This is a genomic window from Streptacidiphilus pinicola, from assembly GCF_003258295.1.
Lineage (GTDB): Bacteria > Actinomycetota > Actinomycetes > Streptomycetales > Streptomycetaceae > Streptacidiphilus > Streptacidiphilus pinicola.
The window spans coordinates 1-54,052 of record NZ_QKYN01000038.1 but is presented as its reverse complement, the minus strand read 5'-3'; the positions used below and the strand labels follow the sequence as shown (position 1 = coordinate 54,052).

59 protein-coding genes are annotated in these 54,052 nt (G+C 72.6%); 25 read left to right on the top strand and 34 right to left on the bottom strand.

Going from position 1 to position 54,052, the window contains the following annotated elements; genetic code table 11:
- The first annotated feature begins 81 nt into the window (after positions 1–81).
- The gene (locus DN069_RS10590; protein WP_111500644.1) at positions 82–939 is read left to right on the top strand and encodes a 3-hydroxybutyryl-CoA dehydrogenase; all 858 of its coding nucleotides are present in this window, start codon (positions 82–84) and stop codon (positions 937–939) included.
- A gap of 349 nt (positions 940–1,288) precedes the next feature.
- On the opposite strand, the gene DN069_RS10585 is transcribed toward DN069_RS10590, so the two are convergent.
- A complete protein-coding gene (locus DN069_RS10585) occupies positions 1,289–1,480 on the bottom strand; it encodes a DUF1059 domain-containing protein (RefSeq protein WP_111500643.1) in 192 nt (63 codons plus the stop codon).
- A gap of 318 nt (positions 1,481–1,798) precedes the next feature.
- Between DN069_RS10585 and DN069_RS10580 the strand changes: the two genes are divergently transcribed.
- Positions 1,799–2,533: a DUF7873 family protein gene (locus tag DN069_RS10580; RefSeq protein WP_111500642.1), complete on the top strand. Its 735-nt coding sequence runs from the start codon at positions 1,799–1,801 to the stop codon at positions 2,531–2,533.
- 359 nt (positions 2,534–2,892) lie between these two features.
- Here DN069_RS10580 and DN069_RS10575 read toward each other — a convergent pair whose 3' ends face one another.
- The 4 genes from DN069_RS10575 to DN069_RS10560 form a co-directional block, all read right to left on the bottom strand.
- Positions 2,893–3,657: a class I SAM-dependent methyltransferase gene (locus DN069_RS10575; protein WP_165845462.1), complete on the bottom strand. Its 765-nt coding sequence runs from the start codon at positions 3,655–3,657 to the stop codon at positions 2,893–2,895.
- Positions 3,658–3,830: 173 nt separating this feature from the next.
- A complete protein-coding gene (locus DN069_RS10570; RefSeq protein WP_111500640.1) occupies positions 3,831–4,817 on the bottom strand; it encodes a ketopantoate reductase family protein in 987 nt (328 codons plus the stop codon).
- Between the two features lie 83 nt (positions 4,818–4,900).
- The gene (locus tag DN069_RS10565; protein ID WP_111500673.1) at positions 4,901–5,767 is read right to left on the bottom strand and encodes a HipA family kinase; all 867 of its coding nucleotides are present in this window, start codon (positions 5,765–5,767) and stop codon (positions 4,901–4,903) included.
- A gap of 55 nt (positions 5,768–5,822) precedes the next feature.
- On the bottom strand, positions 5,823–6,296 hold the full coding sequence (locus DN069_RS10560) for a MarR family winged helix-turn-helix transcriptional regulator (RefSeq protein WP_111500639.1): 474 nt from the start codon (positions 6,294–6,296) through the stop codon (positions 5,823–5,825).
- 117 nt (positions 6,297–6,413) lie between these two features.
- Here DN069_RS10560 and DN069_RS10555 point away from each other — a divergent pair, with 117 nt between their 5' ends.
- Positions 6,414–7,643, top strand: coding sequence for a hypothetical protein (locus tag DN069_RS10555; protein ID WP_133259883.1), 1,230 nt, complete (start codon positions 6,414–6,416; stop codon positions 7,641–7,643).
- Positions 7,644–7,758: 115 nt separating this feature from the next.
- Here the strand turns inward: DN069_RS10555 and pheT are convergent, their stop codons facing one another.
- From pheT to infC, 7 genes are all read right to left on the bottom strand, one after another.
- Complete coding sequence (gene pheT / locus DN069_RS10550; RefSeq protein ID WP_111500637.1) at positions 7,759–10,278, bottom strand: phenylalanine--tRNA ligase subunit beta; 2,520 nt, start codon at positions 10,276–10,278, stop codon at positions 7,759–7,761.
- Positions 10,278–11,387 carry a phenylalanine--tRNA ligase subunit alpha gene (pheS, locus tag DN069_RS10545; protein ID WP_111500636.1) on the bottom strand — a complete coding sequence of 370 codons (1,110 nt, stop codon included), beginning with the start codon at positions 11,385–11,387 and terminating at the stop codon, positions 10,278–10,280. Before pheS ends, pheT begins: the two co-directional genes overlap by 1 nt.
- A 223-nt stretch (positions 11,388–11,610) precedes the next feature.
- A complete protein-coding gene (locus DN069_RS10540) occupies positions 11,611–12,735 on the bottom strand; it encodes a sensor histidine kinase (RefSeq protein WP_111500635.1) in 1,125 nt (374 codons plus the stop codon).
- 65 nt (positions 12,736–12,800) lie between these two features.
- Positions 12,801–13,667 carry a TrmH family RNA methyltransferase gene (locus DN069_RS10535; protein WP_111500672.1) on the bottom strand — a complete coding sequence of 289 codons (867 nt, stop codon included), beginning with the start codon at positions 13,665–13,667 and terminating at the stop codon, positions 12,801–12,803.
- Between the two features lie 132 nt (positions 13,668–13,799).
- The gene (rplT, locus tag DN069_RS10530) at positions 13,800–14,192 is read right to left on the bottom strand and encodes a 50S ribosomal protein L20 (protein ID WP_042418653.1); all 393 of its coding nucleotides are present in this window, start codon (positions 14,190–14,192) and stop codon (positions 13,800–13,802) included.
- 92 nt (positions 14,193–14,284) lie between these two features.
- The gene (gene rpmI / locus DN069_RS10525) at positions 14,285–14,479 is read right to left on the bottom strand and encodes a 50S ribosomal protein L35 (protein WP_042364316.1); all 195 of its coding nucleotides are present in this window, start codon (positions 14,477–14,479) and stop codon (positions 14,285–14,287) included.
- A gap of 132 nt (positions 14,480–14,611) precedes the next feature.
- A complete protein-coding gene (gene infC, locus DN069_RS10520; RefSeq protein ID WP_111500634.1) occupies positions 14,612–15,427 on the bottom strand; it encodes a translation initiation factor IF-3 in 816 nt (271 codons plus the stop codon).
- 366 nt (positions 15,428–15,793) lie between these two features.
- Here infC and DN069_RS10515 point away from each other — a divergent pair, with 366 nt between their 5' ends.
- Positions 15,794–16,156, top strand: coding sequence for a DUF1844 domain-containing protein (locus DN069_RS10515; RefSeq protein ID WP_111500633.1), 363 nt, complete (start codon positions 15,794–15,796; stop codon positions 16,154–16,156).
- Here DN069_RS10515 and DN069_RS10510 read toward each other — a convergent pair.
- On the bottom strand, positions 16,153–17,037 hold the full coding sequence (locus DN069_RS10510) for a LysR family transcriptional regulator (protein ID WP_111500632.1): 885 nt from the start codon (positions 17,035–17,037) through the stop codon (positions 16,153–16,155). The two genes, DN069_RS10515 and DN069_RS10510, sit on opposite strands and share 4 nt — an antisense overlap.
- Before the next feature lie 113 nt (positions 17,038–17,150).
- Between DN069_RS10510 and DN069_RS10505 the strand changes: the two genes are divergently transcribed.
- Positions 17,151–18,041 (top strand): MBL fold metallo-hydrolase, encoded by an 891-nt coding sequence (locus DN069_RS10505; RefSeq protein WP_111500631.1) that lies wholly within the window; start codon positions 17,151–17,153, stop codon positions 18,039–18,041.
- A 13-nt stretch (positions 18,042–18,054) separates the two neighbouring features.
- On the opposite strand, the gene DN069_RS10500 is transcribed toward DN069_RS10505, so the two are convergent.
- The 6 genes from DN069_RS10500 to DN069_RS10475 all read right to left on the bottom strand — a co-directional run bounded on the left by DN069_RS10500 (position 18,055) and on the right by DN069_RS10475 (position 24,091).
- Positions 18,055–18,795, bottom strand: coding sequence for an SseB family protein (locus DN069_RS10500; protein WP_111500630.1), 741 nt, complete (start codon positions 18,793–18,795; stop codon positions 18,055–18,057).
- Positions 18,796–18,837: 42 nt separating this feature from the next.
- Entirely contained in the window at positions 18,838–19,263 is a 426-nt protein-coding gene (locus tag DN069_RS10495; RefSeq protein ID WP_133259882.1) for a DUF7144 family membrane protein, read from the bottom strand.
- 149 nt (positions 19,264–19,412) lie between these two features.
- Positions 19,413–20,405 carry a DUF2510 domain-containing protein gene (locus DN069_RS10490; protein ID WP_165845461.1) on the bottom strand — a complete coding sequence of 331 codons (993 nt, stop codon included), beginning with the start codon at positions 20,403–20,405 and terminating at the stop codon, positions 19,413–19,415.
- Positions 20,406–20,533: 128 nt separating this feature from the next.
- Positions 20,534–21,328 carry a 3-oxoacyl-ACP reductase gene (locus DN069_RS10485; protein ID WP_111500627.1) on the bottom strand — a complete coding sequence of 265 codons (795 nt, stop codon included), beginning with the start codon at positions 21,326–21,328 and terminating at the stop codon, positions 20,534–20,536.
- Positions 21,329–21,335: 7 nt separating this feature from the next.
- A complete protein-coding gene (locus tag DN069_RS10480) occupies positions 21,336–22,706 on the bottom strand; it encodes an aldehyde dehydrogenase family protein (protein ID WP_111500671.1) in 1,371 nt (456 codons plus the stop codon).
- A gap of 8 nt (positions 22,707–22,714) precedes the next feature.
- Positions 22,715–24,091 carry a glutamine synthetase family protein gene (locus DN069_RS10475; protein WP_111500626.1) on the bottom strand — a complete coding sequence of 459 codons (1,377 nt, stop codon included), beginning with the start codon at positions 24,089–24,091 and terminating at the stop codon, positions 22,715–22,717.
- Positions 24,092–24,173: 82 nt separating this feature from the next.
- On the opposite strand from DN069_RS10475, the gene DN069_RS10470 reads away from it, so the two are divergent.
- The 3 genes from DN069_RS10470 (at position 24,174) to DN069_RS10460 (ending at position 27,908) form a co-directional block, all read left to right on the top strand.
- Entirely contained in the window at positions 24,174–24,950 is a 777-nt protein-coding gene (locus DN069_RS10470; protein WP_111500625.1) for a FadR/GntR family transcriptional regulator, read from the top strand.
- Between the two features lie 64 nt (positions 24,951–25,014).
- Positions 25,015–25,752, top strand: coding sequence for a gamma-glutamyl-gamma-aminobutyrate hydrolase family protein (locus DN069_RS10465; protein ID WP_111500624.1), 738 nt, complete (start codon positions 25,015–25,017; stop codon positions 25,750–25,752).
- A gap of 56 nt (positions 25,753–25,808) precedes the next feature.
- Positions 25,809–27,908 (top strand): S9 family peptidase, encoded by a 2,100-nt coding sequence (locus tag DN069_RS10460; RefSeq protein WP_111500623.1) that lies wholly within the window; start codon positions 25,809–25,811, stop codon positions 27,906–27,908.
- Positions 27,909–27,947: 39 nt separating this feature from the next.
- Here the strand turns inward: DN069_RS10460 and DN069_RS10455 are convergent, their stop codons facing one another.
- Positions 27,948–28,862, bottom strand: a complete 915-nt coding sequence (locus tag DN069_RS10455) for an oxidoreductase (protein ID WP_111500622.1) — start codon at positions 28,860–28,862, stop codon at positions 27,948–27,950.
- Positions 28,863–29,030: 168 nt separating this feature from the next.
- Between DN069_RS10455 and DN069_RS10450 the strand changes: the two genes are divergently transcribed.
- Positions 29,031–29,948 carry a 5'-3' exonuclease gene (locus tag DN069_RS10450; protein WP_111500670.1) on the top strand — a complete coding sequence of 306 codons (918 nt, stop codon included), beginning with the start codon at positions 29,031–29,033 and terminating at the stop codon, positions 29,946–29,948.
- Here DN069_RS10450 and DN069_RS10445 read toward each other — a convergent pair whose 3' ends face one another.
- From DN069_RS10445 to DN069_RS10430, 4 genes are all read right to left on the bottom strand, one after another.
- Positions 29,949–30,341, bottom strand: a complete 393-nt coding sequence (locus DN069_RS10445; protein ID WP_165845463.1) for a TIR domain-containing protein — start codon at positions 30,339–30,341, stop codon at positions 29,949–29,951.
- Positions 30,342–30,434: 93 nt separating this feature from the next.
- Positions 30,435–31,223 (bottom strand): class I SAM-dependent methyltransferase, encoded by a 789-nt coding sequence (locus tag DN069_RS10440; protein WP_111500621.1) that lies wholly within the window; start codon positions 31,221–31,223, stop codon positions 30,435–30,437.
- Positions 31,220–32,236: an aminotransferase class I/II-fold pyridoxal phosphate-dependent enzyme gene (locus DN069_RS10435; RefSeq protein WP_111500620.1), complete on the bottom strand. Its 1,017-nt coding sequence runs from the start codon at positions 32,234–32,236 to the stop codon at positions 31,220–31,222. The genes DN069_RS10440 and DN069_RS10435 overlap by 4 nt, the downstream gene beginning before the upstream one ends.
- The gene (locus DN069_RS10430; protein WP_243639076.1) at positions 32,233–33,573 is read right to left on the bottom strand and encodes a radical SAM family protein; all 1,341 of its coding nucleotides are present in this window, start codon (positions 33,571–33,573) and stop codon (positions 32,233–32,235) included. Before DN069_RS10430 ends, DN069_RS10435 begins: the two co-directional genes overlap by 4 nt.
- 180 nt (positions 33,574–33,753) lie before the next feature.
- Here DN069_RS10430 and DN069_RS10425 point away from each other — a divergent pair, with 180 nt between their 5' ends.
- From DN069_RS10425 to DN069_RS42355, 5 genes are all read left to right on the top strand, one after another.
- Entirely contained in the window at positions 33,754–34,422 is a 669-nt protein-coding gene (locus DN069_RS10425) for a TIGR03086 family metal-binding protein (protein WP_111500618.1), read from the top strand.
- A 60-nt stretch (positions 34,423–34,482) separates the two neighbouring features.
- Positions 34,483–34,848, top strand: coding sequence for a PRC-barrel domain containing protein (locus tag DN069_RS10420; RefSeq protein WP_111500617.1), 366 nt, complete (start codon positions 34,483–34,485; stop codon positions 34,846–34,848).
- Positions 34,849–34,937: 89 nt separating this feature from the next.
- Positions 34,938–35,585, top strand: a complete 648-nt coding sequence (locus tag DN069_RS10415; RefSeq protein ID WP_133259881.1) for a hypothetical protein — start codon at positions 34,938–34,940, stop codon at positions 35,583–35,585.
- 384 nt (positions 35,586–35,969) lie between these two features.
- Positions 35,970–36,518 (top strand): COG4315 family predicted lipoprotein, encoded by a 549-nt coding sequence (locus tag DN069_RS10410; protein WP_111500615.1) that lies wholly within the window; start codon positions 35,970–35,972, stop codon positions 36,516–36,518.
- Between the two features lie 106 nt (positions 36,519–36,624).
- Positions 36,625–36,750: a hypothetical protein gene (locus DN069_RS42355; protein ID WP_279387889.1), complete on the top strand. Its 126-nt coding sequence runs from the start codon at positions 36,625–36,627 to the stop codon at positions 36,748–36,750.
- Between the two features lie 35 nt (positions 36,751–36,785).
- Here DN069_RS42355 and DN069_RS10405 read toward each other — a convergent pair whose 3' ends face one another.
- Complete coding sequence (locus tag DN069_RS10405) at positions 36,786–37,172, bottom strand: ArsR/SmtB family transcription factor (protein WP_111500614.1); 387 nt, start codon at positions 37,170–37,172, stop codon at positions 36,786–36,788.
- A gap of 113 nt (positions 37,173–37,285) precedes the next feature.
- Between DN069_RS10405 and DN069_RS10400 the strand changes: the two genes are divergently transcribed.
- Both DN069_RS10400 and DN069_RS10395 read left to right on the top strand, forming a co-directional pair.
- Positions 37,286–39,298: a heavy metal translocating P-type ATPase gene (locus DN069_RS10400; RefSeq protein ID WP_111500613.1), complete on the top strand. Its 2,013-nt coding sequence runs from the start codon at positions 37,286–37,288 to the stop codon at positions 39,296–39,298.
- Positions 39,295–39,711: a (2Fe-2S) ferredoxin domain-containing protein gene (locus DN069_RS10395; protein WP_111500612.1), complete on the top strand. Its 417-nt coding sequence runs from the start codon at positions 39,295–39,297 to the stop codon at positions 39,709–39,711. The genes DN069_RS10400 and DN069_RS10395 overlap by 4 nt, the downstream gene beginning before the upstream one ends.
- 276 nt (positions 39,712–39,987) lie before the next feature.
- Here DN069_RS10395 and DN069_RS10390 read toward each other — a convergent pair whose 3' ends face one another.
- Genes DN069_RS10390 through DN069_RS10380 form a run of 3 tightly spaced genes read right to left on the bottom strand, consistent with a single transcriptional unit; the run spans position 39,988 to position 42,293 of the window.
- Positions 39,988–40,665 (bottom strand): VC0807 family protein, encoded by a 678-nt coding sequence (locus tag DN069_RS10390; RefSeq protein WP_111500611.1) that lies wholly within the window; start codon positions 40,663–40,665, stop codon positions 39,988–39,990.
- On the bottom strand, positions 40,662–41,309 hold the full coding sequence (locus DN069_RS10385) for a TetR/AcrR family transcriptional regulator (RefSeq protein WP_207892119.1): 648 nt from the start codon (positions 41,307–41,309) through the stop codon (positions 40,662–40,664). The genes DN069_RS10390 and DN069_RS10385 overlap by 4 nt, the downstream gene beginning before the upstream one ends.
- Before the next feature lie 27 nt (positions 41,310–41,336).
- The gene (locus DN069_RS10380) at positions 41,337–42,293 is read right to left on the bottom strand and encodes a helix-turn-helix transcriptional regulator (protein WP_243639074.1); all 957 of its coding nucleotides are present in this window, start codon (positions 42,291–42,293) and stop codon (positions 41,337–41,339) included.
- Between the two features lie 120 nt (positions 42,294–42,413).
- On the opposite strand from DN069_RS10380, the gene DN069_RS10375 reads away from it, so the two are divergent.
- Together DN069_RS10375 and DN069_RS10370 are read left to right on the top strand one after the other, a co-directional pair.
- Positions 42,414–43,100, top strand: coding sequence for an alpha/beta fold hydrolase (locus DN069_RS10375; protein WP_111500667.1), 687 nt, complete (start codon positions 42,414–42,416; stop codon positions 43,098–43,100).
- 91 nt (positions 43,101–43,191) lie between these two features.
- Entirely contained in the window at positions 43,192–44,340 is a 1,149-nt protein-coding gene (locus tag DN069_RS10370; protein ID WP_111500609.1) for an acyl-CoA dehydrogenase family protein, read from the top strand.
- 39 nt (positions 44,341–44,379) lie between these two features.
- Here DN069_RS10370 and DN069_RS10365 read toward each other — a convergent pair whose 3' ends face one another.
- Positions 44,380–44,919, bottom strand: coding sequence for a hypothetical protein (locus tag DN069_RS10365; RefSeq protein ID WP_111500608.1), 540 nt, complete (start codon positions 44,917–44,919; stop codon positions 44,380–44,382).
- Between the two features lie 246 nt (positions 44,920–45,165).
- Between DN069_RS10365 and DN069_RS10360 the strand changes: the two genes are divergently transcribed.
- The 3 genes from DN069_RS10360 (at position 45,166) to DN069_RS10350 (ending at position 48,556) form a co-directional block, all read left to right on the top strand.
- A complete protein-coding gene (locus tag DN069_RS10360; RefSeq protein WP_111500666.1) occupies positions 45,166–46,008 on the top strand; it encodes a glycosyltransferase family 2 protein in 843 nt (280 codons plus the stop codon).
- A 122-nt stretch (positions 46,009–46,130) separates the two neighbouring features.
- The gene (locus DN069_RS10355; RefSeq protein ID WP_111500607.1) at positions 46,131–46,853 is read left to right on the top strand and encodes a TetR/AcrR family transcriptional regulator; all 723 of its coding nucleotides are present in this window, start codon (positions 46,131–46,133) and stop codon (positions 46,851–46,853) included.
- 65 nt (positions 46,854–46,918) lie between these two features.
- Positions 46,919–48,556, top strand: a complete 1,638-nt coding sequence (locus DN069_RS10350) for an amidohydrolase (RefSeq protein WP_111500606.1) — start codon at positions 46,919–46,921, stop codon at positions 48,554–48,556.
- A gap of 34 nt (positions 48,557–48,590) precedes the next feature.
- Here the strand turns inward: DN069_RS10350 and DN069_RS10345 are convergent, their stop codons facing one another.
- Positions 48,591–49,331: a maleylpyruvate isomerase family mycothiol-dependent enzyme gene (locus tag DN069_RS10345; RefSeq protein WP_243639072.1), complete on the bottom strand. Its 741-nt coding sequence runs from the start codon at positions 49,329–49,331 to the stop codon at positions 48,591–48,593.
- 200 nt (positions 49,332–49,531) lie between these two features.
- Between DN069_RS10345 and DN069_RS10340 the strand changes: the two genes are divergently transcribed.
- Entirely contained in the window at positions 49,532–49,879 is a 348-nt protein-coding gene (locus DN069_RS10340; protein ID WP_111500604.1) for an antibiotic biosynthesis monooxygenase family protein, read from the top strand.
- Between the two features lie 35 nt (positions 49,880–49,914).
- Complete coding sequence (locus tag DN069_RS10335; protein ID WP_111500603.1) at positions 49,915–50,715, top strand: alpha/beta fold hydrolase; 801 nt, start codon at positions 49,915–49,917, stop codon at positions 50,713–50,715.
- On the opposite strand, the gene DN069_RS10330 is transcribed toward DN069_RS10335, so the two are convergent.
- Positions 50,703–51,074, bottom strand: a complete 372-nt coding sequence (locus tag DN069_RS10330) for a DUF6221 family protein (protein ID WP_111500602.1) — start codon at positions 51,072–51,074, stop codon at positions 50,703–50,705. The two genes, DN069_RS10335 and DN069_RS10330, sit on opposite strands and share 13 nt — an antisense overlap.
- 179 nt (positions 51,075–51,253) lie before the next feature.
- On the opposite strand from DN069_RS10330, the gene DN069_RS10325 reads away from it, so the two are divergent.
- Positions 51,254–51,481, top strand: coding sequence for a helix-turn-helix domain-containing protein (locus DN069_RS10325; RefSeq protein WP_243639071.1), 228 nt, complete (start codon positions 51,254–51,256; stop codon positions 51,479–51,481).
- Positions 51,482–51,490: 9 nt separating this feature from the next.
- Positions 51,491–51,760: a hypothetical protein gene (locus tag DN069_RS10320; RefSeq protein WP_111500600.1), complete on the top strand. Its 270-nt coding sequence runs from the start codon at positions 51,491–51,493 to the stop codon at positions 51,758–51,760.
- Positions 51,761–51,769: 9 nt separating this feature from the next.
- On the opposite strand, the gene DN069_RS10315 is transcribed toward DN069_RS10320, so the two are convergent.
- From DN069_RS10315 to DN069_RS10305, 3 genes are read right to left on the bottom strand one after another with little or no spacing between them, the layout of a single operon-like run.
- Positions 51,770–52,282, bottom strand: coding sequence for a DUF402 domain-containing protein (locus tag DN069_RS10315; RefSeq protein ID WP_111500599.1), 513 nt, complete (start codon positions 52,280–52,282; stop codon positions 51,770–51,772).
- Between the two features lie 53 nt (positions 52,283–52,335).
- A complete protein-coding gene (locus DN069_RS10310; protein ID WP_111500598.1) occupies positions 52,336–52,935 on the bottom strand; it encodes a vitamin K epoxide reductase family protein in 600 nt (199 codons plus the stop codon).
- A complete protein-coding gene (locus DN069_RS10305) occupies positions 52,932–53,774 on the bottom strand; it encodes a DsbA family protein (RefSeq protein WP_111500597.1) in 843 nt (280 codons plus the stop codon). Before DN069_RS10305 ends, DN069_RS10310 begins: the two co-directional genes overlap by 4 nt.
- Between the last annotated feature and the right edge of the window lie 278 nt (positions 53,775–54,052).

Here is a 54,052-nt window from a genome sequence, read left to right as displayed (position 1 = left end):
GGACACGCGGGGAGCGAGCAGGTAACGTCGGGCGTTGCACTGAATGGAAGTCTTCGACGAACGGAACTGGGGAAGCCACACGTGAGCGACATCGCGCGGGTAGGAGTGGTCGGCTGCGGCCTCATGGGGTCGGGCATCGCGGAGGTCTTCGCGCGCTCGGGTCTGGACGTCAAGGTCTCCGAGGCGAGCGGTGAGGCCCTGGAGCTGGGCCGCACCCGGATCACCACCTCCCTGGACACCGCCGTCCGCCGCGGCAAGCTCTCCGAGGAGGACCGCGACGCCGCGCTGGCACGGATCTCCTTCACCACCGAGCTGGCCGACTTCGCCGACCGCGACCTGGTGGTCGAGGCCGTCGCGGAGCGGGAGGACATCAAGATCGCGATCTTCGAGACGCTCGACCGGGTCGTCGAGCGCCGCGACGCGATCCTCGCCTCGAACACCTCCTCCATCCCGATCGTCAAGCTCGCCTCCGCGACCGGCCGGCCGGAGCAGGTCCTCGGCATCCACTTCTTCAACCCGGCCCCGGTGCAGAAGCTGGTCGAGATCATCCCGACGCTGACCACCTCCGCCGAGACCGTCGCCCGCGCCGAGGCCTTCACCCGCGAGGCGCTCGCCAAGGACCCGATCCGCGCCCGCGACCGGGCCGGCTTCGTGGTCAACGCGCTGCTGGTGCCCTACCTGCTGTCCGCGGTCCGGATGTTCGAGTCCGGCATCGCCACGGCCGAGGACATCGACAAGGGCATGGAGGCCGGCTGCGCCCACCCCATGGGCCCGCTGCGCCTGTGCGACCTGATCGGCCTGGACACCATCGTCTCCATCGCCGAGTCGATGTACGACGAGTTCAAGGAGCCCCTGTACGCGGCCCCGCCGCTGCTGCAGCGCATGGTCGACGCCGGCCTGCTGGGCCGCAAGTCCGGTCGCGGCTTCTACCAGTACTGATGCCCTCGCGCGGCTCCTCCTGACACAACAACGGCGCCCGGCTCTTCCCGTGGAAGAGTCGAGCGCCGATGGCTTTCAGGGGCCCGGGGAGTTCCAGCCTCACGACCAGGAGCGCGAGGGTGCTTCTGGGTCGCACGCTCGACGGCATGAGATGCCATAATCGCCGACCGACGCCCGCCAGCACGCCCGGGCTGCTCCTGCTGGGGGTGAGCGCCCTGATCAGACAGGTCCGGTCTCTGGGCCGTGAGGAGCGGTGGCCGCTCCGGAGCGCCCGCGCCGACAGCGAGTACGACTTCGCCGGCGGCGCCCCGCGGTTGCGGGGCGCCGTCGCCGTGGGAGGGGGCGGGGATCAGGCGCCGGTGAGCGCCTCGTCCTTGAGGGCTTGGCGGATCTGGGCACGGAGCTCAGGGCTGTCCGTCTCGCTGTGCACCGAGACGGCGTGCTCGGCGGCCGCGCGGACGACTTCCTCCTCGTCCCCGGCGATGGTGAGCGTGCAGTTCACCTCGCTCGGGTAATCCCGGCAGTCGGCTACCTTGCGCATGACTGCCTCCCTTCGGCTGTTCCCACCAGTATCGGCCGCCGCTCCGTGCGGCTCCAGCCGGCCGGCCCGCTGTTCCGGCCCCGGCCGCCGAGCTGGCGTGGCCGCGGCGGGTGCCGATTGCCGATTGCAGGGCACGGAAATTCGATGGCCGCGTCGGCGGGACCCCACCTAACCTCGTGCCAGCGGGACGGAGACCGCCCGCACCGAGCGTCGAGTGCTGGGACACAACGGGGCCTGTAAAGCCCTGGCCGGATGGCTTGCGGGGTTCGATTCCCTGGCGACGCACCCAGCGAGAATTCCATTCACGGGGGAACAGTCATGGCCACCAAGCTGAACCAGATCATCGCCGTCGAGAAGGGCGTCAAGGCCAAGGCCTCGGCGGACCTGACCCAGGCGCAGCACGACGTGCAGAAGACCGCGCTGCTGACCGGCATCGCCCGGACCTACCAGCCGCGCGACGAGGACGGCGAGATGTTCCCGCCGGAGTCGACGCGGGTGCAGGTCCACGCCGAGGACGTGCTGCGCACGACGGCGTCCTCGCTGACCCGCCTCTTCGACGTCACCGCGACGAAGGACTGGGCGAACTGCGACGCGCGCGCCGACGTGAAGGTCGACGGCCGGGTGCTGCTGGCGGAGGTGCCCGTGAGCTACCTGCTGTTCCTGGAGAAGCAGTTGGTGGACGTGCACGGCTTCGTCAAGAAGCTGCCGGTACTGGACGCCGCCGAGTCGTGGAACCGGGACGAGTCGACGGACAGCTGGCGTACCGAGCCGGTCAAGACCAACCGCACCAAGAAGGTCTACCGCAACCACGTGAAGGCCGAGGCCACCGAGAAGCACCCGGCCCAGGTCGAGGTCTACACCGAGGACGTGACGATCGGTCACTGGACCACGGTGAAGTTCTCCGGCGCACTGCCGGCGCGGCGCGTCAACCAGTTGCTGGAGCGCGTGGAGAAGCTGCAGCAGGCGGTCAAGTTCGCCCGTGAGGAGGCCAACGGCACGGAGGTCTCGGACCAGCGGATCGGCGACGCCGTCTTCGCCTTCCTTTTCGAATAGCAGCCTGTTCGAGTGACACACAGACTCCCCGCTCCCAGTGAGCGGGGTGCGCCAAGGAGCGCAAGCTGAAACTGAGGCTTGTCGTGACGAAACGCGGCCCGCGAAGGGCCGCGGTCAATCTCAGACTCTTGCTCCAGACTCAGCATTCGCCACGCGGCGTCGGCTCGACCGAGTGCGGGCAGCACTCGCCGGATGCAGGTTCAACTCCTGCTCTCCGCTCCAGCGTGCGGAGGTAGTTCAAAGGCAGAACACGGCGGATTGAGAATGACCCGCACTCTCCACGGAGTCGGCGCCACCCCGCGGTGGCAGCACGAGGCCCGGGAGCCGGATATGCTCCCGGGCCTCACCCGTGTGCTCGCTCAGACCCGGGCCCAGCACTGGACCAGGGTGAAGGTCGTGCCGCGGCGCTGGGGGGTGGTGAGTTCCGATTCCGCCTCGGCTAGGAGGGCGTCGAGTTCGCCGGGGTCGGTGAGGGCGACGAGGCGGTCGCGCAGGCCCGCCGCCAGGGCGAGGGGCATGCGGAGGTAGGGGTGGTTCGGGGGGAGTTCGAGGACCTCGGTGCGGACGCGGGGGGTGAGGCCGCGGGCGTGCAGGAGTTCGGGGAGGCCGCGGCCCGCGTCCATGTCGCCGCCGGAGGCGCGAAACGCCTCGGCGAGGAGTTCGAGGACGCGCTGGGCGGCGGGGGCCGGGGCCTCGAAGCGCCAGCTGTGGCAGTCGGGCTCCTCCAGCACCAGTACGCCGCCAGGTGCCAGCAGCGAGAGGTGGCTGGTCAGCTGCTCCTCCGCGCGGCCCAGGGGCGCGAGCATCAGCCGCGCGTGGACCAGGTCGAAGCCGCGACGTTCCAGCTTGGTGGTGAACAGGTCGTCCACCAGCAGCCGCACGTTGAGCAGCCGGTCACGCTCGGCGACGCCCGCGGCCCGCTCCAGCAGCACCTTGTCGACGTCCGAGCCGAGCACCGAGCCGGTGTCGCCCGCCCACGCGCTCAGCAGCCGCAGCCAGCCGAGCGCGCCGCAGCCGACGTCGAGCGCACGGCGACCGTGGCCGTCGGGACCGATCTGCTCCAGCAGCCGACGGCCCGCGGGTTCCCAGACCTCGGACTGGAGCAGCAGGCGATCCAGTTCCATTTCCGTGCTCTGCCCAGCCTGACCAGCCAACAGGTAATCGCTCATCGCGTCCCCAACCCGAAACCCACGGCACCGGAGGTCCAACCGTAGAACGTTAGCAATCCGGCAGCCGAACCGTGGGTCATCTTGACGCAACCCCGACCCGTCAGGGCGAAAAGTCCGCCCGGTCGGCGTCAGCGGCAGGCCGCCGCCAGGCGGGTGAGGCCGAGGATGGCGTCCACCGTCGGGGTGGGCACCTGGACCAGCCGGCCGATCTCGCGCACCGCGCCGACCAGCGCGTTCAGCTCCAACTCCCGGCCCGCCTCCATGTCCTGGAGCATCGAGGTACGGAAGGCGCCCAGCTTGCGGGTGACGACGGTGCGGTCGGCCGGGGTCTCGTCGATCGGGCAGCCGATCCGGGCGCCGATCTCGGCGGCCTCGCGCATCGCCGCGTGGCAGAAGGCGAGCACGAGCTCGTCGTCGAGGATCCGGTCGGCGGTGGCGCGGGTGAGGGCGGAGACCGGGTTGGTGGTCATGTTGCCCCAGAGCTTGTACCAGATGTCCTCGTGGATCGAGATCGACGCCGTCGCGTCGAGCCCGGCTCCGCGCATCAGCGCGACGAGCTCGGCCAAGCGCGGCGTCTCGGCCCGCGCGGGCTCGCCCAGGATCAGTCCGGTCCCGGCGACATGACGGATCAGGCCGGGCTCGGGCGTGGCGCAGCTCATGTGCACGACGCTGCCGACGACGTGCCGCACCGGGATCGCGGCGGCGGCGCGGCCGCCCGGGTCGACGGAGTCGAGCGTGCGGCCCTCGCAGGGACCGCCGAAGCCCTCGAAGAACCACCACGGCACGCCGTTCAGTGCCGGGAGCACGACCGTGTCCGGCCCGAGCAGCGGGGTGACCGCCGGGAGCACGGCGGGCAGCGACTGCGCCTTGACGGCCAGGACCACCAGGTCCTGCGTGCCGAGCGCGGCCACGGACGCCGCGTCCGCGGAGTCGGCGAGCGCCGCGACCGGCGCGGTCAGCAGGGTGCCGTCCGCCTCCCGCACCCGCCATCCGTGCGCCGCGAGCGCGGCGTGCGTCGCGCCCCGCGCCACGGCCCCGACCGGCACCCCCGCCGCGGCCAACCGCGTCCCGACGAAACCGCCGATCGCCCCCGCGCCCATGACTGTGATCCGCATGGCCTGAACCTACCTCGCGCGGCGTGCGTACCGGCAGAGAGTGCCCCGATCCGAAGAGCGCAGACCGGAACAACGCCGGAGCCTCACCCCCGGACGTGCTGCAGCCAGGCCGGGCGGCCGGCCAGGGTGCGGGCGCGCTTGGCCGCGTCCGCGGCGGCGAGTTCCTCGGGCGTCGCGAAGCAGCGCGGGATCCACTCGTCGGAGCGGGCGACGCGGGCTGCGAGGTGTCGGACGTAGGCGTCGCGCAGCGCGTCCGGGGTCGGGTGGCCTGGCTCGGGGGCGAGCCACTCGTCCGGGACCTCGGCCGCGACCTCGCGCAGCAGCGCCGCGGTGACCAGCGGGGCGAGGACCGCGTCGGCCCCGGCCACGTCGGGCGCGTAGCCGCCGAGCGCGTGCGCGGAGAGGTCGTAGGCCTTGGCCACGGCCTCGTCGGCGGCCTCCCAGCGGTGATGGAAGATCAGCGCGGCGCCGTGGTCGATCAGCCAGAGCCGCCGGTGCCAGACCATCAGATTCGGGTTGCGCACGGTCCGGTCGACGTTGCCGACGAGCGCGTCGAACCAGACGATCCGGCCCGCCTCCTCCGCGGAGAGGTCGACCCCGTCCTGACCGGGGACGAAGTCGGTGGCCCCGGGCAGGTAGTCCATGCCCAGGTTCAGTCCGGCGCTGGCCCGGTGCAGGTCCTGCACCTCCTGGTCCGGCTCGTGGGCGGAGACGGCCGGGTCGAACCTGATCAGCACCAGTTCCGGCACGCGCAGCCCGAGGCGACGCGCCAGCTCCCCCACGATCACCTCGGCGACCAGCGCCTTGCGGCCCTGCGCAGCGGCGTGGAACTTCACCACGTAGGTGCCGCAGTCGTCCGTCTCCACGACGGCGGGCAGCGAGCCGCCCGTGCGCAGCGGCTCGACGTAGTCGAGCGCGGTCACCTCGGCGAGCTCGCCGTGCGTGGTCATCGTCTCCGTCACGCTCCGTCCGCAGATCCAGCTCCCCACCAGCAGGTCCACCCAGTCAAGCATCCGGGCCCCTGGTGGCGCGCGGCCTGCCCCGGCCGCCGACGGCGGTCAGCAGCCGGCTCAGGGTCGCCACCTCGGACTCGGTGCAGCCGGCGGTGAACCAGTCGGTCGCGACCTCCTCGGCGCTGAGCGTCATCTCCGCGAGCCGCTCGCGGCCCGTGGCGGTCAGCGCGGCGTAGGCGATGCGCGCGTCACGGGGATCCTTCTCCCGCTCGACCAGCCCGATCCGCTCCAGCGGCCCGAGCCCGCGGGTGACCCCGGACGCGGTCAGGCCCACGGCCTCGGCCAGGTCCACCCGCCGCATCCGGGTGCCGGGCGCGGCGCCGAGGTGCAGCAGCACCTGGAAGTCGGCATAGCTGACGCCGTGCCGGTGGGCCAGCACGGAGTCGAGCCGCTTGGTCAGCGCGGCATGGGCGCGGGCCAGTCGCAGCGCGGTGTCGAGGGCGTCCTGGGTGCGGTCGGTGCTCATGTCGTCAGGGTAGCAGAAACTTGAGGACTCAAGGAGTTGTTGTGCACCGCTCTATTGCTGTTTACGACTCCGCCGCTCGTCGGCATGGTGGAGGGAGGGGGACTCTCGGGGGGTGGCATGAGAGTGAACGACGACCGGCACGGCACGAACCGGCGCGGGCGGCACCGCCGACGCACCGTCACCACGACGCTGGCGCTGGTCGCGGTGGCGCTCGCCGGCCTGCTCGCGCTGCTCGACGTGGTCAGCCTGTCCGCCGCACCCACGCCCGCCCCGGCTCCGACCCCGGAGCTGTTCCCGACGCTGTGCACGACGGCCCTGCCGTCGGCGTGGAAGCGGGCGCTCACCGACCCGGCCGACGCGTGGCCGCGGGGCCACGGCACGCTGCTCGCCGTCACCCCCGACGGGTCGGTGCGCTACGCCCGCACCGGCGACGAGCTGGTCGAGCTGAGCGGCCCCTCTTCGTCGCGGCGCCTCGTGCTCACGCTGCCCGCGACGTCCGCCACGCCGCGCGGCATCGGCGGGTGGACCGTCACCGGCGCCGTCGCGGGCGACTGGTTCGTCTTCGGCCTCGCCCCCACCGGGTACGCACCCGACCCGGGCTACCTCGGCCTGTACGCCTGGGACCACCGGACCGGGGCGCTCCGGGTGCTGCAGGCCGTCCGGCCGACGCCGTCCACGCGGGTCCTCTCCTGGACCTCCGGCGACGGCCTGGTCGCCTGGGAGGCGAGCCCCGCCCCGCTCGGTCCGCTCCCGCCGCCGGAGAGCCACCTGATCGAGGACCTCGCGACCGGGCGACGCGGCACCACCGCGTACACCGTCCTCTTCCTCTCCGGCGGACTCGCCGTCAGCGACGACCCGTCGACCGGCCCGGTCGCGGAGGGGACAAGGGGGGCCACGAGCGAGCCCGTAGCCCAGGCGCTACGACGGACGCTCCTCCCGGCCTGGTCCGAGATGACCTCCGACACCGCCCCCGGCGTGCTGCTCTGGAGCACCGACCCGTGGCACGCCCCGCCCGTCGGGACCACGGTCCCGCTCGGCGGCTGGCGCGACTGGAACGTCTGGCTGCCCGCGGCCGGCTCCGTGCTGCGGATCCAACCCCAGGCCGGGAGGGGCGAGGTGGCCGCGAACCTGCTCGGGGACGACTTCCTGGCGGTCCGCTCCGTCCGTGCGGACCCGCAGGCGCCGCACGGCGCGAGTGACGAGCAGTCACTCCTGATCGACCTGCGCACCCACGACGAGGCACCACTGCCGCTGCCCGCGCTCCTGGACGGGCCGGTCTTCGGCGCGGACGGCCGGCAACCGCACGTACTGGAACTCGCCGCCCTGCCCCGCCTGCCGCACTGCTGACGACACGACAGCCCGACGGCGCGACAACCCGACGGCGGCAGCCCCACGTCGCGGCAGCGAAAAGGGAGACACCCCGGGCGAGCGCCCGGGGTGCCTCCCTCGCGTACGGCGGGTGTCAGCCGCGCAGGGTCGCGCCCACGCGAGTGGCGGCCTCGGCGACGGCCGACTCGCGGGCGGCGGAGGCCTCGTCCGCCGTCAGCGTGCGGTCGGCGGCCCGGAAGCGCAGCGCGTAGGCCAGGGACTTCTTGCCCTCGCCGACGCTCTCGCCCCGGTAGACGTCGAACAGCCGCAGCGACTCCAGCAGCTCGCCCGCACCGGTACGCAGTGCGGACTCGACGTCGGCGGCCTTGACCGCATCGTCGACGATCAGCGCCACGTCCTGGGTCGCCACCGGGAAGGTGGAGATCTTCGGGCCCTCGGCCTTGGCCGCGCCGCCCGCCGTCAGCAGGTCCAGATCCAGCTCCATCGCGCAGGTGCGCTCCGGCAGGTTCAGGGCCTTGATGGCGCGCGGGTGCAGCTCACCGGCGTGGCCGACCAGCTGCTCGCCCACGTAGAGGCCGGCGCAGCGGCCCGGGTGCCACGGGGTGTGCTGGTCCTGGCGGACCGTCAGTTCGACGCCCGCGGCGTCGGCGACGGTGCGCGCGGCCTCGACGGCGTCGGCCCAGGTCCACGCCTGCGCCTTGCCCCACCAGCCCTGCGGGTCGCGGCTGCCCGCGAACACGGCGCCGACCCGGTACGGCTGCCGCGGCAGCGCCGCGTCGAGCTGCGCGATCTCGTCCTCGGTGGGACGGCGGTCCACCGGCAAGCGCGGCGCGCGGTACAGCGTCTCCGCCGTGCCGTCGACGCGGAAGACCCGGCCGAGCTCGAACAGCGCCACGTCCGTGGAGCCGCGGCCGACGTTGCGGTGCAGCGCGCCCAGCAGGCCCGGCAGCAGCGTGGTGCGGAGCGAGGGCTCCTCGTGCGAGATCGGGTTGGCGAGCTGCACCGTGACGCGGCGCGGGTCGCCCGCCTCGATGCCGAGGCCGTCCAGCACCGCCTCGCCGATGAACGGGTAGTTCTGCACCTCGACCTGGCCGGCCGAGGCCAGCGCGACGCCGATCCGGCGGCGCAGCCGCTGAGCGTCCGTCAGGCCGCGGCCCGCCGGGACGTTCGGCAGCGTGGAGGGCAGGTTCTCGTAGCCCTCCAGCCGGATGACCTCCTCACAGAGGTCGTTCGGGTCGGTCAGGTCGGGCCGCCAGGTCGGCGGGGTGACCACGAGCACGTCCGTGCCGACCACCGTGCAGCCGACCTCCTGGAGGCGGCGGACGACGGTCTCGCGGCCGTACTCCTGGCCCGCGACGCGGTCCGGGAGGTCGGCGGCGATGGAGATGGAGTGCACCGGGCGCGGCGCGACCACGTCCGTCACCCCGGCCTCGGCGGTGCCACCGGCGACCAGGACCAGCAGGTCCACGGCGCGCTGGGCGGCTGCCTTGGTGGCCTCCGGGTCGACGCCGCGCTCGAAGCGCTTGGCCGCCTCGGAGGGCAGCTTGTGGCGCCGCGCGCTGCGCGCGATGGAGACCGGCGCGAAGTGCGCGGCCTCGATGACGATCTCGGTGGTGCCGTTGACCTCGCCGGTCTCCGGGTCGACGACGGCGTCCGCGATCTCGGTGCCCGCGCCGCCCATGACCCCGGCGATGCCGATCGGACCGGAGTTGTCGCAGATCAGCAGGTCTTCGTTGTCGAGGGTGCGCTCCACGCCGTCCAGCGTGCGCAGCTTCTCGCCCGCGGTGGCACGGCGGACCGTGATCGCGCCGTCGATGCGGTGCCGGTCGTAGGCGTGCAGCGGCTGGCCCATCTCCAGCATCACGTAGTTGGTGATGTCGACGGCCAGCGAGATCGGACGCATGCCGGCCTTCTGGATCCGGCGCTGCATCCAGATCGGCGACTTGGCGGCCGGGTCCACACCCACGACGCTGCGCGCGACGAAGCGGTCGCACGCCGCCGGGTCCTCGACCTTGACCAGCGGGCCGTAGGAGTTGGCCGGCGGCACGTCGATCAGGGCCGGGTCGCGCAGCGGCAGGCCGTAGGCGATGGCCATCTCGCGGGCGACACCGCGCAGCGACAGGCAGTAGCCGCGGTCGGCGGTGACGGCGATGTCCAGCACCTCGTCGACCAGCTCCAGCAGCTCGATCGCGTCGGTGCCGGGCTCGTACTCCGGCGGCAGCACGATGATGCCGTCGTGCTCGTCGCCCATGCCCAGCTCGCGGGCGGAGCAGATCATGCCCTCGGAGGTCTTGCCGTAGGTGGCGCGCGCCGCGATCGGGAACGGGCCGGGGAGGACCGCGCCGGGGAGCACCACGACGACCTTGTCGCCGACGGCGAAGTTCCGCGCGCCGCAGACGATGTTCTGCGGCTCACCGGTTCCGTTGGCGTCGCCGACGTCCACCTGGCAGTAGCGGATCGGCTTCTTGAACTCGGTCAGCTCCTCGATCGCGAGGACCTGACCGACGACGAGCGGGCCCTTGAGGTCGGCGCCGAGCTGCTCGACGCCCTCCACCTCGAGGCCGGCGCGGATCAGCTTGGCCTGGATGTCTCGGCCGGTCTCGCCGGTGGGGAGGTCGACGTACTCCCGCAGCCAGGAAAGCGGGACGCGCATCAGATCTCCATCCCGAACGGAAGGGTGAAACGCACGTCACCCTCGACGATGTCTCGCATGTCCTCGACGTTGTGCCGGAACATGAGCATGCGCTCGATGCCGAAGCCGAACGCGAAGCCGCTGTACTTGTTGGGGTCGATGCCGCAGGCGACCAGCACGCGCGGGTTGACCATGCCGCAGCCGCCGAGCTCGATCCAGCCCTCGGAGGAGCAGGTCCGGCAGGGACGGTCCGGGTTGCCGACGGACTCGCCGCGGCAGACGAAGCAGACCATGTCCATCTCGGCGGACGGCTCGGTGAAGGGGAAGTAGTTCGGGCGCAGGCGGGTGGAGATGCCCTCACCGAAGAGCGACGCGACCATGTGGTCGAGCGTGCCCTTGAGGTCCGCCATGGTCAGGCCCTCGTCGACGGCGAGCAGCTCGACCTGGTTGAAGACCGGGGTGTGCGTCGCGTCCAGCTCGTCGCTGCGGAAGACGCGGCCCGGGCAGATCACGTAGACCGGCGGCTCGGCGGCGGCGAGGAGGGAGCGGATCTGCACACCGGAGGTGTGCGTCCGCAGGACGACGGAGTCGGCGTCCTTGAGGAAGAAGGTGTCCTGGGTGGATCGCGCCGGGTGGTCCGGGCCCATGTTGAGGGCGTCGAAGTTGAGCCACTCGGCCTCGACCTCGGGGCCCTCGGCGACGGAGTACCCCATGGCCGTGAAGACGTCCATCAGCCGCTCGGCGAAGGTCGTCAGCGGGTGCCGGCCGCCGCGCGGGGCGCGGTCGTAGGGCAGCGTGACGTCCACGGCCTCCTCGACCAGCACGCGCGCGTCGCGCTCGGCCTCGAGCGCGACGCGGCGCTCGGCGAGGGCCTTGTTGACGGCGCCACGAGCCGCACCCACCCGCTTGCCCGCGTCCGCCTTCGCGGCGGGCGGCAACGCACCGATCTCACGGTTCGCGAGCGCCAGCGGCGAGCGGTCACCGGTGTGCGCGACCTTCGCCTCGTGCAGGGCGTCGAGATCGGTCGCGGCGGCGAAGGCGGCGATCGCCTCGTCGCGAAGGCGCTCGATCTCCTCCGGCTTCAGAGCCTCGACCTCCACCGGGTCGTACGACTTGTTGGGTGCGGACATCTCTCTCTTCCCGTTTGCGGCAACGCGCGGCCAATGGCCGAGTCTAATGGGTTCGGGGACGGTTCCTTTTCGCAGTCCGGGCACCATGCACATGCTGGGGCGCGGGGAACTGCGCGACAGGCCACCCGGGGGGCGGAGCACCGAACGAGCAGGGCCATCCGCTCATCAGTGGTTCTCGCGCAGTTCCCCGCGCCCCTGGCGTGCTGCCACTGAAGCGAGGGAATTAGGCAAGAACCTCGGGAATCCCGGGCGGCAGGGTAAATCGGAAACTCGCGCCGCCCTCGGGGCCGCGGTCGACGCGGATCGTGCCGCTGTGCGCTTCGACGATGCCCTTGACGATGTAGAGGCCCAGACCCGTGCCGCCGCGCTTGCTGCCGCGCCAGAAGCGGGTGAAGACGCGCGGGATCGACTCCTCGGGGATACCGGGCCCCTGGTCGCTCACCGTCACCGCCGTCCCTTCGCGCACCCGGCCGGAAGCCTCCTCCGACTTCGCCGGTTCCACGTCGATGGTGACAGTGCCCTCACCGTGCCGCACCGCATTTTCGAGGAGATTGCCCAGCACCTGGTCGATCTTGTCGGCGTCCGCCCACAACTGCGGCAGCGGCTCGCAGACGCGCACCTCGAAACGTTCCTCCGGAACGCCCGCGGCGACCAGACCCTCGACGTGGCGCCGCACCGCGGCGTCCAGCCGGATCGGCTGGCGGCGCACCTCAAGGCGGCCGGAGTCGATCCGGGAGATGTCGAGCAGCTCGGCGATCAGCCGGGTGACCCGGTTCGCGTCGGCGTCGACCGTCTCCAGCATCAGCTTCTTCTGGTCCTCGGTGAACCGCTCCCACTTCTGCAGCAGGGTCGCGGTGAAGCCCTTGACGCTGGTCAGCGGTGAGCGCAGCTCGTGCGCGACGGTGGCGATCAGCTCGGCGTGGCTGCGTTCGGTGCGCCGCCGCGCCTCCGTGCCGCGGAGCGCGACGACGACGCGTTGTACGGGGCCGCGCCCCTCGCGCACGTAGCGGGCGGAGACGAGGACCTCGCGGCCGCCGGGGCCGGGCAGCAGCAGGTTGCGCTCGGGCTGGCGGGTGCGGATGTCGAGGCCGCCGTAGGGGTCGGTGAGCTGCCACCAGCGGCGGCCCTCCAAGTCCTCCAGCGGCAGCGCCTCGTCCAGCGGGCGGCCGAGCACGGCGGTGGGGGCGAGGCCGGTGACGCGGGCCGCGGCGCGGTTGAAGACGATCACCTGGCCGGTCTCGTCGGCGATCAGCAGACCGTCGGGGAGCTCCTCCGGATCCAGCGAGCCGTGAGCGGGCGTGGCGGACGCGACGGACGCGACGCGCTGTCGCGGAAACTGACCGGCCATCGTCTCGCCTCCTCCCCCGACCCCCGGAGTGGCCACCCTAGCGAAGACGGCCCTACCCGCGGCAGTCAGCCGCGACACCCTCCGGGCGCACGCTGGGCGCGCGCGGAGGCGTACAGGCAGACGGCGGCGGCCGTGGCGAGGTTGAGGCTCTCGGCGTGACCGTGGATCGGGACGCGCACCACCTCGTCCGCCAGTGCCCGAGTGGCCTCGGGCAGGCCCCAGGCCTCGTTGCCGAAGAGCCACGCGGTCGGGGCGCCCAGGGTGCCCTCGTCCAGTTCGGCGTCGAGGTCGCGCTCCCCCGCGCCGTCGGCGGCGAGGACCCGGATGCCGGCCTCGCGCAGCCCGGCGACGGCCTGCTCGACGGGGACGCCGACGGCCACCGGCAGGTGGTAGAGGCTGCCGACGGAGGCGCGCACGGCCTTGGGGTTGTAGAGGTCGACGGAGGCGTCGGTCAGCACGACCGCGTCCGCGCCCGCCGCGTCCGCGGTGCGCAGCACGGTGCCGGCGTTGCCGGGGTCGCGGACGTTGGCGAGCAGCGCGACCAGCTTGGGCCTGGCCGCGAGCACGGCCTCGAAGGAGGTGTCGACGAAGCGGCAGACGGCGACGATGCCCTGCGGTGTCACGGTGTCGCAGACGGCGGCGATGACCTCGTCCGTGGCGGTCAGCACGGTGACCTGCTCGGCGCGGGCGCGGGCGATCAGGTCGGCGTGCCGTTCGGCCGCCTCGAAGGTCGCGTAGATCTCCACCACCGAGTGGCTGCCGTCCGGGAGCGTGCCGAAGTTCACGGCCTCGCGCACGGCCTGCGGGCCCTCGGCGATGAAGCGCCGCTCCTTGCCGCGCTGGGCCCGTCGGGACAGCCGCCGGGCGGCGTTGACCCGGGGCGAGCGCAGCGAGGTGAGCTCGGGCTGGGACGACGGGTGCGGCAGGGACATCGCGGTGATCATCACTCCAGGGCGTGGGAGGTCGGCCATAGAACGAGCCGGGCCCGCAGGGGGTCACCCCCTGCGGGCCCGGTTGCTTCCACCCTGCGGGTGGGAGGTGCTACTGCGCTACGCGGTGGCAGCTCAGGCGGCGGCGTCGGCCTTCGGCGCGTTGACGTCGGCCGGCAGCGCCTTGCGGGCGGCCTCGACCAGCGCCTCGAACGCGGCGGAGTCGTTGACGGCGAGCTCGGCCAGCATCTTGCGGTCGATCTCGATGTTGGCAGCCTTCAGGCCCTGGATCAGGCGGTTGTAGGTCATGCCGTTCGCGCGGGCGGCCGCGTTGATGCGCTGGATCCAGAGCTGACGGAAGTCGCCCTTGCGCTTCTTGCGGTCGTTGTAGTTGTAGACGAACGAGTGGGTGACCTGCTCCTTCGCCTTGCGGTACAGGCGCGAGCGCTGGCCACGGTAGCCGCTCGCCATCTCCAGGATGACCCGGCGCTTCTTGTGGGCGTTCACTGCCCGCTTGACGCGTGCCACGTTATTACTCCTTCAAAGGGACCGCGGGCGTTGTCACACGGTCCGGTTTACTGATGTGGTCGAAAGGATCGGCGAGCCCCGAAGGGCAGCGATCACTTGCCGAGAAGCTTCTTGATCTTCTTCGCGTCGGCGGGGGCAGCCTCGACGGTGCCGGCCAGACGGCGGGTCAGCGTCGACGACTTGTGCTCGAGCAGGTGACGGCGACCGGCGCGCTGGCGCAGCACCTTGCCGGAGCCGGTGAGCTTGAAGCGCTTGCTGGCACCGGAGTGCGTCTTGTTCTTCGGCATGTCGCCGTACTCTCCTCGTCGGTCCGCTCCCGCCCGTCCGCCTTACGGCGGGCCGAGCGGGAGCGCTTCGTTTCTGACAGGACTCCCGGGTGGTCACCCGGGAGCCGGGGTGGTGCTAGGCGCGTCCGGCGATCAGCCGGCCGCGGCCTCCGTGCCGGCCTCGACCGGCGCCTCGACCTCGACCTCGGCAACAGCCTCGGGCTGCTGCTCGGCGGCCTCGACGGCCTCCGTGGTCTCCTCGACGGCGTCGATCTCGTCGACCTCGTCCACGTCGTCCGCGCCACCCTGACGACGCGGGGTGACACCGGCCTGGGCGGCGGCCTTGCGCGCGGCCTGGGCCTCGCGGGCCTCGGCCATGGCCTCGGTCTTCTTCTTGTGGGGCCCGAGGACCATGATCATGTTGCGGCCGTCCTGCTTCGGCGAGGACTCGACGAAGCCGAGGTCCTGCACGTCCTCCGCGAGGCGCTGCAGCAGCCGGAAGCCCAGCTCGGGGCGGGACTGCTCACGGCCACGGAACATGATCGTGATCTTGACCTTGTCGCCCTGCTTGAGGAACCGAACGACGTGACCCTTCTTGGTCTCGTAGTCGTGCGGGTCGATCTTCGGCCGGAGCTTCATCTCCTTGATCACCGTGTGCGCCTGGTTCTTGCGCGCCTCACGGGCCTTCATGGCCGACTCGTACTTGAACTTGCCGTAGTCCATGAGCTTGCACACCGGCGGGCGTGCCGTGGCGGCGACCTCGACCAGGTCGAGGTCGTACTCCTGCGCGAGCTCAAGCGCCTTGGCAAGCGGCACGATGCCGACCTGCTCGCCGCTAGGACCGACGAGTCGCACCTCGGGGACGCGAATCCGGTCGTTGATGCGGGGCTCGGTGCTGATGGATCCTCCTCGGTTGCACCCCGCGGCCGCCGGGCGGCAGCCGCGTTCGCTGGCTGGGTACCGCCACACAGAGCTTCATTCGTGCCGCGGTACCTGGTGAGAGTGCACCGCGGGCACGAAAAAAGCCCCGCATGACGCGCAGGCGGAGCTCCATGGCACAACCGACGACACGTCCCTCCGTACCCTGTCCTCGGACAGTTACAGGCGGGAGCGCCTCGTCTGGACCATTTGACCCGACGACCGTGAGGTCGCTGCGGGTGGGAAGTCGGAGCCTCCACTTGCGGGCCGGGACTGCGTCAGCCATGACGGCAGAGCGGTACCTGGCCGGTCTCAGTCTGCAAGCATAGCAGCGTCCGGCGATACCGCAGAATTCCCGCTCGCGGGGGTGGTTCCGGCAGACTGCGGGGAGACATCAGTTCTTCTGGAATGAGACCCATGAGCGACGCGACCCCCTCCTCCGAGTCCCCCGACTTCGACGATTTCACCCGCGACATCGCCGACGTGCCGGCGGTGGAGGTCATCACCACCGTGGCCGTGCACCTGATGAGCGCCGCCGCGGTGAACCTCGGTCTCGCGGAGGGCGGGGAGCAGCACAAGGATCTCGACGAGGCCCGCAAGCTGATCACGGCCCTGGCGGGCCTGGTGACGGCGGGTGCCCCGGAGATCAGCAACTTCCACGCGGCGCCGCTGCGGGACGGCCTCAAGTCCCTCCAGCTGGCCTTCCGCGAGGCGTCCCTCGTCCCGGACGCCCCGGGCACCGGCCCGGGCGAGAAGTTCACCGGCCCCGTCTACGGCTAGCGAGCACGGCCGGCCAGCCCGACGAAGGAGCGGATCAGGGGGTTCGCCTCACCGGTGCGCCACGCGACCACCAGACGGCTCGGCGCCATGTCGGCCAGCGGGACGACGGTGACGCCCTCGGGGAGGTCCTGGCCCGGCGACCCGGGCGGGTGAGCGATCGGGGCCAGACCCACGGTCCCGTTCCACAGCACTTCCCGGACGCACTCGTGGACGGTGCGGACCACCGGCCCCTCCCGCAGCGGCTCCCCGGGATTCCTGCCGTTCCAGTAGGCGCGCCAGAGCGGGTCGGTGCCCTCCGGGAAGCGGAACCAGGTGCGGTCGTCGAGGTCGGACAGGGAGAGCGACGCGCGCCCGGCCAGCGGATCGTCGGCGCGCAGCACCACACCGACCGGCTCGGAGCGGATCACCCGGGTGCTGATCCCGGTCTCGTCGAAGGGCGCCCGGGTCACCGCCACGTCCACCAGGCCGGTGCCCAGGCCGGCGGTGGGGTCGGCGAGGTCGGCCTCGACCACCCGGACGTCGACCTCGGGGTGGTGCCGGCGGAAGGCGGCCGCCAGCGAGACGCCCGCACCGGCGCGTTCCACGCTGTCGCCCAGGGTGCCGACGGTGAGGCTCCCGGCGCCGGCCGCCGCGACGACCCGGGCACGAGCCCGGTCGGCCTGCGCCAGCAGGGCACGCGCCTCCTCGTGGAGGGCGGCTCCGGCCGCGGTCGGCGTGACGCCGGCGGCGGACCGCTCCAGCAGGGTGACGCCGAGCTCCGCCTCGAGCCGCTGGACGGCCCTGGTCAGCGGCGGCTGGGTCATGTGCAGCCGCGCCGCGGCCCGGCCGAAGTGCCGCTCCTCGGCGACGGCCACGAAATAGCGCAGCAGGCGAAGCTCCATCGCCTGTGACGATACCCGATCGGTATCAGGCCCGTTCAAGAGGTATTGGACGCCCGGCTCGGCGCGGCGGTGCAGTGGAGAGGCAGACACGCACCAACCCTGGAGCCCGCGCCATGACCGACCTTCAGCTGCCCGACCCCGCCGTCCGGACCGACGGCGCCCAGGAGCTCGCCCGCGACCTGCTGGTCGTGCCCAATCGGAACACCCCACTGGTCCCGAACATCGGGATCATCGGCGGCACGCAGGCGGTGCTGGTCGTCGACACCGGCCTGGGCCCGGAGAACGCGGAGAACGTGCTGGCTGCCGCCCGCGACCACGCGCGCGGCAGGCGGCTGTACGTCACCACCACGCACTTCCACCCCGAGCACGCCCTGGGCACCCACGTCTTCGCCGGCGAGGCGACGTACCTGGTCAACCGGGCGCAGGCGGAGGATCTGGCCGCCAAGGGCGACGGCTACCTCGCCATGTTCCGGGGCCTCGGCGAGAACGTCGCCCGCCGCCTGGAGGGCGCGCGGGTCCCCACGCCGGACGTCGTCTACGAGCAGTCCCACACACTCGACCTCGGCGGCCGCGTGGTGCGGCTGCAGGCCGTCGGCCGCGCGCACAGCAAGGGCGACCAGGTGGTCACCGTGCCCGACGACGACGTGCTGTTCACCGGGGATCTGGCCGAGACCGGGCAGTTCGCGATCTTCCCCTGGTTCCCGCCGCACGACACCGACGTGAGCGGCCTCCGCTGGATCGAGGTGATGGAGCGCCTCGTCGCTTCCGGGCCGGCGACGGTCGTCCCGGGCCACGGCGACACCGGCGGGACGCAGGTGCTCACCGACGTCCTCGCCTACCTGCGCGAACTGCGCGACGAGACCTGGGCCCGCCGCGACTCGGCGAGCAGCCGCGAGACGCTCGTCGAGGAGGTGCGGGCGGTCCTGGTCGAACGGCATCCGACCTGGACCGGCCGGGAGTGGATCGACACCGGCGTCGCCTGCCTGTGCGGCGAGCAGCCCTAGGGCCTGTCCGGCCCTAGGCGCGTGCGTAGAAGGGGTCCGCCGGCTCGTTTCCGCCGGGGGTGACCACGGCGAGGTCGAGGCCGCGGTCCAGGCGGATGCGCAGCAGTTCACTCTCGCTGAGGGAGGCCGCCACAGCCCGGAGGGACTCCGGCGCCGTGTCGGGCGCGACGATGAGGACCAGCTGGGCGTCGGCCTGCTCGCTGGCGAGCAGGTGCGCCCGGAGCACGACCTCGTGTTTGCCCAGGACGGCGCGGAGCTCGTCCGCGACCCCCGGGTCGCGCAGCGCGCCGACGTGGGCCCGCGACTCGGCGACCGCGCGCAGCGCCGCGCCGCTGAGCTCGTAGAAGACCGGACCAGCCAGGTCGATCAGGAGCGCGTCCGCGTGCTCGGACCAGGCCGCCTGGACGGCCTGGGACGCGGGCACGGGGGCGGGGCGGGCATCGGCCCGCCACGCCGCGAGGGACGCCAGCGAGGTGAAGGCGGGTAGCCCCTTGCGGCCGTCGGGAGCCTGGATGGTCGGGACGGCCATGTCGCTGGTCTTCTCGTGCCGCAGGCCGTGCGCGTCCGTCTCGACCTCGCCGAGGACCGCGACGATCGGGACCATCAGCCGCGCGGTGGCGAGCAGCGCGAGCACCCGCTCCTCGTTCTCCGGCACGGGCTCCGCCGCGTACGCGGCGAGCGCCGCCGCCAACTGAGGGTCCGCCGAACCGTCGTCACCCGCGAACCCCGGGTCAGGGATGTTCTTCCGCTCCACCCCGCGAGCCTACGCGACGTGCCCTGACCACGGGGCGCCGCGTCAGTGGTCCCGCACCATGCTGGGCCGGGTCAGGCCCCAGATGACGAAGAGGTCGATCGCCATCACGACGATGGCCCAGAACGGGTAGTAGGGAAGCCACAGGAACTGCCCGACGAGACTCAGGGCGGCGACGACGATGCCGGCCCAGCGGGCCCACGTCTGATCGGCCAGCAGACCCACGCCGACCACGATGGCGACGGCGCCGAGAGCGATCTGAACCCATCCCCAGCCCGTCAGATCGAACTGGTACACATAGCGGGCGGTGGCGATGTAGATCTTGTCCTTCGACACGGCACTCGCGCCCTGCAGGATGCCCAGGGTGCCGTTGATCAACAGCAGCACCCCCGCGAAGACCGCGGCGCCGGCGGCCCAACCGCCTCCTCGACGCGACGGAGCGGACCCCTCGTTGCTCGATGTCGTTGCCATGACGTCAGCTTCCGGCCGCCCCTGGTGGTCTGCCAGTCCGCCGGGGCTGTCCGGGTGGTGACCACCGGCGTCGTCCGTTCCGCGGGGCGACCGTCACGACGACCCGAAGCACCGTTGGGACGGGCGCATCCTGGCCCGGGGCCGCAGCGTCAGCTCGTGCCCGGGGCCTGACCGCCGCTGCCGCCGCTGCTGCCGCCACTCAGCGAGCCGCCGGAGAAGTCGGTGACGCCGGAGACGATCTGGTCCATCACCGAGACGCTCGGCGCCTTGCCGGTGACGTCGAAGCCGAGGTGGAGGGCGACCAGCTTGTCGCCGGCCTTGTTCGGGAAGACGACCGTCTCGACCGTGCCGTTGTTGCCGACCTTGGCGTCCACCTGCCAGCGCACCAGGTAGCCGGAGCGGCCCGCGACGGTGACGGCCTTCTCCTGCAGGACCTGGTGGCCCGTCACGTCGCCGTAGGACTCCTTGACCGCCGCGGCGATGTCCTGCTCCGCGGCCGCCTGGACGCCGGTGCTGACGGGGGTCTTCAGGGTGGACGTGTCGGCCCCGGCGTAGGAGCAGGTGTTGGAGGAACTGCCACCGCTGCCCGCGCACTTGTAGCTGCCGAAGGAGCCGGAGGCGTGGCCGTCGGTCGTGGTGCCGCCGGTCCAGCCGCTGGGCAGCGGGACGCTGACGCCGTCGACGACGTCCACCGCGAGGTTGGAGCCCGAGCCGCCGTTGCCGCCGCCACTCTGGCCGCCGTTGCTGCCGCCGTTGCTACCGCCGCTCTGACCGCCGTTGCCGCCGAAGGGGTTCAGACCCTCGCCGCCGTTCTGACCGCCGCCGTTCTGACCGCCGCCCGCGAACGGGCTGCTGCTCGCCGCCGAGGTGCTCTGGCTGTTGCCGTCCATGGCGAAGTAGGTGACCAGCGACCCGACGCCGAGGCCGACGACCGCCGCGACCGCGCCCACCAGCAGCGGGCCGGGGCGGCGCGCGCCACGGGCGGCGGCCGGGGGCTCGCCGGAGATGAACACCGGGGTGTCTTCGGCACGGGTGCTCACGGTCCACTCGGATCCGTTCCACCAGCGTTCGCCCGGATTGTCCGAGTTCGCGGGCTTGGGGTCCGGGTACCAGCCCGCAGGCGGGGGCGCAGTCTCACTCACATCCGGCACCGTACCCGGAAAGCGATAAGCATCCGATCAGCCTGCGCTGTCGGCCCGTGAACGGTGCGTCCCCGGGACGGCGGCGATGCCGCCCGCCGTCCCGGGGACCGAGTGGACCCGGCCCGGGCCTACAGCGGCGTCACGTACGCGCCGGAGATGCCGCCGTCGACGAGGAACTCGGCCGCGGTGATGAAGGCGGAGTCGTCGCTGGCGAGGAAGGCGACCGCGGCCGCGATCTCCTCGGCGTGGGCGAAGCGCCCGACGGGGATGTGCACCAGGCGGCGCGCGGCGCGCTCCGGGTCCTTGGCGAACAGCTCCTGCAGCAGGGGGGTGTTGACCGGCCCCGGGCAGAGCGCGTTGACGCGGATGCCCTCACGGGCGAACTGCACGCCGAGCTCGCGGGACATGGCCAGCACGCCGCCCTTGGAGGCGGTGTAGGAGATCTGCGAGGTGGCCGCGCCCATCTTCGCCACGAAGCTCGCGGTGTTGATGATCGAGCCCTTGCCCTGCCGCTGCATGTACGGCAGCGCGGCCTTGCAGCACAGGTACACCGAGGTCAGGTTGACCTCCTGGACCCGGCGCCAGGCATCCAGGCCGGTGGTGAGGATGGAGTCGTCGTCGGGCGGGGAGATACCGGCGTTGTTGAACGCGATGTCGACGCTGCCGTAGGTGTCGAAGGCCGCCTTGAACAGCGCCTCGACCTGCTCGGCGTCGGTGACGTCGACCTTGACGAAGAGCCCGCCGACCTCGTCGGCCGCGGCCTTCCCGGCCGTCTCGTCGACGTCGGCGCAGACGACGTTGGCGCCCTCGGACGCCAGTCGGCGGGCGGTGGCCAGGCCGATGCCGGAACCGGCGCCGGTCACGACGGCGGTGCGGCCGACCAGCCGGCGACAGACGGCCTCTTCGGTGGTGTGCGTGGTCACTGCTCTCCTACTCCTCGGTGCTGATGAAGACGTTCTTGGTCTCGGTGAAGTGCGCGAGCGCGTCCGGGCCCAGCTCGCGGCCGAGCCCCGACTCGCCGAAGCCGCCGAAGGGCGTCCAGTAGCGCACGGAGCTGTGCGAGTTGACGGACAGGTTGCCCGCGTTGACGCCCCGCGCCATCCGCAGCGCGCGGCCGATGTCGCGGGTCCAGAGGGATCCGGAGAGGCCGTAGCGGGTGGCGTTGGCCAGGCGCAGCGCGTCGGCCTCGTCGGTGAAGGGCAGCACGACGGCGACCGGGCCGAAGATCTCCTCGGTGGCGGCGCGGCTGCCCGGGTTCGTCGGCGCGAGCAGCGTCGGCGCCTGCCAGAAGCCGGGACCCTCGGGTGCCTCGCCCTGGGCGAGGACGGGCACGTCCTCGGTCAGGTAGGAACGGACGCGCTCGCGCTGGACGGCCGAGATGAGGGGGCCCATCTCGGTGGCGGCGTCGCGCGGGTCGCCGACGCGGACCGCCTCGATCGCGGGCGCGACCAGGGCCAGGAAGTCGTCGTAGACCTCGCGTTGGACCAGGATCCGGGTGCGGGCGCAGCAGTCCTGGCCGCTGTTGTCCAGGAACGCCATGGGCGCGGAGGCGGCGGCGCGGGCCAGGTCGGCGTCGGCGAAGACGATGTTGGGGCTCTTGCCGCCGAGTTCGAGGGTGACCCGCTTCAGGTTCGCGGAGCAGCGGGCCATGATCTGCTTGCCGACGGCGGTCGATCCGGTGAAGACGATCTTGCGCACGCCGGGGTGGTCCACGATGGCCTGCCCGGTGGTCCGGCCGTGGCCGGGCAGCACCTGGAACAGGCCCTCGGGCAGCCCCGCGTCCAGCGCGATCCGCTCCAGTTTCAGCGCGGTGAGCGGAGTGGTCTCGGCGGGCTTGAGCAGCACGGCGTTGCCGGCCGCGAGCGCCGGGGCGACGCCCCAGGCGGCGATCGGCATCGGGAAGTTCCACGGCGCGATGACGCCGACGACGCCGATCGGCTCGTGGAAGGTGACGTCGAGGCCGCCCGCCACCGGAATCTGGCGGCCCATCAGCCGCTCGATCCCGCCGGCCGCGTACTCGAGCAGGTCACGGGCGTTGCCGGCCTCCCAGCGGGCGTTGCCGAGGGTGTGCCCGGCCTCGGTGACCTCCAGCTCGGCGAGCTCCTCGACGGCCGCGTCGACGCCGTCGGCGAAGCGCCGCAGCAGACGGGCGCGGTCACCGGGCGCGAAGGAGACCCAGCTCTCCTGCGCCTTCACGGCGCGTTCGACGGCTGCGTCCACCTGTTCGGGTGACGTGGTGGGGATTTCCGCGACAAGGTCCTCGGTGGCGGGATTCAATACCCGCAGAACATCTTCATTCATCTCGGGGCTCACATGCGCTCGAAGGAGCGGTAGCGCTCCCAGTCGGTGACGGCGGTGTCGTAGGCGTCCTGCTCGACCTGCGCCATGGTGGCGTAGTGGGCGACGACCTCGGGACCGAACGCGGCCTTGGCCAGCTCGCTCGCGGTCCACAGCTCGGCCGCCTCGCGCAGCGTGGTCGGCAGGTGGGCGTAGTCGGCCTCGTAGGCGTTGCCGGCGCAGGGCTCGGGCAGTTCGAGGCGCTGCTCGACCCCGTGCAGCCCGGCGGCGATCATGGCGGCCACGGCAAGGTAGGGGTTGACGTCGCCGCCCGGCGCGCGGTTCTCGAAGCGCAGCGAGGGCCCGTGACCGACGACGCGGAGCGAACAGGTGCGGTTGTCCTTGCCCCAGGCCACAGCGGTGGGGGCGAAGGAGCCGGGGCGGTAGCGCTTGTAGGAGTTGATGTTGGGCGCGTAGAGGAGCGTCAGCTCGCGCATGGCCGCGAGCTGGCCGGCGAGGAAGTGACGCATGGTCTGCGACATATGGCCGTGCTCGTCGGCGAAGGCCGGCTTGCCCTCGGCGTCGCGGAGCGAGAGGTGGACGTGGCAGCTGTTGCCCTCGCGCTCGTTGTACTTGGCCATGAAGGTGAGCGCCATCCCCTCCTGGGAGGCGATCTCCTTCGCGCCCGTCTTGTAGACGCTGTGCTGGTCGCAGGTGGTGAGCGCGTCGTCGTAGCGGAAGGCGATCTCGTGCTGGCCGAGGTTGCACTCCCCCTTCGCCGACTCGACGACCATCCCGGCGCGGCCCATCTCGTTGCGGATCCGTGCCAGCAGCGGCTCGATCCGGGCGGTGGCGAGGAGGGAGTAGTCGGCGTTGTACTGGTTGGCCGGTGTCAGCCCGCGGTAGCCGCGCTCCCAGGCCTGCTCGTAGGTGTCGCGGAAGACGATGAACTCGAGCTCCGTCCCGGCCCAGGCGGTCAGCCCGAGCTCGGCGAGCCGGTCCAGCTGCTGCCGCAGGATCTGGCGCGGCGAGGCGGCGACGGGCGTGCCGTCCTCCCAGGCCAGATCGGCGGTGACCAGCGCGGTGCCGGGCTGCCAGGGGGTGAGGCGCAACGTGCGGAAGTCGGGCTGGAGGACGAAGTCGCCGTAGCCGCTCTCCCAGGAGGCCATCGCGTAGCCCTCGACGGTGTTCAGCTCGACGTCGACGGCGAGCAGATAGGCGCAGCCCTCGGTGCCGTGGGCGACGACCTCGTCGAGGAAGTGACCGGCGGCGAACCGCTTGCCCTGCAGCCTGCCCTGCATGTCGGTGAAGGCCACGGCTACGGTGTGGATCTCTCCTGACGCGACCAGGTCGCGCAGCGCGTCGAGGCTCAGCAGCCCCCGGCGGGCGGGCGGCGCTTGAGAAGTCATGGGTAGTGCCTCCGGGTGCATCTGGACCAGGTCGGGCGCTTTAAAGGTATGGCCTTGTACCATTGGAAGGGAAGGGGGTGCCATGATCGAAAATGGCGCGTCGAGCGGAGCCACCGGCGACCCGGGCGACACGGCCGATCCGTACGCCGCCGTGCTGCGTCCCGTGCGGTCCGGCAACACCTTCGAGGAGACCGTCGAGAAGGTGCTCCAGCTGATCCGCCTCGGCCTGGTGCCGGTCGGCGACCGGCTGCCGCCCGAACGCGAGCTCGCCGACCGGCTCCAGATCAGTCGCGTGACGCTCCGTGAGGCCCTCAAGGTGCTGCAGGACGCGGGCGTCCTGGAGGTCCGCCGCGGCCGCTACGGCGGCGCCTTCGTTCTCGCCCCCGCGCCGGCCCCCGCCGCGGCGAGCGGCGGCGCGGAGCTGCGCCGCCGCGCCGAGGAGCTGGGCGACCGCCTCGAGGACACCCTGCTCTTCCGTCAGGTCCTGGAACTGGGCGCGGCCGAGCTGTGTGCGGAGCGCCGGCCCCGGGGCGCGGAGGCGGAGCGCCTGCGCGCGCTGCTCGCGGAGACGGGCGCGGCCTCCCTGGAGGAGTACCGCCGCCTCGACACCCGCCTCCACCTCGCCATCGCCGAGCTCAGCGGCAGCGCGTCGGTCGCAGCGCAGTATGCGGCGGTGCGCGCGACCGTCAACGAACTGCTGGACTGCATACCCCTGCTCCCGCCCAACCTGCAGCACTCGCAGCACCAGCACGAGGAGCTCGTCACCGCGATCCTCTCCGGCGACTCCGCCCGCGCCCGCGCCGCCATGCACGAACACCTCGCGGGCACGGCCGCGCTTCTCCGAGGGTTCCTCTCATGACGGCGCGTCTCCGCTGTGGGAGGGCAACTCCCCCTTCTCCCGCACCTTTTCCTGGAGGTCTCCCGTGCCACGCCCCCTGATCGGTGTCTCCACCTACGTCGCCCCCGCGACGTGGAGTGTCTGGCATGACGCGCCGGCAGAACTGCTGCCGCGGCAGTACTCCGAGCTCGTGAGGGCCGGCGGCGGGCTCGCCGCACTGCTGCCGCCGGACGAGCGGGTGAACGCCGCCGACGAGGTCGTCGCGCGGCTGGACGGCCTCGTCGTCGCCGGCGGACCGGACGTCGCGCCCGCGCGCTACCACGCGGTCGGGGGTCCGCACACGCAGACGCCCGACGCGGACTCGCTGGCCCGGGACGCCTGGGAGCTGGCGCTGATCCACGCCGCCCTCGCGCAGCGAGTCCCGCTGCTCGGCATCTGTCGCGGCATGCAACTGCTCAACGTCGCCCTCGGCGGCACGCTGACGCAGCATCTGCCGGACCTGCTGGGCGGCAGCAAGGAGCATTCGCCCGTGCCCGGCGTCTACGGCCGGCACGTCGTGACCGCCGTCCCGGGCACCCGCACGGCGGAGATCCTCGGCATCGAGAAGCTCGACGTGCCGACCTACCACCACCAGAGCCTCAACCGCGTCGGCGAGGGGCTGCGCGTCTCGGCCCACGCCCTCGACGGCACGGTCGAGGCCGTCGAGACGACCGACGACACCCGCTTCGTCCTCGGCGTGCAGTGGCACCCGGAACAGGGGGACGACCCGCGCCTGACCCGGGCGTTGGTCGCCGCCGTTTCCGCCGCCGACCGCGAGAACTGATCACGAAAGGCGGGAAAACCGCTGGCGCGTCGTGGCGGGCGGACCAGACTGGCGGCATGTCGACGACCAACAGCTCCCCCCGTCCTGACGAGCGTCCCGACGGACGCCCCGAGCCGCAGACCCCGTTCCACTCGCTCGACGCGTTCCTCGCCGTCCCCCGGGTCAGCGGACTCGCCCTGTCGCCCGACGGCAGTCGCCTCGTCACCGCCGTCGCCGAGCTCTCCGCCGACCGGACCCGCTACATCTCCGCGCTCTGGGAGCTCGACCCGCAGGGCGAGCGGCCCGCGCGGCGGCTGACCCGCTCGACGAAGGGCGAGTCGGCGCCGCGTTTCGGGGCCGACGGGACGCTGCTCTTCCTCTCCGCCCGGCCGGTCGCCGACCCGGGCAAGGACGACAAGGAGGAGGAGACGGCGCTGTGGACGCTCCCCACGGACGGCGGTGAGGCCCGCCGGCTGCTGGCCCGCCCCGGCGGCATCGGCGCCTTCACCGCCGCGCGCGCGGGCGACCGACTCGCCGTCACCTCCGGCCTGTTGCCCGGCGCGAGCCACGCCGAGGACGACGCGAAGCTGCGCAAGGCCCGCAAGGAGGCGAAGGTCTCGGCGGTCCTGCACGAGAGCTCGCTGGTGCGCTACTGGGACCACGACCTCGGCCCGGACACCCCGCACGCCTTCGCCCTCGCCGCCGCCGACCTCGACCGCGTCCTCGGCACCGACGACGCCCCCGTGCCGGTCGTCGACTGCGGCGCGATCAGCGCCCTCGACGCGTCCGTGGTCCTCTCCCCCGACGGACGCCTGATCGCCTTCACCCTGCTCACGCCCGGCAAGGGCGGTGAGAGCGGCGACGTCATCGTGGTCGCCGACGCCGTGACCGGCGAGGAGCTGCGCCGGATCGCGGACGAGGAGGGGGAGTTCAGCCACCCGGTCTTCTCCGCCGACTCCCGCTCCTTGTTCTGCCTGCGCTCCGGCCTGGGCGACTGGGACAACAGCGGCGACACCACGCTCTGGCTGGTCGAAGACGTCACCGACCCGCAGGATCGCGGCCGCGAGGCCACTCCCGGCTTCGACAACTGGCCGAACACCATCGCCGCCTCACCGGTCGCGGGCGACGGCGTCGTCTTCTTCGTCGCCGACGAGCTCGGTCACGCGCCGGTCTTCCGGCTCGACACCACCGACGGCGCCCTCACCCGGCTGACCGCCGCGGGCGCCTACACGAACGTCCAGGTCTCCCCCGACGGCTCGACGCTCTACGCGCTGCGCAGCGCGGTGGACTCCCCGCCGACGCCGGTCCGCCTGGACGCGGTGACGGCGGACCAGACCCCGACGCCGCTGCCCGCACCCGGCGGGGTCGACGCGCTGCCGGGCCGCGTGGTCGAGGTGGAGACCACGGCCGAGGACGGACAGCCGCTGCGTGCCTGGCTGGTGCTGCCCGAGGGAGCCACGGCCGAGGAGCCGGCGCCGTTCCTGCTCTGGGTCCACGGCGGCCCGCAGATGAGCTGGAACGCCTGGACCTGGCGCTGGAACCCGTGGGTCGCCGCCGCGGCCGGCTACGCGGTGCTGCTGCCGGACCCGGCCCTGTCCAGCGGCTACGGCCAGCACATGCACGCCCGCGGCTGGGGCGACTGGGGCGGCGCGCCGTACCGCGACGTCATCGCGCTCACCGACGCCGCGCTCACGCGCGCGGACGTGGACGCGACCAGGACGGCGATGATGGGCGGCTCCTTCGGCGGCTACATGGCCAACTGGATCGCCACGCAGACGGACCGCTTCAAGGCCATCGTCACCCACGCGAGCCTGTGGAACCTGGACTCCTTCAGCGGCACCACCGACGCGCCGTTCTACTGGCGACGCCACTTCGGCGACCCGCTGACCCGGCGCGAGCGCTACCAGTCGTCCTCGCCGCACCTGCAGGTCGCCAAGATCCGCACCCCGATGCTGGTCGTGCACGGCGACAAGGACTACCGGGTCCCGATCGGCGAGGCCCTGGCCCTGTGGACCGACCTGAACCGCTTCGAGGTGCCGGCCAAGTTCCTCTACTACCCGGACGAGGGCCACTGGGTGCTGGCGCCCAACAACGCCAAGATCTGGTACGGCACGGTGCTGGCCTTCCTCGCCCACCACGTGCTGGGCGAGGAGTGGCAGCGCCCCGAACTGCTCTGACCCGGACTGCCCTGATCAGGCGCGGTATCAGACCGGGTATCAGACCGGGTACGCGACGCCGGTGAGCTCCTGCGACACCGTCCACAGCCGCTGCTGTGCGGCGGTGTCGTAGGAGGCCGGGGTGGAGCGGACCAGCTTCGGCGCACCGCGCATCTGCTGGAAGCCGTCCGGGCCGTAGTACTGCCCGCCCCGCACCTCGGGGTCGGTCGCCGCACGCAGGCTCGGCAGGGCGCCCTGCTCGGCCGGCTGGGCGAAGAACGGCTCGACCAGCGCCCGGTTGGCCGGCTGCATCCACGCGGGCAGATGCCGCGTCAGCTCGGTGCTGGAGTAGCCGGGGTGCGCCGCCACGGCGATCGTCTCGCTCTGTGCAGCCTCGAGACGGCGCTGCAGCTCGTAGGCGAAGAGCAGGTTGGACAGCTTCGACTGACCGTAGGCGCCGATCCGGCTGTAGCGCCGCTCGGACTGCAGGTCATCGAAGTTCACCCCGCCGCGCGCGAACTGGTGGGCCAGGCTGGCCACCACCACGACGCGCGAGCCGGGCACCGGCAGCAGCCGGTCCAGCACCAGGCCGGTGAAGGCGAAGTGGCCGAGGTGGTTGGTGCCGAGCTGGAGCTCGAAGCCGTCGGCGGTCTTGCCGTAGCGCGGGAACATCACCCCGGCGTTGTCGACCAGCAGGTCGATCCGGTCGAAGCGCTCCCGCAGCTCGGCGGCCGCGTCGCGGACGGACGCGAGCGAGGCCAGGTCGAGCGCGAGCAGTTCCGCCTTGCCGCCGCCCTGTCGCCCGACCACCTCGGCCGCGTCCGCGGCACGCTTCGGGTCCCGGCAGGCGAGCACGACCGTCGCGCCGCGCGCGGCCAGGACCTTGGCCGTCTCCAGGCCGAGGCCGCTGTTGGCGCCGGTGACGACGGCCACCCGCCCGGTCTGGTCGGGGACGTCGGCTGCACTCCAGGCCATCGCGGGCCCTCCGGATTCGAGGCTCGAAAGTAAACAGTGTTCACACTGTGCTGCGCCCGATCCTGCTCCCGCTCCCGCGCGGTGTCAAGCGTCCGCGCTGTCGGTGCCGTGCGGCAAGATGAGCCCATGAGCCGAACCGCCTCCGGCGCCACCGGTGCCCCCACGCTGATGCTGCTGGACTCCGCGAGCCTCTACTACCGCGCGTACTTCGGCGTGCCGGATTCGATCCGCTCGCCCCAGGGCGAGCCGGTCAACGCGGTGCGCGGGCTGCTCGACTTCATCGCCCGCCTGGTCGCCGACCACGCGCCGGACCAGCTCGTGGCCTGCATGGACGCCGACTGGCGTCCCCAGTGGCGGGTCGACCTCATCCCCAGCTACAAGACCCACCGCGTCGCCGAGGACCCGGCCGCGGCCGAGGCGGGCGAGGAGGAGACACCGGACACCCTCTCCCCGCAGATCCCCGTCATCACCGCCGTCCTGGACGCCCTCGGCATCGCCCGCGTCGGCGTCCCGGGCTACGAGGCGGACGACGTCATCGGCTCCTTCACCGCCCGCGCCACCGGCCCCGTCGACGTCGTCACCGGCGACCGGGATTTGTTCCAACTGGTCGACGACGCCCGCAGGGTGCGCGTCCTCTACCCGATCAAGGGCGTGGGCACCCTCCAACTCACCGACGACGCCCTGCTGGTGGAGAAGTACGCGGTCACCGGCGCCCAGTACGCAGACATGGCGGCGCTGCGCGGCGACCCGAGCGACGGCCTGCCGGGCGTGCCCGGTGTCGGCGAGAAGACCGCCGCCAAGCTCATCGCCCAGTTCGGCGACCTCCCCGGCATCCAGGCCGCCGCGGTCGACCCGACCGCCAAGCTCACCCCGACCCAGCGCAAGCGCATCATCGACGCCGGCCCCTACCTCGCCGTCGCCCCCAAGGTCGTCCGCGTGGCCACCGACATCGCCCTCCCCGACGTCGACCCCACCCTCCCCACCGAACCCCTCGACCCCATGGCCCTGGAGGAACTCGCCGCCCGCTGGGGCCTCGGCTCCTCCCTCCAACGTGTCCTCGACGCCCTCACCCCGGCAGGGACCTGATCACTTCGAAGGGATGTCGACTTCGGGGTGTGTGAAACGCACGGGCTTGCCGAGCGACCGGGCGTAGGCGATTTCGGCTCGGGTGCTGTCCCCGATGTAGTCGCCGACCACGAGCACCTCATCAGCGAGCCGGATCTTCGCCCGGTGCAGATCGTCGAGTCGAGCCTTCAGCGCCTCGGCCCCGGCAGGATCGGACCAGAGTTCGTGCGGCGACTTCATGTCGAAGCCGGGTTTGACGACAATCCTTCCGGCTCTGGTCTCCCGCAGATCGGCCTCGGCCATCTCGGCCATGAAGCGCGTGGAGCCGCAGATCACGACGATACGCGGGAGGCTCAACAGCTTCTTCGCCTCGGCGAGCTTCTCCTCGGGGCTGAGCGGTTGCGGGTATGACACGGGTTCCTCCTGGTGATGACGGGAACGGCAGGCCACCCCGCCGCCGGTGAGCGCGGCCGCGCTGACCGCCGTCGCGCGGAGCATGAGCGTCCGTCAGCCGTCCTGGTTCACCTCAGGGTGAGTCCGGGCGCCGGCGTGGCAGAACAGGATCTGCTTGGGCGAGCCGCTCGTGAACGGCGAGTGGTCGTAGTCCCCGTAGCGTTGCGCGACGTCGAGGCCGGCCAGTCGGCAGAGCGCCAGGAGTTCCTCCGGAAAGTAGCAGCGCATGCTGACCTTCTTGGTGCGGACGGACGCGCCGTCGCGCAGGTAGTCGAGCGTGAAGCGCAGCACCTGGGTGGCGGCGTCGTAGCTCGTCGTCGCTCGGACGTCGAGCTTCACCCCGTCCCGGTCCGCGACCGACTTGTGGTGGTAGGGCGCGTCGGGGAGACGGGAGAGCTTGGCCGGGTCGGGGTTGAACACGTCCAGGACCAGGGTTCCGCCCGGTCGCAGCGCGTTGCGCGCCGAAGTGAGGAAGGCGACGACGGAATCCATGTCGTGCAGGTGCTGCATCGCGTTGGTGGCGGAGAACACCAGGGCGAAACGCCGGTCGGTGCGGATGTCCCGGCAGTCCTGTTCCAGCCACTCGACCGGCAGTTGCTCGTCCTCGGCCCGCCGGCGGGCGCGCGCGAGCATGGAGGGCATGACGTCGAGCCCGGTGACGTCGACGCCCGCCCGGGCGATCGGCAGGGTGATGCGCCCGGTTCCGCAGGCCACCTCCAGGACCGGACCGCCTGCGTGGACGGCCTGTCCGAGGAAGAACGGGATGTCGTGGGTGCGCGCGGCGAACTCCTGGTCGTAGAAGTCCGCGTCGTCGTACACGGCCAGGTCCTGCAGCGGTTTCATCGCGCCACCGCCGAGGCCGGGGCGAAGGAGTCGGCCAGGCTGGTGAGGACGGAGCCGGACCAGTCGCTCTGCCCGAACACCTCGGCCGGCATGGCGAGCACGCCGTGCTCGCGCCGGAGCGTCTCCGCCGGGATGTCCACCGGGAAGAAGTAGTTCCCGAAACAGATCCGGCTCGCCGGGGGAATCGCCCCGACCACCTCGTCCGGCAGTCTGTCGAACAACCGCTCAGCCCGTGCGGCCAGTTCGTCACCGACCTGCCGTGGCACGTCCCTGTGCCCGGCCAGCAGGCGGTCGGCGAGCCTCAGTTGGTCCTGCGTCGGCGGATCCGCCCGGAACGCCTCGGCCAGCTCGGTCTGGGCCGGATCCAGCAGGACCACGCCGAAGGAGCGTGGCCACAGCCAGCCCTTGGTGACCGAATGCAGCAGGACCGCACGGCCGGTGTCCACCAGCCGCCGGGTACCGGCGGCGAAGGGAGCGCCCAGGTCGTAGACGCTGTCGATCAGCAGGCGGCGGTGCGGTGACTCCCGCAACCACGAGACGACCAGGTCGCACTCGGCATCGGTCAGGTACCGGCCGAGCGGCTTGCAGGGGTTGGCGAGCAGCAGGTACTCGGGCCCGCCGGCCGCCGGCGAGCTCGGCAGGATCGGCGCCGGCAGCGTCGGGTAGGACGCGGGCTCCAGCCCCGCCGCGCGTGCCAGCTCGAAGTAGACCGGGTACACGTCGCTGGGCAGCCACAGGCGCGCCTGCACGGCGCGCAGCCAGTGGAAGACCACACCGAGCCCGTGACGGACGCCTCGGGAGACCATGGCGCGGCGGGACCACTCCTCCGGCAGCTCGAAGCGCCGCAGCCAGGCACGGGCGAGATCGCACCGGTGCATCGTTGTCGTGTCGGCCGGCGACTCCGGTCGCAGCGGAGCAAGCGCCCGGTACACATTGGTCTCGGCGGCGTCCAGCAGTGCGGAGGAAGCACTGAGCTGCCGCTGCCGGAATTCCTGGAACTCGTCGAACCTCATGCCATGGCTCCTTCCGGCACGATCTCGCTGGCCCGGTCCTCCAGGGAGGCGTAGCAGCGTCCGTCGGCCAGCACGTTCCAGCTGCGGGCGATCCCGTGGGTGCGTTCCCAGAGCAGGCTGGGCTCGGTGTAGGCGGCGATCCGCATCGGACGACCGTCCCAGCTGCCCTCGTAGACCGGCGCGCCCCAGGGCAGGCGGCTCGCCGGTTCGAAGCCGTGTTGCTCGGCGAACCGGGTCACGACGGACAACGAGACCTGGTGCTCCCGGCTCCAGAGGTTCGCGGTGCGGTCGAAGTAGAGCGACTCGGTGCTGGTCGAGACGTAGAGCTCCTTGAAGCAGACCTCCTCGACGCCGAGTGCCGCAGCCCACGAGAGGTAGTCGGCGACCCCGGCCGCGTCGGCCACGCCGCCGTGCTGGAGCACGCAGATCAACCTCGTCCGCAGCCCCGGCCAGCGGTCACGTTCCGCGCGCCAGGTGTCGATCACCGAGCTCACCGGCGTGCGCAGCATCATCAGCCGCTCGCTGACGGCGTCGTCCTGATGGTGCCGGGAGACCGCCAGCACACTCAGGCCCGCGGCGTTGAGGGCCGCCAGTCGGCCGGCCCGCTCCGCGTGCTCGCCCTTCGCCAGGGTGTGCCCGTTGGTGATCAGGACGACCTTCGGGAAGGCCGCCGAGCAGGCTGACACCAGTCGCAGCTGCTGGTCGAAGGGTATGAGTGTGGGCTCCCCACCGCCGGTGATCACCGCCCGCTCGGCACCCGCCGCGCGGGCGCGCTCCAACCAGGAGGCAACCGCGTCCCACGGAACCCGCGCCGGCGGCTGGTCGCTGGAGATCGAAGCCGCGGAGAAGCAGAACGAACACCTGGCCTGGCAGGCGGAGGCGACCGGCAGCAGGGAGACCGAGCGCGGCCGCATGTCGGCGTAGCCGCGCAGGGCGGATCCGTGCAGGTGCAGCGAGGCCGCCATCGCGTCCTCGACGGTGGTCGGGCGCAGCGCGAACTCCGCTCCTGCTCGCTCCAGCTCGTGGACGGCCGACAGCCGGATGCGAGGCTCGTGCAGTTCCATGCCGAGGCCGGTCCTCGCGTTGGGCACCAGCGTGTCGGGGTCCACCGTGGTCTCCAGCACCAGCAGCCGGTCGCCCGGAATGGCCAGACGCTCCAGAAGGCGCTGTGCCTTGCCGACACCGATGCCCAGCTCCGCACGGGTGAGCAGATGGAACCGGTCGGGATAGGTGCTCTCCGGGATCCCTGCCTTGCCGTAGTCGAACGCGTACTTGTCGAAGCCCTTCGCGAAATTCGACAGCACGATGACATGGAAGCGCTGGTCCCCTCGGTTCATCCCGTCATCATGCATGAACCGACACCGCTGACGCTGTCGTCGAGCGCAGGTGGAGCCGGCCTGGAGCGCCGGTCGCGCACGAAAGACCTCGCGTCGCTCATGGGTGTCAAGGGGCGCCGAAAAGGGCATCCGCTCTACCCGGGCTTTCTTCCGGGAGCGCTCGTGTCGAGGAGTAGCACCATGGTCACTCAGAGGCAGACCTTCAGTGCCCCGCCGCGTGTCCACAGCCTGGCGCTGGACCGGTTCGCCCAACTGGTCCGTGCCGTCGAGCCGGAGCAGTGGGGGCTGCCGACGCCGTGCCGGCGCTGGAGCGTGCGTGACCTCGTCAACCACGTGACGGTCCAGCAGAGATGGCTGGCGCTGCTGCTGTCGGGCGTCTCCGTCGCCGCCGTCGGCGACCGCCTCGACGGGGACCAGCTCGGGGACGATCCGGTGCTGGCGTTCAAGCGGGCCGCGACAGAGGCGGAGGAGGCGGTCTCCGCGGCCGGCACCTGCTCCGGCGCCGTCGAGCTGTGGACCGGACCCGCGCCCGCCCGGCACCTGGTCAGCCAGCTCGTGATGGACCTCGTCGTGCACGCCTGGGATCTGGCGCACGCCATCGGCGCGGACGAGCGCCTGCCCACCCCGCTGGTCGCCTTCGCGCTCCGCGAACTCTCCGCCTACACCGATCGGCTGGCCGTCTCCGGCCTCTTCGACCCGCCCCTGGCCGTCCCGGACGGAGCCGACTCGCAGACCCGGCTGCTCGCCCTGACCGGTCGTCACTCCGGGCCGCTGCCCGGGCTCAGACCCGGCGGATACCCGAGCACAGCGGGCACCGCCGCTGCGACTTCAGTCGCTCGAACTCGGTGATTGGGCCCGGCCAGGGCGGGTAACCGCTTGGAGGGGCCGTTCCGAACGAGGACACCCGCCATGACCACCAGACTCTGGGGATACCGCGACGAGGTCGGCTACACGGACGACCTCGACCTGATCGGCTTCCACGTGGAAGCCCTCGACGGCCGGATCGGCCACGTCATCCATGCCAGCAGCGGCGGGTCGACCGGCTGCTACCTCGTCGTCGACACGGGGCCGTGGATCTTCGGCAAGCACGCCGTCCTGCCCGCGCGGGCCGTGTCGCGCATCGACGCGACCCGCCGGACGATCGTCGTCGACCGCACCCGCCAGGAGATCAAGGACGCGCCCGAGCCGGGGCAGCTGCTCCGCCATCCCGAGACCGGTGACCTGCACCGACTCGGCGGCTACTACAGCAAGTTCTACGCGGACGGAAAGGTCTGACACCCTCCCCTCCTCGGGGGATGGTGCACGAACGGGCGGACGGCATACACTCCGCGCTGAATGAGCCCAACTCACGTATGGGGGAACTGATGAGGCTCCGCTCCGCGCTGCCCGCGCCCGCCCTGGCCACCGCCGCCTGCGCGCTCGTGACGGCCGCAGGCCTGTTCGTCGCCGTCCCGGCGAGCGCGACCCAGCACCCGACGACGCCCCAGGGCGTCGCCAAGGTCACGATCGCGGCCAAGCCCGCGCCGCCGCGCTCCGGCGGTCTCTCCTGGGGCTTCTACAGCTACCTGCAGGTGGGACACCCGCTGCCGTTCGATGTGACCGGCTTCAGCCAGGACAAGGCCCCGATCATGGCCTGCGTCCAGTACCAGCAGAGCTACGGGCCGGTCTGGCACACCCTGGGCTGCACCAAGCCCGACGTCTACAAGACCAAGGGCCAGCTCCGCATCGGCTTCAACCGCACCGGCTACTACGGCATCGGCGTCGAGCTGCTGGAGCGCGTGCACGGCAAGTGGGTGCACGTCACGGACACCTACGGCAACCCGCAGGTGACGGTGGTCGGCACCCGGCCGGTGAAGAACCCGAAGCCCTTCCGGGTGGGCAGCGGCACCACCGACATGGCGGCCAAGGCCCGCCCGGCGGACTGGAACACGATGGTCCCGGAGACCGTGACCCCCGCCGACTGGAACACCATGGTCCCCGAGACCGTGACCCCGGCCGTCAGCCAGATCTGACGGGGCCTTCGAACCGCCCTCCGGCTGCCGGACCGCGTGCGGCGGGACCGGGATGGCTGGTCATCGTCGCCTACGAGACCCACCTGGTCGTCCCGGGTCGGCACTGACGGCTCCCCTGGCTGGGGGGCTCGGACCCCGCCGATCAGCGGTACCGATCAACCGTCCGTCTCCGGGAGCATGGCGGCGGATCTGCCCCGGCCGTCGTGCTCGGCCGGGGCACTTCCATGTGTGCGGGCCATCGAGGGGGTGGCCCGCACACACCGATCCGACGGAACCGCGTGAACCCGTCGTCGCCGGCCTGCGTATCCCTGCTAGGACCCCGCCTCCGGGCGGACCGACCGCTTCGCAGCGGGCGTCGCGGTGGTCCCAGCGGAAGAAGCCGTCATGAAACGTCTGTACGCCCTCCCGGCCGTTGCCCTGGCCGTCGCGACCGTGGCCGTCGGCTGCAGCTCCAGCACCAAGAACGCCGTCTCCTCCCCGCCGAGCTCCGGCGGAGGCTCGGCCTCGGCGTCCACCGCGGCGCTGCACAGCGCGAACTCCAAGTACGGGCAGATCCTGGTCGACAGCTCCGGCCACACCCTGTACCTGCTCACCGCGGACGCCGGCCAGAAGTCCACCTGCTACGGCACCTGCGCGTCCTTCTGGCCCCCGGACCACACCAGCGGCATGCCGAGCAACAGCGGCGTCACCGCCTCGATGGTGGGCACCACGACACGGACCGACCACACCATGCAGGTCACCTACAACGGCCACCCGCTCTACACCTTCACCAAGGACACGGCGGCAGGTGACGTGAACGGGGAGGGCATCACGAACTTCGGCGGCACCTGGTACGTGGTCGGCGTCAACGGCAACGCGATCACGAGCGCCGCCACGGCGCCGTCGCCGAGCCCCTCGGGCACCGGTTCGGGCGGCGGCGGTTACGGCTACTGACGTCCCGCGCCGAGGTCCGGCACCGGGGACACGGAGAGAGAGGCCTGAGCGATGAGCGCTGGAACCGCCGCACACGCACTCCCCCGCGGGTGGCCCACTGCCGAACATGTACGAGCCGTTCTGGTTCCCGGAGAAGACGGCCTCGGTCGTCGCCGAGGGCGTCGCCGCGGTCACGGCGCTGGCCGGGCTGCTGCTCGCCTGGAGGTGGCGGCCCCGCCCCGGCACCCCATGAGGATCCACTGGTGAGGATCCGCGCCGGGCGCGGCGTCAGTGGACGGCGTCCAGGTCGGGCTCTTCCAGGGCGTCGGCCGTGCGGGCGGCCGGACTGCGGAGGTGTTCGACGTGACCGACGGCCTGGTCGAGCAGGTCGGCGACATGGTCGTCGTAGAGCGAGTAGACGATCGAGCGGCCGTGGCGCTCGGCGCTGACCAGGCCGAGGTTGCGCAGCAGCCGGAGCTGGTGCGAGCAGGCGGAGCGTTCCATGCCGACGGCGTCGGCGAGGTCGGTGGCGGCGTGGGGGCCCTCCTGGAGCTGGGCCAGGATCAGCAGCCGTGACGGGGTGGCGAGCGCCTGCAGCGTGGTGGCGACGGTGGCGGCGCCGACGGCGTCGAGGCGTTCGCGTGCGGTCGTGCTGCGGTTCATCCCATGGCCCATGGGGCCATGATACCGAGAACGCGTGAAGAGGCATTCAAGCGTTCCCGTATAGTGGGTGGAGTCGAAGCCTGTCCCTCCGCTTGACCGCGCCCTCCCAGGAAGTGCCGCCGCCCATGTCGACCACCCTCCTCGAACGCCCCGCCGCGCCCGCAGCGGCCACCGTCGCACCGCGGCGCAGGACGCGTGTGCTGGCGCTGGCCGAGGCGCGCTGGGCGCTGGCGGCCCTGCTGCTCTTCGCGATCGCCCTGCCGCTCCAGCTGGCGGGCGTGACGGCGTGGGTCTGGGGGCCCCTGTACGCGTTCTGCTACGCGGCCGGCGGCTGGGAGCCGGGCTGGGCCGGGCTGACCGCGCTGAAGGAGAAGACCCTCGACGTCGACCTGCTGATGATCGTCGCCGCGCTGGGCGCGGCCGCGATCGGGCAGGTGCTGGACGGCGCGCTGCTGATCGTCATCTTCGCCACCTCGGGCGCCCTGGAGGCGCTGGCCACCGCCCGCACCGCCGACTCCGTGCGCGGCCTGCTCGACCTCGCCCCGGCGACCGCGACCCGGCTGCTCGACGACGGCACCGAGGAGACCGTGGCCACCGAGGCACTCTCCGTCGGCGACACCGTGCTGGTCCGCCCCGGCGAGCGGGTCGGCGCCGACGGCCGGGTCCTCGACGGGGCGAGCGAGGTGGACCAGGCCACCATCACCGGCGAGCCGCTGCCCGTGGCCAAGCTGGCGGGCGACGAGGTGTTCGCCGGCACGCTGAACGGCACCGGCGCCCTGCGGGTCAAGGTCGAGCGGGACGCCTCCGACTCCGTCATCGCCCGCATCGTGGCCATGGTCGAGGAGGCGTCGGAGACCAAGGCCCCGACCCAGCTGTTCATCGAGAAGGTCGAGCAGCGCTACTCGATCGGCATGGTCACCGCGACGCTGCTGGTCTTCGCGGTCCCGCTCGCCTTCGGCGCGGCCCTGTCCGGCTCGCTGCTGCGTGCGATGACGTTCATGATCGTCGCCTCGCCGTGCGCGGTGGTGCTGGCGACGATGCCGCCGCTGCTGTCCGCGATCGCCAACGCCGGACGCCACGGCGTGCTCGTGAAGTCGGCCGTCGTGATGGAGCAGTTGGGCCAGGTCCAGGCGGTCGCGCTGGACAAGACCGGCACACTCACCGAGGGCACCCCGCGCGTCACCGAAACCCGCCCGCTGCCCGGCTCCGGCCTGACCGAGGACGCCCTGCTGGCGCTGGCCGCCGCCGCCGAGCACCCCAGCGAGCACCCGCTCGCCCGCGCGATCGTCGACGCCGCCCGCGCCCGCGGCCTGCGGCTCGCCGTCGCGGAGGACTTCACCTCCGCGCCCGGCGTCGGCGTGACCGCGACGGTCCACGGCGCAGTGGTCGCGGTCGGGGCGCCGGCCCGGCTGCTGGACGGCGCGACCGACGCCGCCTCCGCGGACGCGCGTGAGCTGACCGCGACCCTGGAGGACGACGGCAGCACCGCCGTCCTGGTCCGGCGCGCGGGCGTTCCGGTCGGCGTGCTCGGCATCGCGGACCGGCTGCGCGTCGACGCCGCCGCCACGGTGGCGCGCCTCGGCGCGCTGACCGGGCAGACCCCGATCCTGGTCACCGGCGACAACCCGCGCGCGGCCGCCCGCCTCGCGGCCGAGGTCGGCATCACCGACGTCCGCGCCGGGCTGCTGCCGCAGGACAAGGTCGCTGCCGTGACCGAGCAGGAGCAGGCGGGCCGCCGCACGCTGGTCGTCGGCGACGGCGTCAACGACGCCCCCGCGCTGGCCGCCGCGCACACCGGCGTCGCGATGGGCCGCGCGGGCTCCGACCTCGCCCTGGAGACCGCCGACGCGGTCGTCGTCCGCGACGAACTCGCCGCCGTCCCGACGGTCGTGGCCCTGTCCCGCCGCGCCCGCAGGCTCGTGGTGCAGAACCTGGTCATCGCCTCGGTGTTCATCACCGGCCTGGTGGTGTGGGACCTGGTCGGCCATCTGCCGCTGCCGCTCGGCGTGTTGGGCCACGAGGGCTCCACCGTCATCGTCGGCCTCAACGGCCTGCGCCTGCTGCGCGACGCCGCCTGGCGCCGCGCCGGCGCCGACGCGGGGGCGGACACGGCGGCGGGCACGGCGGGCGCCCAGTGAGCCGCCGCACCCGCGCGACCAAGGCCGCCCCCACTGCCCGGACGGGGGCGGCGCTCCCCACGGTGACCGTCTGCCGCGGCTGCTGCTGCGGTACCCCGAAGATCCCCCGCCTCGACCACGCCGCCCAACTGCGGGACCTTCGCGCCGCGTTGGCGGACAGCGCGAGCATCCGGGTGGTGGACTGCCTGGACGCCTGCGAGCAGGCCAACGTCATCGTCGTCCAGCCCTCCGCCGACGGCCGCCGTGCGGGCGGACGCCCGGTCTGGCTCGGCCTGGTCAACGACCGGGACGCCACGTCCGACATCGCCACCTGGGCCCGGAACGGCGGTCCGGGCCTGGCCGACCCGCCCGACATCCTCGACCTCTACGCCTTCCAGCCCTCCCGCCGCGTCCGCCAGGCCGTCGAGGACTGACCCGCGCGGCTCCGGAGCTGCGGACGGCGTCAACTCCCGCAGGCACACCCGGTGGCGGCCGGCTCCGCCGCCTGGCCGGCGCAGCAGCCGTCGCCTGACGGCGCGGGCCCGAAGGACCGTGGCTTCTTCTTCAGGACTCACCAGCTGAGGTCCGCCGCCACCGGGAGGTGGTCGCTGCCGTCGGCCGGGAGAACCCAGGAGCGGTGCCGCGCGCGGCCGGCGGGCTCCGTGTGACCGTCGACCTGCCGGCGGCCGACCAGCGCTGAGACGGCCGCGTCAGGCCCGGGCGGTGGTGGCCGGGAGCAGGCCCTCGGCGCGCAGCGGATCGTAGAGGGGGGAGCGACTGTCGTAGAGGCCGCTGACGATGTAGTAGCTGTTGGTGATCACGATCAGCACCACCGACGTCGCCACATAGAGCGCGGTGCCCAGCGCCGGGACGGAGTCGACCGGCAGCGTGTAGGCCATGACCACCCGGACCACGGAGTCGCCGAGCAGGGCGACGCCCCACAGGACGCTGCCCACCTTCCAGATCCGCCGGAAGCGCGGGATGCGCTGCCACAACTCGTCCCAGTCGCCCGGGATGTCGGCGAGACGGCCGCGGCCCTCGAGCATCGGCCGGGTGTAGTGGAAGGCCAGCGGGCGCGACGCCCGGACCGAGGCGATGAACCAGAGGCCCGTCACGCCGGTGAGCCAGCCCTCGCGGGCCAGCAGGAACCGCGGACTGCCGCTGATCAGCGAGACCAGCGCGCTGAGCACCAGCATCGAGAGCATGTAGATCGCCAGCCCGTCCCGCTCACGGGACCGCAGCCAGCGCAGGATCGCGAAGCCGGCCGGCAGCACCGCGGACACCACCAGCGTCAGGTAGAGCCCGACCCCGAGGGCGCGCAGCACGTAGAAGAGGGCCGTCGGGGCGGCGAAGTCGACGACGAAGCGCAGGAACTGACGTTTCCTCATGACACGCCCCCTGGATGCCCGGCCGTGGTCGCGCGGTCGAAGATGACCACCAGCTCCTCTGCGTACGCGTCGAGGTCCAGGCCGGGCTCGGTGCGCAGCAGGAACGGCAGGCCGTCCAGCGAGCGCTGGACCGTGGCGGCCATGACGAAGGTGTCGAACGGCCGGAAGTCGCCGCTGCGTCGGCCCGACTCGAGGATCTGCTGGAGCGGCGCGAAGGCCCGCCGCCCGCCCAACTCGTCGTCCTCGCCGCTCCCGGTGGTCTTGCCGCCCTCCTCGGCGCTGTGGCCGAGGAAGACGGACATCAACGCGTCCATCTGGGCCCGGTGCGCGGCGATGAACGCGATCACGCCGCGGATGTAGGCGGCGAGCGCGGCCGGAGGATCCGCGGCCTCGCGCATCCGCTCGCCCATGAAGCCGGCCATCTCGCCGTAGACCTCGGCGATGACCGCCTGGATCAGCTCGTCCTTGCCGGCGAAGTGGTACGAGATGAGCCGCGTGCTGCTGAGCCCGGCCCGCTCCGCGATCCGGGCGAACGAGGCCTGGCCGTAGCCGAGCTCGGCGATGGTCTCGATGGTCGCCGCGATGATCTGCGCGCGCCGCGCCGTCGCGGTGACGGAGCGGGTGGCACCATCGTTTACTGGCATGAGTAAAAAATACGCCGGTCGGGTAACTCAGGCAAGAGCGGCGGCGAATCGGGCCACGACGGCGGCGACCGCCTCCCGCAGCTCCGGCCCCTCCTCCACCCGGAAGGCGAACGGCACCACCGCCAGCCACTCCTGCGCGTACATCGCGGGGTTGTTGGTGCTGCCGACCAGCACGCAGCGCCCCTCCCCCGCCGGTTCGAGCCGGCCCATCGGCGGGGTGACCCAGGGCGCGACGCGCTCCACCGGCGCCTCGAACCGCACCCGGGTGGGATAGGCCCAGCCGGTGCCGAGGTGCCGCTCCAGCAGCGCGACGGGGTCCAGGTCCTCGGGCATCCGGAAGCCCGCCGCCCGCTCCTCCGCCGCTTGCACGCGGTCGACGCGGTAGGTGCGGACGCCGTCCGCCCGGTGGGAGTGGCAGAGCAGGTACCAGCGGGCATGACGCACGACGACCGCCCAGGGGTCGACCTCCTCACGCCACTCCCGGCCCGCCTCGCTGCGGTAGGTGATCACGACCCGTCGCCGCGACGCGATCGCGCCGACCAGGGCGCTGGTGATCGCGGGATCGGCGTGGGCGCGGCCCGGATCGGGCGCGGCGGCGGCGTGCTCGCGCAGGGCCGCCGCCTGGACACCGATGCCCGGGGGCAGCGCCTGGATGACCTTGCCGAGCGCGGAGCCGACCAGGTCCTCGGCGTCGGTCGCGGCGGGCCGCCCGTCGAGCACGGCCATGACCAGGCCGAGTGCCTCGCTCTGGGTGAAGCTGACCGGCGGCAGCCGGGTGCCGCGCCGCAGCTGGTAGCCGCCGTGCGGGCCGCGCACCGAGTCCACCGGGATCCCGGCCTCACGCAGGATCGCGACGTAGCGGCGCGCGGCGCGGTCGGTCACGCCGAGCTTCTCGGCGAGCTGTTCGGCGGTCGTGCCGGGCCGCGTCTGCAGGATCTCCAGGGTGCGCAGCGCACGGGCGGTGGGACTGGTTCCGGTCGACACGGCAGCAAGGCTATGCGGGCCGTTCGACATTCAGGAAGGGGATCGTCCTGAATCGCTCCTAGCATGGCCGCCGGCTGCAACAACCGCTCCAACGACCTCGACAAGAGAGTGGGTCTCACCGTGGACATCCTGCTGATCGGCGGCCTCTGGCTGGACGGCACCGCCTGGGACGCGGTGCTCCCGGAGCTGGAGGCGCTCGGGCACCGCCCGCGGGCGCTGACGCTGCCGGGCCAGGGCGACGGGAACGCGGCCGCCACGCTCGGCGACCAGGTGGCGGCCGTCGTCGCCGCGGTGGACGCGGCCCAGGAGAAGCCGCTGCTCGTGGTCCACTCCGCCGCCGGCTCCCTCGGCTGGCTGGCCGCCGACGCGCGCCCGGAGGGGGTGGCCAAGCTGCTGCTGATCGGCGGCTTCCCGGCCGCGAACGGCGGTTCCTACGCCGACTTCTTCGAGGTCCGCGACGGGGCCATGCCGTTTCCCGGGTGGGGCCCGTTCGAGGGGCCGGACAGCGCGGACCTCGACGAGGAGCTGCGGCAGCGCCTCGCGGCCGCCGCGATCCCGGTTCCGGAGCGGGTGGCCAGGGGCGTGGTCCGGCTGACGGACGACCGCCGCTTCGAGGTGCCCGTGGTGGTGGTCTGCCCGGAGTTCACCCCGGACCAGGCCCGCGGCTGGATCGCGGGCGGCGAGGTGGCGGAGCTCGCCCAGGCCAAGCACGTGGAGTACGTCGACATCGACTCCGGCCACTGGCCGATGTTCACCAGGCCGGCCGAGCTGGCCCATCTGGTCGCCGGGGCGGCCTCCGGCTCCTGAACGCGTGCGCACCCCGGGGCCTCAGCTCCAGACCGGCGCGAGCCCGGCCGCGCTACGGTGTCCACGGACCGACGAACGCTCCGGGGAGACGATGAAGCGCATCCTGTTCGACGACGAGCACCAGGCCTACCGGGAGAGCGTGCGCGCCTTCCTGGAGAAGGAGGTCGTGCCGCGCTACGCCGCCTTCGACCAGGCCGGCATCGTGCCGCGGGACCTGTTCACCGGCCTGGGCACGCTGGGCGCGTTCGGCATCGCGATCCCGGAGGAGTTCGGCGGCGCGGGCGTCCCCGACTTCCGCTACAACGTGATCCTTCAGGAGGAGGCCGCGCGCGCCGCGGTCTCCCCCGCGATCCTCGGCCCGGCGCTGCACGCGGACGTCTGCCTGCCCTACTTCCTCGACCTCACCACCGAGGAGCAGAAGGCCCGTTGGCTGCCCGGCATCGCGTCGGGCGAGCTGATCACCGCGGTGGCGATGACCGAGCCCGGCACCGGTTCGGACCTGTCCGGCATCCGCACCAAGGCGGTCCGCGACGGCGACCACTACGTGGTCGACGGCGCGAAGACCTTCATCACCAACGGCATCAACGCCGACCTGGTCGTCGTCGCGGTCCGCACCGGCGAGCACCCGCACCGCGGCCTCAGCCTGCTCGTCGTGGAACGCGACACGCCCGGCTTCGAGCGCGGCCGCAAGCTGGAGAAGGTCGGCCTGCACGCCCAGGACACCGCCGAACTCGTCTTCACCGGCGCCCGGGTGCCGGTCGCCAACCTGCTCGGCACCGAGGGCGAGGGCTTCTTCGGCCTCACCCGCAACCTGCCCCAGGAGCGGATCTCCGTCGCCGTCTCCGGCCTGGCCCAGGCGGCCGCCGCGTTCGACTGGACCGTCGCCTACGTCCGCGAGCGCAAGGCCTTCGGCAAGCCCATCGGTGCCCAGCAGGTCATCAGGCACCGGCTCGCCGAGCTCGCCACCGAGATCGAGATCGCCCAGCACTACCTCGACCGGTGCATCCTCGCCCTCAACGACGGCGAGCTCAGCGTCGTGGACGCCGCCAAGGCCAAGTGGTGGTGCACCGAGCTGCAGGGCCGCGTGGTCGATGCCTGCGTCCAACTCCATGGCGGCTACGGCTACATGCTCGAATACCCGATCGCCCGCGCCTGGCAGGACAGCCGGGTCACCCGCATCTACGCGGGCACCACCGAGATCATGAAGGAGATCATCGGACGCGACCTCGACCTCGGTTGACGCCGCGTCCGGCCTGATCCGTAGGAGAGACCCTGGGCCTCAGCCGAGGCCGAGGGTCTGCAGCGCCGTGGTCCAGTCCGTGGCGATGGCGTTCTGGGCGTCGGCGAGCTGGACCGTGCCGTTGCAGACCGCGTTCTTGAGCTTGGTCTCGACGCCGTCCTTGGTGTAGGAGGTGCCGCTGCCGTTGGTGACGTAGTGCGGCTCCGGCCACAGGTTGTTGGGGTCACGCGGGGCCCCGCCGAGCTCGAGGGGGATGAAGTGGTCCTCCTCGTAGTCGGACAGGTTGGTGTCGCTGTAGCCGTACTCGACGATCTGCTGCTTCTTCAGCGCGGTGGTGTAGGAGGACGGCGGACGGATCGTGGCGGTCCAGCCGGAGACGCAGATCGTGGAGTCGATGGTGTCCTGGGTGACGTCCGGGTTGAGCGCGCCCGGCGTGCAGTTGGGGTCCGGCAGCGGCAGGTAGTCCTGGGAGCAGGTGGCCCCGGCGGCGTGGGCGGAACCACCCCCGAGCACCAGCCCACCGGCGGTGAGGGCGAGAGCGGCCGAGGATATGAGCAGACGACGAACGGCGGCGGGCATGGCGTCTCCGATTCTCTGGGGTTGCTCTGAGATGCGTACATGACACCACCGGCGAGTGGGGACGAGAAGAGCGTGCGGAGGAACTCCTGATGTCGAGTCAGTAGCGGTCCAGTCAACGCGCGGAGACTGCGCGCGTAGACACCTGGTCGGAGCAGGTCGGAGCCGTCGGAGTACGGTGAGCCCTTCCAGCGAGCACCGGGAGCCGTGGTGACCGACCGACCCACCGTCGACGCAGTCGTGCTGACGATGAACGACCGCCCGCGTGAACTCGGCGAGGCACTGGCCTCCCTGCGGGCGCAGCGCGGGGTGGAGCTGCGGGTGGTGCTGGTCGGCAACGGCTGCGAGCCGGACCTCGCCCTGGAAGGTGTCCAACTCCACTCCACGCCGGAGAACTTGGGCATCCCGGGCGGCCGGAACGTCGGCGCGGAGGTGCTGGGCAGGGCGGATTCCGGAGAGTACCTGCTGTTCTTCGACAACGACGCCGTGCTGCCCGACCCCGACGCCGTCGCGCGGCTGGTCGCGGAGTTCGGGCGACACCCGGACGCCGCCTGGGTGCAGCCGCGGATCGTGGATCCCGTCAGCGGGGTCACCCTGCCGCGCTGGGTGCCGCGGCCGCGCGGCAAGGGACCGGGCGAGCCCGGGGTGGTCACGGTGATGGCCGAGGGCATCGTGCTGGTCCGGCGCGCCGACTTCGAGGCCGTCGGCGGGTGGCCGGGCCACTTCTTCCTCTTCCATGAGGGCATCGACCTGTGCTGGCGACTCTGGGACCTCGGCCGCACCGGCTGGTACGCGGGCGACGTGCACGTCCACCACCCGGCGACGGATCCGGCCCGGCACGGTCCGTACTACCGGCTGGTCGCCCGCAACCGCGTCTGGGTCGCCCGGCGCAGGCTGCCCGCGCCGCTGATCCCGGTCTACCTGGGGCTGTGGACGGCCCTCAGCGTCTGGCGCTTCCACCGCTCCGGCAGGCTGAGGGTCTGGCTCCACGGCCTGGCCGAGGGCCTGCGCGGCGGACACGGCGAGCGCCGCCCGATGCGGTGGGGCACGGTCTGGCGGCTCACCCGTGCCGGCCGGCCGCCGATCGTCTGACGGACCGGGGGCCGTGGAAGGGTGGACCCATGACGCCTTCACGGTCCGCCGACGAACCCGCACCCCAGCCCGCCGACGAGGCGGGCTTGTCTATTGGTCGAGCATCCAATAGCGTTCGGGGCATGTCGTCGAGCGCCCCAGCCAAGCAGCGGGTCCGTAAGAGCCCCAAGGCGCGCCGGGCCGAGATCGTGGGCCGGGCCGCCACGCTCGCGCTGACCGAGGGGCTGGAGTGCATCACCATGCGCCGGGTCGCCGAGGACCTCGCCGTCCGGCCCGGCCTGATCAGCCACTACTTCCCCGTGGCGGAGGAGCTGGTGGCCGAGGCCTTCGGGACGGCGGCGAGCGAGGAGCTGGAGGAGCTGATCCCGGCCGAGCGGCCGGCCGGCTCCGCGCTGGACCAGCTGGCCCGGTTCTTCGCCCGCGCCACCGGAGCGCGCTACGACGACATGAGCCGGCTCTGGCTCAACGCCCGGCACCTGAGCCGGTTCCGGCCGGTGCTCGCGGAGCGGGTCGCCGTCCAGGAGGCCGCCTGGCGCGACCGGATCACCCGGCTGCTGCGCGAGGGGACCGCAGAGGGCGCGTTCCGTCCGGCCGACCCGGCGGTGGCGGCGATCCAGATCCTGGTCGTCCTCGACGGCCTCGGCGTCCACGCGAACACCGACCGCAGCAACCGGCCGCCGGCCGTCACGAACATGGCCGTCGTCACCGCGGAGCGCGAACTCGGTCTGCCCGAGGGCAGCCTGCTTGCGCTGGTGCACGACGCCGTGGCGAGCGGCACGGCGAACGGCGCGGCCGCGAGCGAACCACTCGCGAACGGAGCCGTCCCCCCGGCCCCCACCGCCTGAGGGGCCGGGGCCGTGTCCGGCCGCCGCGCCGCCCGCATCCCCACCCCTTCGAAGGAGTCCAGTCCGTGCACCCCGATCTCGTCCTGCTCTCCGCCCGCCTGCTCGACCCGGCGACCGGCACGTTCCTGCCGCAAACGGCGCTGGCCGCCGCCCACGGGGAGATCGTCGCCCTCGGCGACGACCGCGAGATCCGCGCGCTGGCCGGTCCCGCGGCCACCGTCGTGGACCTGCGCGGCGCGGTCGTCACGCCGGGCCTGGTCGACAGCCACCTGCACCCCGTCTCGGGCGCCGAGCGGACCCGCGGCGTGGACCTGTCCGGCTGCACCGACCTCGCCGGTGTCCGCGCGGCGCTGGCCGGAGCGGCGGGCGAGCTCGCGCCGGGCGCGTGGCTGCGCGGCTGGGGCCTGGACCCGAACACCTTCGGCGACCAGCCCGTCGCCGCGGCCTCGATCGGCGCGGTGCTCGACGGCGTCCCGGCCCTGCTGGACCTGTTCGACGGCCACTCCCAGCTGGCCGGCGCCCGCGCGCTGGAGCTGGCCGGGGTGGACGGGCCGCGCTCCTTCGAGCAGTCCGCGGAGATCGTCTGCGACGCGGACGGCCGTCCCACCGGCCTGCTGCTGGAGGACGCCGCCTGCGAGGTCGTCGAGTCGGTCGCGCCCAAGGCCACCAAGGACGAGATCCGCGCGGCGACCGCCGAGGTGTTGCGACGGATGGCCGCGACCGGCCTGACCGGCGGGCACGCGATGGACGCGGTCGGCGACAGCCTCGACATCTACCGGGAGCTGGAGGAGAGCGGCGAGCTCGGGCTGCGGCTGCGGGTCGCGCCCTGGTCCCAGCCCGGCGCCGACGAGCAGGCCGTGGCCGCGCTGATCGCCCTCCAGGGCCGTGGCGGCGCGCTCTGGCAGGTCGCGGGCGTGAAGATGTTCATGGACGGCACGATCGACAACGGCACCGCGTGGCTGGAGCAGCCCGACTGCCACGGCCAGTCCACCCACGCCTTCTGGCCCGAGCCCGAGGCCTACACGCGCGTCGTGGCGCAGTTGCACGCGGCCGGGGTGCCGACCGCGACCCACGCCATCGGCGACGCCGCGGTCCGCCACGTCCTCGACTCCGTGGAGAAGGCCCGCGCCTTTTCGGCGTACGCCGAAAAGAGCGACGACGTCCGGCACCGCGTCGAGCACATCGAGACCGTCCCGGACGACACCGTCCGCCGCTTCGCCGGACTCGGCGTCACCGCGTCGATGCAGCCCACCCACTGCTGCGAGTACACGCGCGCCGACCACACCGACAACTGGTCCCGCCGCCTGGGCGAGGAGCGCGCCGCGCGCGCGTTCCGCTGCCGCGACCTGTGGGACGCGGGCGTGCGGGTGGTCCTCGGCTCGGACTGGCCGATCGCGCCGTTCCCGCCGCTCGGGGTCATGGCCGGCGCCCGGCACCGCCGTCCCGGCGACCTCTCCCTGCCGCCGCACGGCCCCGAGCAGGCACTGACCCCGCTCCAGGCGCTCCAGGGCTACACCGTCAACCCGGCCTGGGTCGCCGGCGACGAGGCCCGCGCCGGCCGGATCGCCCTCGGCCACCGCGCCGACCTCACGGTCTTCGCGGACAACCCGCTCGCCGTGCCGGACAGCGACCTCGCCGCCCTCCCGGTCCTCCTGACCGTCCTGGCCGGCCGGCCCACCCACCGCGCGGCTTCGCTGAGCTGACCCCGCGCCAGTCCGCGGTGCGCCCGCGCGGTGCTCAGTCCCAGCCGGGGACCGGCGGTTGGGGCCACGGCGGCGGGGACGGCAGCAGGTGCTCCTCGACCAGGCCCGTGCCGTCGGCGCGGCCCGCAAGCCAGGCGAGCAGGGCGTGGCCGGAGCCGGACGCGGACGGGCCGTCCGACGCGAGCCGCCAGGTGCGGCCGAGGTCGACGGCGCTGACGCGGGCGAGGGGGAAACCGCGGGCCGCGAGAGCGGGCAGGGTGGCGTCGAGCGCCCAGGCGACGTACGCCTCGGGCCAGTCGGCGGAGCCGTAGCCGACCGCGAGGTCGACGTGGTGGGTCTCCAGCTCACGGCGGGCCCGCTGGAGGGTGAACCACGCCGGATGCCGCCAGCCGGCGAGCGCGCTGACCAGCGTCGCCCAGCGGTCCGCCGGGACGGCGGCCGCCGCCTCCAGCATGCCGTCCAGGCTGCGGCGCAGGTCCGCCGCCAGCTCGGTGGCGTCCCTGCCCGCGCCCTCGCGCAGTGCCCGCGCGAGGGCGGTCCCGTCGGCGCGCGGACCGGGTTCGACCCCGGTGGTCGCCAGTCGCAGCAGCCACCGGTAGACGTCGGCGCTGCGCGCGACGTGGGTGATCACGTGGCCCCGGGTCCAACCCGGCAGTCCGGATGTCTCGCGCGCCTGGCGATCCGTCAGCGCGTCCGCCGCGGCGGCGAATCGCGCGGCGGCATGCTCGAGGCGAACGAGCAGCTCAGGGGGGTTCTCGGGTCGGTCCTCTGCCACACGCGGCACTCTAGGGCCGAGGCGTCCCGGCGGCGGCCGGATCCGGAACGGCGTGATGTGCGTCACGAAACCGGGAACCGATGCGCCGCCTCGTGCGTCGAAGAGGCGGGACGTCCCCCCAGCCCGTAAGGGCCGGGGGTGACGCCCCACCAGGCGCCCCGCTCCCCGGGCCGACGGGCCCGGCCTGGCAAGATGGGGCCATGAGCATCGTCAAGATCAACGCACTCACCGTTCCGGCGGAGATGCGCGCCACGCTGGAGCAGCGCTTCGCGTCCCGGGCGGGCGTGGTGGAGGGCTCCGACGGCTTCGAGTGGTTCGAACTGCTGCGTCCGGTCGAGGGCACCGACCAGTACCTGGTGTACACGCGGTGGCGCAGCGAGGAGGACTACCAGAACTGGATGTCCGGCCCGATGCAGGCCGCGCACGGCGGCGGCGGTCAGAGCGGTCGGCCGCAGGGTGAGGGCGACGCCGCGCCGCGTCCCGCCGCGACCGGTTCCTCGCTCTGGTCCTTCGAGGTCGTCCAGCAGACCGGCCCGAAGTCGGCCTGACCAGCCCCGTCTTCACCCCGGAGAGCACCCCCGAGATGCCGCACGCCACCGCGCCCGACGGGACCCGGATCGCCCACCAGGTCCGGGGCACGGGCACCGGGACCCCGCTCGTCCTGCTCTCCGGCCAGTCGAACAGCCACCACTGGTGGGACAGCGTCCGCGCGGACTTCGACGCCTCGCGGACGACGGTCACGCTCGACTACCGCGGCACCGGCGACAGCGACAAGCCCGACGTGCCCTACAGCACGCCGGGCTTCGCCGAGGACGTCGTCTCCGTCCTGGACGCGCTCGGTATCGACCGCGCCGACGTCTACGGCACCTCCATGGGCGGCCGGGTGGCACAGTTGGTCGCCGCCCGGCACCCCGACCGCGTCCGCCGGCTGGTCCTGGGCTGCACCACGCCCGGCGGCCTGCACGGCCTCGAACGGGACCGGGAGGTCAGCACCGCCCTCGCCTCCCGCGACGCGCAGGCGGCCCGCGCGACCCTGCTCGACCTGATGTACACGCCCGCGTGGCTGGCCACCCACCCCGGGCCCTACGGGACGACCGGTGACCCGCGCATGCCCGCGTACGCCCGTGGCCGCCACCTCGTCGCGAGCCGCCGCCATGACGCCTGGGAGGTCCTGCCGGACATCACCGCACCGACCCTGGTCGTCCACGGCACGGCTGACCGGTTCAACCCGTCCGCGAATGCCCCGCTGCTCGCACAGCGCATCCCCGACGCCCGGATGCACCTGATCCCGGGCGCCCGCCACGCCTACTTCGAGGAGTTCCGCGAGGTCGCGAGCCCGCTCGTGCTCGACTTCCTGGACGCCTGCCCCGTCTACCCCGCCTGACCGGCCTCGTCGGCGGCATCCCAGCCCCACGCACGGGCGAGCCCGAGCACGGTCGGGCACGGCCACTCGAGCGGCCCGCCCGCGTCCGCGCAGACGGCACAGCGGCGGTCGACCCTGGCGTGGTCCGCGAGGATCCCGCGCTCCGCCTCGATCCGCCGCAGCACCGCGTCGGGCAGGTGCAGCCGGATGTGCGCCTCCGCCGCCCGCGTCTCGGGCGTGGTCACCTCCTGACCGGCCAGCAGGAACTCCACCGGATGCGTCGGCCACAGCAGCGGCGCCGGCTCCTCCGCCGCCCGCGCCCGCTCCTCGGCCACTCCCTGCGCCGCCCGCAGGAAGGCGACCGCCGGATGCTCGGTCATCGGGTCCACGTCCTCCGCCTCGGCTCACCGTTCGGCTTCACAGCACGATTCTGCCGCGCCGAGCAGTCCCAGCCGCGCTCATGCGGCACCTGCCACAGTGGCGGCGAGCCGGACAGGCGACCCAGACACCTGCCCGACCAACCGAAACCAACCCCGACCGGACGGACGGAGTCCCCGCGATGAGCCGCCACGACATCCCGGTACTGACCCCGCGTCAGCACGAGATCCTCACGCTCATGGCCCGTGGCCTCACCACGCCCGAGATCGCCGGGGAGTTGGTGCTGGGCCGGGACACGGTCCGCACCCACCAGCAGGGCATCTACCGCACCCTCGACGTGCACACCGCCCCGGCCGCGGTCGCCGCCGGCTACCGGGTGGGCCTCTTGGACGACCACGCTGTCAGATAGGAGCAGACCATGTCCGACCAGATTGCCGCCTGGCTGCAGCGCACCCTGCAGCGCCTGCAGGACGCGGAGCGCGATCTCGCCGAGGAGCGGCGGCGCGGCGCGGCCCTGAGGGCGGAGAACGGCACCCTCCGGCAGCGCCTGGCCGCGGCGGAGTCCCGCGTCTCCGCCCTGCAGATCCTCGCGGCCGGCCAGGGCGTCCCGGAGCCCGTCCCGGTCCCGTGCCGCGAACTCCGCTACGAGCGGCCCGTCATGAACGTGGCCGTCGGGGATCTGCTCTGACTCCTCGACTCAGCCGACCTGGGCGAGCCACGTGCGGTAGCGGCTGCCGAAGGGTTCGACCCCGTCGCGAAGCGCGGCCGACAGCCACTCCGCCGCGCCCTCCGCCTGGCCGATCACCTGCGGCGGATAGCCGTACCGCACCTGGTGCTCGGCGAACTCGTCCTCGTCGACAACCTGCACGGACGCGTCCGCACGCGTCCGGCAGACGTCCAGATCCAGGTCGACGGTGGTCACCTCGCCCGGGTGGACCCACTCGGGCGGCGTGGTGACGTCGCAGTACACGTCCAGCCGCGCGGGGGCCTCCTGGAACATGGCCGTCCACCAGGTGTCACGGGGGAAGAGCATGACCCGTCGCTCCCGACTGACGTAGACCGCCGGGTCCTCGCCCTTGCCGTAGACCGTCCCGACCGGCGCACCGAGCCAGACCCCGTACTCGTCCTCGCCCAGCCGCAGCATGGTGTGGTGCCAGTGCCGGCTGCCGTCGAACTTGCGGACGACGACCCGAACCTCTCGTTGCTCCATGGCCGGAGACTAGCGCCACACCAGGCGACTCACCTTCGAGTGGGCGGGACGCGTCAGATCAACGTCTTCCAGTAGTACCAGAAGCGGTCCAGCACCAGCAGGGTGACGGTGAGGTAGCCCACGAACGGCAGGAGCCAGTACCAGCCCGACGCAGCGGGGACGCGGTCCCGGGCTCCGGTGGGGAGGGGGATGGCGCCGGTGCGGAGGTTGTGGACGGTGGTGTACCAGAAGAGCGGGATCATCGTGACCCAGACGACCATGCAGTACGGGCAGACCGCGCCGATGGAGTAGAGCGTCTGGTCGATGAGCCAGCCGACGAAGCAGACGCCGAAGAGCATGCCCGCCTGGAGTCCGAGCCAGAACCATCGTGGGAGGCGGACGCCGGTGAGCGCGACGACCCCGATGGTCACCACCACGGCGAACGCGCCGACCCCGAGGAGGGAGTTGGGGAAGCCGAAGGCGGAGGCCTGGGCGGTGCGCATGACCGAGCCGCAGGCGATGACCGGGTTGATGTTGCAGCTGGGGTTGTAGTGCGGGTTCTCCAGCAGTCGGATCTTCTCCAGCGTCAGCACCGACGCCGCGGCGAGTGCCAGGCCGCCGGCTATGACCAGGAGCAGCGCGTAGCCGCGCGAGGCGGCGACGCGGGTGTTCACTTCGCCCCGGCGGTCTGCTGGATGAGCGCGGTGTACTGGGCGGGAGTGATCGGGTTGCCCTGGTTGTCGAAGACGTTGACCGCCTTGCCGTCCAGCTTCAGCGTCGGCGTGCCCTGGACGCCGCTGGCGTTGAAGGCGTCGGTGACCTTCTGCGCCCACGGAGCGAAGACCCGGTCCTGCACCTCCTTGGTGAACTGCGGGGTGACCAGGCCGGGCACCTTCTTGGCCAGGTCCAGCAGGTGGTTCAGGTTGCCGAAGCCGTCGGTGGTCTCCGCGGGCTGGTTGGCGTAGAGCACGTCGTGGAAGGCCTTGAACATGGCCGGGCCGCCCTCGTTCAGCGCGGCCGCGGCGACCTCGAGCGCGTCCATGGAGCCGGTGCCGCCGAGGTTGTCGTCCAGGAAGGTGGCCAGGTGGTACTGGATCTTGTAGGTGCCGTTGTCGGCGAGCTGCTGGATGGTCGGGCCGTCGGTCTTCTCCAGCTTGTCGCAGATCGGGCAGCGGAAGTCCTCGTAGACGTCGAGGGTGTGCTTGGCGTTCGGATCGCCGTAGACGATCACGGTGTTGTCGCTGCTCGACACGTGCGCGGGCACGACGAGCTGCTGCTTGGCCGCCTTGTCGGCGGAGACGGTCCCGCCGCCGGAACCGGACGAGCCGGAGCCGCCGAGGTTGCTCACGACGACGGCGCCGACCGCGACGACGGCGATCGCCGCGGCGACGGACGCGGCGATCCCGACGCGGCGCAGCCGCTGCTTGCGGTCCTGTTCGGCGACACGGGCGTTGCGCAGCCGCTCGCGGGCGTCGCCGGGCTGCTGGGGGCGCTGGTTCTTGTTGCTGGTCATGGCCGTCCTCACACGGGTGGTACTGCAGGAAGAGGTGGGAGAGGTGAGGGAACGGGCCCTAAGGGGCAGGCAGCACAGCGGGGCCGCCGACGGCGGCGCGCGGTTGACGAGGCTCGGACGCGACAGGAACGGGGAACGAACGAGGCTCAGGTGAAGGTGCTGCGGCTCAGTGGGCCCAGGCCAGGGCCGGCGGGCCGCGGCGCGGGGCCGTGCGCGGCAGCGCCTCCTGCGGGCCGCGCGCCTTGGCGCGCCGGCTCGTCGCGGGCGGGCACGGCGGC

Coding starts and splice junctions, on each gene's coding strand:
- DN069_RS10585 (WP_111500643.1), bottom strand. CDS start 1,480: ATGCGCAAGGTAGCCGACTGCCGGGATTACCCGAGCGAGGTGAACTGC.
- DN069_RS10580 (WP_111500642.1), top strand. CDS start 1,799: ATGGCCACCAAGCTGAACCAGATCATCGCCGTCGAGAAGGGCGTCAAG.
- DN069_RS10575 (WP_165845462.1), bottom strand. CDS start 3,657: ATGGAACTGGATCGCCTGCTGCTCCAGTCCGAGGTCTGGGAACCCGCG.
- DN069_RS10570 (WP_111500640.1), bottom strand. CDS start 4,817: ATGCGGATCACAGTCATGGGCGCGGGGGCGATCGGCGGTTTCGTCGGG.
- DN069_RS10565 (WP_111500673.1), bottom strand. CDS start 5,767: ATGACCACGCACGGCGAGCTCGCCGAGGTGACCGCGCTCGACTACGTC.
- DN069_RS10560 (WP_111500639.1), bottom strand. CDS start 6,296: ATGAGCACCGACCGCACCCAGGACGCCCTCGACACCGCGCTGCGACTG.
- DN069_RS10555 (WP_133259883.1), top strand. CDS start 6,414: ATGAGAGTGAACGACGACCGGCACGGCACGAACCGGCGCGGGCGGCAC.
- pheT (WP_111500637.1), bottom strand. CDS start 10,278: ATGCGCGTCCCGCTTTCCTGGCTGCGGGAGTACGTCGACCTCCCCACC.
- pheS (WP_111500636.1), bottom strand. CDS start 11,387: ATGTCCGCACCCAACAAGTCGTACGACCCGGTGGAGGTCGAGGCTCTG.
- DN069_RS10540 (WP_111500635.1), bottom strand. CDS start 12,735: ATGGCCGGTCAGTTTCCGCGACAGCGCGTCGCGTCCGTCGCGTCCGCC.
- DN069_RS10535 (WP_111500672.1), bottom strand. CDS start 13,667: ATGTCCCTGCCGCACCCGTCGTCCCAGCCCGAGCTCACCTCGCTGCGC.
- rpmI (WP_042364316.1), bottom strand. CDS start 14,479: ATGCCGAAGAACAAGACGCACTCCGGTGCCAGCAAGCGCTTCAAGCTC.
- DN069_RS10515 (WP_111500633.1), top strand. CDS start 15,794: ATGAGCGACGCGACCCCCTCCTCCGAGTCCCCCGACTTCGACGATTTC.
- DN069_RS10510 (WP_111500632.1), bottom strand. CDS start 17,037: ATGGAGCTTCGCCTGCTGCGCTATTTCGTGGCCGTCGCCGAGGAGCGG.
- DN069_RS10505 (WP_111500631.1), top strand. CDS start 17,151: ATGACCGACCTTCAGCTGCCCGACCCCGCCGTCCGGACCGACGGCGCC.
- DN069_RS10495 (WP_133259882.1), bottom strand. CDS start 19,263: ATGGCAACGACATCGAGCAACGAGGGGTCCGCTCCGTCGCGTCGAGGA.
- DN069_RS10480 (WP_111500671.1), bottom strand. CDS start 22,706: ATGAATGAAGATGTTCTGCGGGTATTGAATCCCGCCACCGAGGACCTT.
- DN069_RS10475 (WP_111500626.1), bottom strand. CDS start 24,091: ATGACTTCTCAAGCGCCGCCCGCCCGCCGGGGGCTGCTGAGCCTCGAC.
- DN069_RS10470 (WP_111500625.1), top strand. CDS start 24,174: ATGATCGAAAATGGCGCGTCGAGCGGAGCCACCGGCGACCCGGGCGAC.
- DN069_RS10460 (WP_111500623.1), top strand. CDS start 25,809: ATGTCGACGACCAACAGCTCCCCCCGTCCTGACGAGCGTCCCGACGGA.
- DN069_RS10455 (WP_111500622.1), bottom strand. CDS start 28,862: ATGGCCTGGAGTGCAGCCGACGTCCCCGACCAGACCGGGCGGGTGGCC.
- DN069_RS10450 (WP_111500670.1), top strand. CDS start 29,031: ATGCTGCTGGACTCCGCGAGCCTCTACTACCGCGCGTACTTCGGCGTG.
- DN069_RS10440 (WP_111500621.1), bottom strand. CDS start 31,223: ATGAAACCGCTGCAGGACCTGGCCGTGTACGACGACGCGGACTTCTAC.
- DN069_RS10435 (WP_111500620.1), bottom strand. CDS start 32,236: ATGAGGTTCGACGAGTTCCAGGAATTCCGGCAGCGGCAGCTCAGTGCT.
- DN069_RS10430 (WP_243639076.1), bottom strand. CDS start 33,573: ATGAACCGAGGGGACCAGCGCTTCCATGTCATCGTGCTGTCGAATTTC.
- DN069_RS10425 (WP_111500618.1), top strand. CDS start 33,754: ATGGTCACTCAGAGGCAGACCTTCAGTGCCCCGCCGCGTGTCCACAGC.
- DN069_RS10420 (WP_111500617.1), top strand. CDS start 34,483: ATGACCACCAGACTCTGGGGATACCGCGACGAGGTCGGCTACACGGAC.
- DN069_RS10415 (WP_133259881.1), top strand. CDS start 34,938: ATGAGGCTCCGCTCCGCGCTGCCCGCGCCCGCCCTGGCCACCGCCGCC.
- DN069_RS10410 (WP_111500615.1), top strand. CDS start 35,970: ATGAAACGTCTGTACGCCCTCCCGGCCGTTGCCCTGGCCGTCGCGACC.
- DN069_RS42355 (WP_279387889.1), top strand. CDS start 36,625: ATGTACGAGCCGTTCTGGTTCCCGGAGAAGACGGCCTCGGTCGTCGCC.
- DN069_RS10405 (WP_111500614.1), bottom strand. CDS start 37,172: ATGGGCCATGGGATGAACCGCAGCACGACCGCACGCGAACGCCTCGAC.
- DN069_RS10400 (WP_111500613.1), top strand. CDS start 37,286: ATGTCGACCACCCTCCTCGAACGCCCCGCCGCGCCCGCAGCGGCCACC.
- DN069_RS10390 (WP_111500611.1), bottom strand. CDS start 40,665: ATGAGGAAACGTCAGTTCCTGCGCTTCGTCGTCGACTTCGCCGCCCCG.
- DN069_RS10385 (WP_207892119.1), bottom strand. CDS start 41,309: ATGCCAGTAAACGATGGTGCCACCCGCTCCGTCACCGCGACGGCGCGG.
- DN069_RS10370 (WP_111500609.1), top strand. CDS start 43,192: ATGAAGCGCATCCTGTTCGACGACGAGCACCAGGCCTACCGGGAGAGC.
- DN069_RS10365 (WP_111500608.1), bottom strand. CDS start 44,919: ATGCCCGCCGCCGTTCGTCGTCTGCTCATATCCTCGGCCGCTCTCGCC.
- DN069_RS10360 (WP_111500666.1), top strand. CDS start 45,166: ATGAACGACCGCCCGCGTGAACTCGGCGAGGCACTGGCCTCCCTGCGG.
- DN069_RS10355 (WP_111500607.1), top strand. CDS start 46,131: ATGTCGTCGAGCGCCCCAGCCAAGCAGCGGGTCCGTAAGAGCCCCAAG.
- DN069_RS10340 (WP_111500604.1), top strand. CDS start 49,532: ATGAGCATCGTCAAGATCAACGCACTCACCGTTCCGGCGGAGATGCGC.
- DN069_RS10335 (WP_111500603.1), top strand. CDS start 49,915: ATGCCGCACGCCACCGCGCCCGACGGGACCCGGATCGCCCACCAGGTC.
- DN069_RS10330 (WP_111500602.1), bottom strand. CDS start 51,074: ATGACCGAGCATCCGGCGGTCGCCTTCCTGCGGGCGGCGCAGGGAGTG.
- DN069_RS10325 (WP_243639071.1), top strand. CDS start 51,254: ATGAGCCGCCACGACATCCCGGTACTGACCCCGCGTCAGCACGAGATC.
- DN069_RS10320 (WP_111500600.1), top strand. CDS start 51,491: ATGTCCGACCAGATTGCCGCCTGGCTGCAGCGCACCCTGCAGCGCCTG.
- DN069_RS10315 (WP_111500599.1), bottom strand. CDS start 52,282: ATGGAGCAACGAGAGGTTCGGGTCGTCGTCCGCAAGTTCGACGGCAGC.
- DN069_RS10305 (WP_111500597.1), bottom strand. CDS start 53,774: ATGACCAGCAACAAGAACCAGCGCCCCCAGCAGCCCGGCGACGCCCGC.